Raw genomic sequence first — 57,671 nt, forward strand, 5'->3', positions numbered from 1 at the left:
TGTCAATACATATAAGGCTTTTGGCAAAATAAAGATGCTTTTTTTGTGTTTATATGAGTGCTATAACTAATAATTTGGCATAATAGCTACTGAAGAACCAAAGTATTTGAGAGCAAATAGCGATCGCATTGTGGTGCAATTTGATTGTATGGGGTGACAATGCGATCGCACTTCCCGATTTTTCAGATAAGGGAACTCCAAAAAATAAACAACAGCTTCATTTCGTTGACTGTGAACTTTTACTTGGAAGATCCTAAACTGAGTGCGATCGCAAATTTACCATCTCAACTCCGACTGCGAAAACCCTGTTGTCCATTCACTGGGTCAAACAATACATCGTATTTGTCAAAAAATCCAATTCCACTATTCACCGATACAGGATTTTCAGCTTTTGTAGACAGATTCACGTTCCACACATTAAACCCATCACGATTACCTGGTTTCACACTGTAGTCCAACACTCCCGGAATTGTCACCTTCACAGAATTTTCCGGGCGTAATCTTCCCGGTTTCAGCTTACCCATAAGTGCAGCAGATTTTATTTCTGTAAAAGCGTTGCTTGCTCCCGTATCCACAACCATTTTACTGTTACAAGTATTCTTCAAAGCACTACCCGCAATAGTTAAACAAACTCCGTTAATTTGAGAATCCCACCTATGACCAGGTACGTCATTAATCGCAGCTTGTTGACTTAAGGGAACCATCCGAAAACCTTCACGATTATTAGCGGTTAAACCAAGAATTAAATTACCGTTATTTTTTCCGCCACTATTACCGCTGACAATAAATCCGCTACTGAGATTTCCTGGTAGTTTCCGCAAGGGGTTATAGGGAAGTGCTTTTTCTCCATAGTTGACACCAATAATACCGGAAAACGCCGCACCGCTTTTTGCTGAACAATTAGGTTTTTGTGGGAGACATTGACGACTGGTAACGATTTGTACGGGAACAGGTTCATCTGTGGGGATGAAACCAATTTGCATAATGGTGTAAGCTAATTCACCTTCTAAGACAGTGCCATCACTTAAAACTTCTTTGATAATTTGACCAGTTCTATTGATAGGTGCATTACCTAGGAATCCTGGCGGAACTCTCAACCCGGACGAACCTGTATCTATTAACACCCGCTTTGGTTGACCACCTGCAACTGATAATTCCATAAAATAACCACGTCCTCGTTGCCCAAGGGAACCTTTGGTGTATAAAGGAACGGATAAAGTATTAAAGCTAGGCTTACGAGCAATAATTTGGGAAGTATCGCGGACAACCGGATTGGGAAAAATTTCTTGAAATCCTGCTTGGCGTTGCGCTACTGGTTCTTGTGCATAATCCCACAAACTTTCATAGTAGAAAAAGGTAACACCTAAACCTTGTTGTTGAGCCGCCCGCACTTGAGATTGAATTTGGTGCATGGGAACTGGGCGATTTCTCAACCCTGTCATGATACCAACGCCAGTGGGTATTAATTGTTTAGTCTCCAAAAGTTCTGGACTGATGAGTTTACTGTTAAAACTCTCCAAATCGTTACGGTAAAGCTGGACAATCAATTCATCTACAACACCTAACCTTACCCAGTTCAGCCAGTCTTGGAGTTGAAATTTATACGCAAAATCGTAGTAATTAGGAGATACAGAGAAAATTGCATTGGGCTTTCTGGCTTTCACAGCTCGATTTAGCTGCATCATAAAAGCTGTAATTTTATCTGCGCGCCATTGCTTCCATGCTTGGGCGTGGGGATTGGATGGGGGAGGATTACCAGTTTCCTGAGTAAACAAGTTAACTGTGTACTTGTCGTAGCCAAAATCAACAGGTAAACTCATGTGGTCATCAAATTGAATCCCATCAGCGTTATATTTGGTGATGATTTCTAATACTAAATCACTAATAAACTGCTGCACTTCTGGGTGAAAGGGATTCAGCCAAGCTACTTCACCCGCAGCGCTAATGGAGGTTTGGGTTCCATCTTGCTTTTGCGTCAGCCAATCGGGATGGTTGGCTGCGAGTTCGGAAGTGAGAGGAGCCATAAAACCAAACTCAAACCAGGGAATAGCGAGAACGCCTTGGTTACGCGCTTGATTAACGATGTCTGCAATTATGTCTTGTCCTTCTCTACCTTTGAAGTAGAAAGGAATACCTGCGCGTTTGGCTACGGCGCTGGGATATTTTGTATAACCATCATTCCAAACTACGGGATAAATGGTATTAAAGTTCAAGCGGCGTAGTTGGGCGATGGTGTCTTGAAGTTTCGCGCGATCGCTCAGAATGTCAAAATCATTATTAGTTAGCCACACTCCGCGAATTTCTCCCATTGGTGACGGCGACATTTGCGCGGTTACCGGGGTGAGGTGATTTAGTAGCAATACTGTAGTAAATGATAATGCAAAGAGAATGGAGAGCGATCGCTTAATCCACCGTGAAAGCCTATGAATAAAAGATACTTGCATAATCAAAGACATTAGCTTACTAAGTAAGCTAAAAATTTTTATACCTTTATAGTGAAAGTGACTAACCATTACTGTTAAATAGGCTTGCTGAAAATTCCCGACAATCCAAACATAAAATTACTGCATCAGAAAACCTGATGCAGCATTAGCTTAATGAGACAATTGACGCAATTAATTGGTGATTAGTGCCTAAATACCTAAATCTATGGGTAAATCATCTCCTAATCAGGACTTCAATCCAGAATTATCCGATGCTAAACTGCTGACTACGAACTCAAACTACTAGATGATTGACAATGTTTTTGCAAAAGATTCATCGCTAATTCAAAACTATTAGGTTGAGTTTGGACGGCGTAAGCTTCTCTTTCTAAATCCTGTCTGTGGACATCGGTATATCCCATAAAAAATGGTCGCGCATAATTTATGGGTTGGATTTTTAACCCTAAAGTTCTAATTTTACCTTTGCCTGCACATACTTGGGCTGCATGAACAGACTCGTGGATTAGAGTTTGAATAGCGATTTGTAAATCAAAAACGACGGGATTAATCCAAATTTTTTTGCTATCTACTTCTAATAAACCGTAAGCTCCGCGCTTTGGTGGTAGCTGGATGATGACCTCAAACCCTGATTTTTCTAGTTGATTTTTTAATTTGCTAAATTGTTGTTCGCTATTTGGGATTTGCGCAATGAGTAATAACGAAGTTAATAAAAGATTTTTGAGCATCATATTTGCACGCGCGATCGCATAAATTAAAGGGTGGGATTATACCCACCCTCTTAAAGTTACGATTCCAGTACTTGTGCTGTCTTCTGTTTATCCAACTTGAGCATTAAAACTCCCAGAGGTGGTAAACACAAATCTAGGGAATAAGGACGATTGTGCAACGACCAATCATCAGTCCACTTACCGCCTAAATTACCCATGTTGCTACCGCCATACTGGCGCGCATCACTATTAAACAACTCGGTATAAAAACCCTTTTCTGGTACACCTATGCGGTAATGGGAATGAGGCTGAGGTGTGAAGTTGCAAACCACAACCACGAAATTATCAGAATCCTTTTCCCGACGAATGAAGGAAACTACACTATGGCGGTTGTCGCTACAATCAATCCACTCAAACCCAGGTTCAGCAAAATCTTGGGTATATAAAGCTGGTTCGCCGCGATAAAGATGGTTTAGTTCGTGGAAAAACTGTTTTAACTGTTGATGGGCTTCATATTGCAGTAGGTGCCATTCTAAATCAGCCCAAACATTCCACTCACTCCACTGCCCAAACTCCATGCTCATAAACATGGTTTTCTTACCTGGGTGAGCAAACATATAGCTAAACAAACAGCGTATATTAGCTAACTTCTGCCATGTATCCCCTGGCATTTTCCCAATCATGTTGCTCTTTCCATGCACCACTTCATCATGGGAAAGCGCCAGCATGAAGTTTTCGCTGTGGTTATACCACATACTAAAGGTGACGTTGTTTTGGTGGAATTGACGGAACCAAGGATCCATGCTGAAGTAGTCCAGCATGTCGTGCATCCAGCCCATATTCCACTTTAAGTTGAAACCCAGACCACCTGTATAAGTCGGCCAAGATACCATCGGCCAAGAAGTAGATTCTTCCGCAATAGAAAGCGCACCAGGAAAATAGCTGAAAATCAGATAATTTACTTGACGCAGAAATTCTGCTGCTTCTAAATTTTCTCTACCACCGTATTGGTTAGGTAGCCATTCGCCTGGTTTACGGCAATAGTCAAGGTAGAGCATGGAAGCGACAGCATCGACGCGAATGCCATCTATATGGTACTTATCAAACCAAAATAGGGCGTTTGCAGCCAAGAAATTACGGACTTCATGACGCGAATAATTAAATACCAGGGTTCCCCATTCTTTGTGTTCGCCTTTGCGGGGGTCGGCGTGTTCGTACAAGTGACTACCATCAAAGAATGCTAGACCATGTCCATCTTTGGGGAAGTGACCGGGAACCCAATCGACAATTACACCAATGTCATTTTTGTGACATTGGTCAACAAAATACATGAAATCTTCAGGAGTGCCAAACCGGGAAGTAGGAGCATAATATCCGGTTACTTGATATCCCCAAGAGCCATCAAAGGGGTGTTCGGCAATGGGTAACAGTTCTACGTGAGTGTAACCCAATTCTTTGACGTAAGGTATCAGTTTATCTGCTAATTCTCGGTAGGTAAGGAAGCGCGCGCCGGGTTTGAGTTCCGAAACTATAACTACAGGTTCAGTTTCTCCATTGGGTAATTTAGCAGGTTCAGCACTAGAAGCATGTAACCAAGAACCGATATGAACTTCGTATACGGAAACAGGTTGGGTAAGGGGGTCAGTATGACGCCGCTTTTCTAACCAGTCTTCATCACTCCATTTATAAGTATTTAAATCGGTAACAATTGATGCAGTTTTTGGGCGCGGTTCCTGTTGGAAACCGTAGGGATCGGATTTTTCGTAAATGTGACCTTCAAAATTTTTGATTTCATATTTATAATGCTCGCCCGCTCCTAATTCGGGAATAAACAATTCCCAAACGCCAGTGGGGCCTTTGCGCATTTGGTGTTTGCGCCCATCCCAATTATTAAAATCGCCCAGCAAAGAAACGTTACGAGCATTAGGTGCCCAAACGGCAAAGTACACGCCTTTGACACCATCTACTTCTGTTAGGTGCGCTCCTAGTTTTTCGTAAATTCGGTGGTGGTTACCTTCACCAAATAAATGCAAATCAAAGTCTGTGAGCCGGGGAGAACGGAAGGCGTAAGGATCGTAGGTGACGCGCTCGTGCTCCCCTTCTTTAATTCTTAATTGATAGTTTGCCAGTTCTGCTGTTTCAATTGTGCATTCAAAAAAGTGGGGATGATGCACTGTTTGCATAGGGTATTCTTTCCGTTCTTCCGGGATTACTACCCATGCTGCACTTGCATTCGGTAGGTAGGCTCGCACAGCCCAGACATTTTTGCCATTTTGTTCGATGAGATGCGAACCCAGTACTTCAAAAGGATCTTGATGTTGATTCCAAACGATGCGGTTAACCTGTTCAGGGGCGATCGTGGTCATGGACATGAAAGCTACCTACGTTAAATAAAGTGATTGAGTAAACGAGTTTTCTAATTTCTATATATATTCTTTACATTTATTTGCAATTTTGTCCTCACCGTTATCGTACATCAGAAATGATGAACTAGTACCTTTAGGCATGAGGGGCAGGGGGAAGTGTGGGGATTTCTCTTCCCCAATGCCCAATGGCCAATGGCCAATGCCAAATTCGTCAAATTCCTAAAAATGGGAAAAATTGCAGTAAAGCTTTACGTAAGCGTAATAAGAAGATCTGATCCCGGATTTTCGGATCTAGTTTGGGTGGTGGGCTAACTCGCAACTGTTCTTGTAATTGTGCATATTCTGCGGGATTTAGAGGCTGACCATCAATAGGCGATCGCGCTGAGATAATTATCTCTGTCCGTAGAATTTCTTCGGGAATATCTTCTGGTGGTGGTAATGCTATAACTACTGCTGCTAAATGGCTACTTAACCACACAACAATGCTCGTGCTGATGCTCAAAACCAAAAATTTTGTCCGCTTCATCGGTATCCTTTGAAGTTCTGAGTCCAGATTGCCATAGAGGAATAATCTGTCAAGCCCAAGCTGACAGATAAATTTTAGTAGAGAGAACTGCTGTAGCGGCGATCGCTACCTAGCTTGCATCGCCTTGACAGAATACCCAGCTTAATGTTATGGAGGTGTGCTATCCCTTGACCTCAGCCTATCTGAGTATTTTTTATCTCCAGCCATGACCAAGTAAACTAAGTGTCAGGGTTTGTGGAAAACTTACCAAGACTGTAGTTGCCACCTACAAAAGGTGGAAAAACTGAAAAAATTTTTTGATGAAATATTATTATGCGAGCGCAGTAGAAGGACACTTGGTGGCAATAGCGATCGTCTTTACCAGTGTCCTTCATTTTACTGGCTAGGTTAAAATATACTTGAGCAACCTCAAGTTTTTATTCAGCAGCACCAGTTGTCTTAAATACTGATCCTCACCAAATTGACTCTAGGTATCTGGTGAGGAATGCTGTTAGTAACCTTAATAAGACTAAGGTTTTTTGGGAGAAGCGGCAGGGGAAGTGGTTGCAGCAGGGGTAGTGGTTGTTGTAGTACCACTTGCAGGGGTTTTAGTAGCTCCAGTATCACTTGGTTCGCCTGTAGCTGGGCTGCTGGTTGCACCACCAGGTGTACCAGTATCACCACCACCTTCACAGGCTCCTAGAAATGTAGCCAGACTTAAAACCAAAGCCAAACCAAAGATTTTTGTTTTCATAACTCCTCTTTCACCAATTGTGGCAAGAATAAATTTTCGCCTGATGAATAAGATACCTTATTTATTGCTTTTTTTTAAAATACTTTGAGGGATATATATTCAAAACATTTTAAGCTCATCCCACCTCTAAAGGGATGGAATTTCAAGTTGACGGTTGACTGTTAACGGTTGACCGATGACTGTCAACCGTTAACCAGCGGCGGTTTATCATCCCTCCCACCCCTTAAAGGATTGAGCTTCCTGCCGCATTTGGTAAATTTAGCTGCAAAGCGAGCTATCATAACCAAAAATCGCTATGTTTTCTCAGACACTTGTCGCTTTCTCCATAGCATTGCCATACTTTAGAGACAATGCGCAAATCTCAAGCGATCCAAGCGCAGTTTGCAATCAGTAAGCATTACCAGACTTGAGTGATGCAAACATTGGGGCAGCTACCTACCAGAAGACTGAAAATGAGTTTAGGGTATTATTTGTGCCGAGCGATCGCATTCAATGTGATTTCAACCTGAGCAAAAACCAACAAGCAATATACAATCTAGTTTTTCCAATCTAAAGAAGAAAAAATTATGCCTGCTGCTCGCAAATCAGCTGTTTCTACGACGAGTAATTGGTTTTGGCGAGACCCTACCCTATCTTTAGGGAAAAGGCGATCGGCAAATCGACAATCAGCCGCACCACAAGCGCCTACACCTGCTGTTGAATCTTTACCAGTACCGACTAACAGACAACGGCGTTCATCGAAAAATTTATCTGTTTCAGCGACAAATGGGTCAGTTATGCGCCCAGGAGTGCGATCGGGTAAACCAGCATCTACTAATTTACAAGCGCAAGGGAATACTGGACAAAAAAGCCAGAAATTAGGCTTTTTGAACTTTCCTGCCACAAGTAATGCCGGAACCTTACCTACATGGTTACTGCGTTTCTATGCTGTGCATCGTTATTCCTCAGTTTTTACATTTTTATTAGTAGCAACAACCCTAGTAGTCTACGGCTGGACAGTATATTCTCAGGAAATTTGGAGCCGGGGATACCGTAAACTACAAAATTTGCAGCGTCATGAGCGACAGCTGACGACAACTAATGCCGCACTAACAAACAAAATGGCGGAAGAAGCAGAACAACCAGCAGCCGGATTGGCACTACCAACGCCATCTCGGACGATTTTTCTGCCCCCAGCATCTAACAGTCCTAATTCCATACCCACTCAGACTACACCCAGCCAAGAAACGCAACCGCCAATTTCCTCACCACTGGGATACTAAAGTTCAAGAGTTAATAGTCAAGAGTCAATAGTCAATACTCAATGCTCAATGCTCGATGGTAAATTGACTTTGGACTGTGAACTTTGGACTCTTGACAATGGACTATTGACTGTGGACTTTGGACTATTGACAATGGACAAACCCAATGCGTAAGTCACCAAGTAGAAGTAAGTTCAAAAATTTTCGCCATTCAGACTTTACCAGGCGGAGAAAGTTTTCTAAACAAGGTTTACCAGAGAACTCGACTACCACTAATAATCCAGACAAACTAGCCAATAGCAGAACTCGACTATTCATCACATGGGGTGTACTAATTGCTGCTGGGTTGGGATTAGCGATTAATTTGTATCAATTACAAATTGTGCGGGGAGCCAAGCTAACCCAAAGAGCGAGAAACCAGCAAATGGTTAATCTCAGACCTTTTATGCCTCGTCGCCCAGTAATAGATCGCAATAATAATTTGTTGGCGATCGACCGTCCTGTATATACTGTTTTTGCTCATCCCAAACTGTTTGATAAATCTAATGAAGAAATTGCTAAACTTATAGCTCCGGTAATCAATAAAGATGTTGATGAATTAGTCAAAATATTTGACAGTAAAAAAAGTGGCATTACATTAGCCTCAGCATTGCCCGAAGAAATTGCCGATCGCTTTATTTCCTTACGCTTAAATGGGTTTGAATTTACACAAAAATACTCGCGTTTCTACCCTCAACAAGATTTAGCAGCTGATGTGGTAGGTTACGTGAATCTTGACCGTCGCGGTCAGGCAGGGGTGGAATATAGTCAAGAGAAGTTATTAGAACGTCCTGTACAAACGGTGCGATTAAGTCGTGCAGGTAATGGTGCATTGATGCCCAATAATGCACCGGAAGGATTTTTGCATTTTGATGACTTGCAATTACAACTAACTATCGATAGCCGCCTGCAACGGGCTGCTCGTTCTGCACTCAAGCAACAGATGGAAAAGTTTGGTGCAAAACGAGGTGGAGTCATTGTCATGGATGCAATGGATGGCTCAATACTTGCCTTAGTTTCCCAACCGACTTACGATCCGAATCAGTACTCGAAAGCGAAAATCGAACTGTTTAAAAATTGGACTGTAGCCGATCTTTACGAACCAGGCTCGACATTTAAGCCGTTAAATGTGGCGATCGCTCTCGAAAATGGTGTAATTAGACCAGACGATGTATTTAACGATCCTGGTTCCATTGCAGTCGCCGATCGCATCATTAGAAATGCGCAAAACAAAAGTTACGGGCAAATCAACATTGCGCAAATTCTTCAACATTCCAGCAATATTGGTATGGTACAAATGATCCAACGATTGCAGCCCAATGTCTACTATAACTGGCTGGAACGTTTGGGTTTAGGACAAACCTCAGATACAGATTTACCTTTTGAAGTCGCTAGTCGGCTGAAAAGTCAAGAAGAATTCATTTCCTCACCCATTGAACCTGCGACTACCTCTTTTGGCCAAGGCTTTTCTTTAACACCCTTGCAACTAGTACAAATGCACGGAGCTTTAGCGAATGGCGGTAAATTGGTAACGCCTCATGTTATCCGTGGACTAGTTGATAGCAAAGGGCAGATGCATTACACACCCAATCGCCCTACACCACGCCAAATTTTCTCCCCTGCGACAACCCAACGAGTAGTGGAAATGATGGGATCTGTAGTTGCTCAAGGCACTGGCAAAGTAGCACAAATACCACGTTACCAGATCGGTGGTAAAACAGGCACAGCACAAAAAGCTAGTGCTTCTGGTGGTTATTTAGCTGGTGCTAGAATCACTAGCTTTGTCGGGATTTTACCTGTAGAATCTCCCCGCTATGTTGTTTTGGCATTAGTAGATGAACCAAAAGGAGAAAATGCCTATGGTTCTACCGTCGCCGCACCGATTGTCAAAGCTGTAATGGAAGCATTAATTCCCATTGAACAAATTCCGCCTAGTTTACCAGGCGATCCTAACCCAGTAACTCCTCAAAGTTAGGGCATGGGGCATTGGGCATTGGGCATTGGGCATTGAGCATTGGGCATGAGGAAATAACAACTAACAACTGACAACTGACAACTGACTAAACCAATAAATGCTGGCTATTTTCATTACGATGCTTTTTCAAATATTCCATGAATGGCGTACCGCCTGTACCGATATTGGTGTTGTTGTTGGATTTTGCAGTTTGTTGGTTAATATAAGCAGCAGCAAATTTGAGATGCTGAGTCCGAAATTGTTCTATCTGGGAAACGCAATCGTTATATAAATCTCTCAGTTTAGGTAATTTCTCCATGCGAGTTCTGACAAAATGGCGCAGTGTTGAACGCTTTTCTACTTCTTGGATAAAAGCGCTGTGTTGAGGTGGCATATAATCCCGCAATTCTATTAAGAATTCCCGTAAGGGATCGTTTTCGTGAACTATATTAAATAGAGCATCCATTGTGGGTACAATGCTGCTTTGTGCCCCTGTTGAACCACGAAACTGCTGCGGTTTTTCGCCATAGGCTGCTACACCTTCATAAATTAAGCCTTCTGGTAATGCCGGGTTGTTTTTCCAGCCATGAATGTAAGGACGTACCCGATTGTAATAAATGTAGGGATCGCAAGCTTCTGGCATCCGTTTCATGGTGGTATTAATGTTTATCCATGCCTGGTTGATATTCTCTAATCCACCCATAACTATATTGGTGTTGTTTTGGGCAATCCCCTGCAAAATTATGGGTATTGCTGCTAATGCCGATGCAGCTTTGGCTTCGATGTCGATGTGAATTAAAATAAACCAGTCTTCATCTAACCCACCTAAAAAGTTTTGCCACAACATGATGTTGCCTATTTCGATGGGTTCTGTTTCGTAAATTTTTATCCAATTGTCTAAGGCATAGGAAGCATAAGATAATATGGGCGGTCTACCTAGTTTTTGCGCGATTGTGTAAAAAGGTACGGCAATATTACTTGGTAGGATTTGAGCAGGTGTTGCTTCTCCCCAAACATAGGCATGGGTGAGGTAGGAATATACTTGCATCGCCTGTCGCAATTGCATCTGGGTTAATGTTGCTCGCTCTACGTCTACTTTGAGGATGGTAGCGAGAAAGGAGCGAATTTTGCGAGTAGCCATTAATTTTGGTAGCAAGCTCGCAGTTTTTTGCACTTGCCAAAATATATCTGGTAATTGCACCTCGGCGGGAGAATGGGCTGGTAAAAAACCAGTTTCCGGACTAATTTCGTAATCTTCAAGCCGGAAAGGTTTGGGTGCGATGGCAGTCATAATGCTTTGCCTCCTGATAATCTTCGCGCAGTACGCGACGCATAACTTTATTCGATGCAGTTCGCGGCAATGTATCAATAATTACGAGGTCTTGAATTTTAAATAAAGGATTGAGTTGCTGACGAATTGCGGTTTGTAAGGAATTTTTCAGTAATTCTTTGTTTGGCTGGATGTGACTTTCCAGGACAGCGTAAACGATTAACTGACTCGGCCCGCCTTCAGGGGGTGAATAAGCGATCGCCACAGCTTCGCAAATTCCCTCTACAGTATTCAAAATTTGCTCAATCTCCATTGAGCTAACTTTGATACCGCCTAAATTCATCGTGTCATCCACACGACCATGAGTCCGGTAGTAGCCATTGCTTAATCGCTCGATTTGGTCACCGTGACGCCGTAAGGATGAGGCGGGAGTATGGGCAAAGTAAACTTGATGGTGGTCTTTATTAATTATCTCAGTAGATAGCCCGATAGAAGGCGTAATGATAAATACTTCGCCTGTGTCACTTGACTGACCTGATTCATCAAAAATCACCAAGTCTAAACCCAAAGCGGGTGTAGTGAAAGTTGAAGGTGCAGCAGCCTGTACCACTGTACTAGTCAAATATGCGCCGCCAATTTCTGTACCGCCGCAGTACTCTATTATTGGTTTGTAGCCAGCTTGAGACATCAAAAACAGCATATCTTGAGGATTGGAACATTCACCTGTGGAACTGAAAGCTTTGATGCTGCTCCAATCCAGTCCTTGCATACAGGCGGTAGTTTTCCAAATGCTGACTAAACTAGGCACTACACCCAAGATATTCACATGGGCGTTTTGAATAAATTCACCAAATTCCCTTTCTGTGGGCGTGCCATAGTAAAGGGCAATAGTTCCACGATTAATTAAGCTGGCATAAATTAGCCAAGGCCCCATCATCCAGCCTAAATTTGTCGGCCAAGCTACCACATCACCAGGGTGAATATCTTGGTGTAAATGCCCATCTACAGCGCATTTGATAGGGGTGGTTTGCGTCCAGGGGATTGCTTTGGGTACTCCGGTAGTACCTGAGGAGAAGAGGATATTTGTATGGGCTGCTGGGTGAGCAATTACAGCCTCAAATTGTTCGTTTTGGCTGAGAAATTCCTTCCAAGTCAAATCGCCAGAACGCAATTCTACAGAGGAACCGAGGACGATCGCTCTTGGTGCATTGGCATCAACTATTTTGCTATACAGGGGGAGTTGTTTACCACAACGCCAAACATAGTCTTGGGTGAAGATAGCTTTCGCCTGTGCAAGGTGCAACCGCATAGCAATTTCCGCAGGTGCAAAACTATCAGCGATGGAAACAACCACACAGCCAGCTTTGACAATACCCAAATAAATCGCCACTGATTCCGCAGTCATGGGTAGAGCGATCGCGATCGCATCCCCAGTTACAAAGCCAGCTTGTACCAATCCATTGGCGACGCGGTTAGTTAAGCGGTGGAGTTCGCTATATGTAAGGGTAGATAAAGAACCGCCTTCTTCCTGGAAAATAATCGCGGTGGCGTTTTCATCGGCTAAAAAACAACTCTCCGCAATATTCAAACGCCCATCCACTAGCCATTGCGGTGATTCTACACCCTGAGATAAATCAACAATTTTACTGTAGGACTGTTGGAAACGAATGCCTAATCGTTGAATCATTATCTCCCAGAATTCGCCACGACGCTGGGCTGACCATGCGTGTAATTCTGGGTAGGAATTCACGTTAAGCTGCTTCATCAACGCGGCGATGTTGGTTGATTGGATTTGCTCATCGCTGGGGAACCAAGCGGGAGGCTGTCCGGTTTGCCAATCAGCAAAAGTAGTTTGATAAAGTAGTTCGTGAAAGTGAAAGGGTTGATTGGGTTTGAGAATATCTTGGGTAAGGTGCTGCCAACATTCTACGGCAGGGAGGGAGGATAACCACTGATTGATTTGTGGTAGCATTGCGGCAGCGGTTTCTTGTGCTATGCCGCAAGCGGTTATTTGTTGGAGCGATAACTGCTTTGTCATCGCTTTTTACCTCATATATGAATTTTAGATTTTAGATTTTAGATTTTGGATTTTGGATTAAAAATCCATACCTCTAAACAGTAACTTTTTTAACTCTGTGTCACGCCAGTTGCTACAACGAGGGGAACCCGCGCAACGCACTGGCTCCTCTGCGCCTCTGCGGTTATAAAAATTATTTTTAAGCCACAGAGACGCAGAGAACGCGGAGAGAATTAAGAGTTTTAAGTGAAAATTTGGTTTAATCTGTCTTCGTTGAGACCGTACCAAAAAACAGCGATCGCATCTAAAATTTCTCGCCCACCGAGTATGAATTTACTTCGGTCAAAGTTGGGTTTAAAGTAGACTTCCTCTAGTTCCTCTAAAGTATGTCCGGCGTGTTGTCCTTCGACGCGGTTATGCCAAGTGAAGAATGCTAAATGTAATTGGGGATGTCGCGTTTGTTTAATTTTTGTTAGTCCGTCTTCCAATTCTTGCCAAAAACCTGCTGCTGCCCAATTTTCGACGGCAAAGCTAGCACCCTCGGCTATTTGCGGGTCATCGCTACCATAGAGGCGCTGCAACTCATCACAAAAATGTAAAGTTGAAGGGCGTCCGTGTTTGCGTTTACCTAATTCTTCGTACTGTAGTCCTAAATCCTCAGCTACACCTAACAACCATTCAAAATGAGCCGCCCGGAAACGACAAATACCACCGTCTACTGTACCTTCTGTACTTATTAAATCGGGGTCGCCTTCTCGGTCTTTTTGTTCTTCAGTTTGGGTAGTTTGTTGACCTGAATTTTTTCCTGATTGGCGATAAATTACGCCTAATTCATTTAATAAAATCTCGCGGCTAGCCCGTGATTGTTGAAGAGTAGGTGAGTTAATTGCTTTGAGTAAAGCTGCAATTAAAAATTGATTAGAGAACACCGAGAATTGTTTGAGAAAGTGCTTTAATTCTAAATCTGTTGCTGTACCATTAGTAAACCAGCGGGTATAAGTATTATTAGTAATGATGCGATGCTGTAAAAATTCCCGTTCTACTTCATTCAAGAAATCACGAAAACTTTCAACTTGCGCTTGAGTTAATTCGCCGTGTTGTAAGCGTTCCTCAATCCGTGAGGAAATCGTTAAATTATTTGGTTTGGTAATAACTTGATTCATAACTATACCTCGGTTTGAAGGCAGAGGGTAGAAGGGCTTATTTATAATTAGGACTTACGCAAACACCATTGTTTCACTCTTATTTCTCTGCGCTCTCTGCGCTCTCTGCGTCCTCTGCGGTTTTTATAATGCTAATTTGTGACAACCTAGCAGTAAATTTCAACCATCAAACTCAGATAGAATTTTCATCCTTGGATAGGTTCTGCTGTATGTGGATGAGAAAGCCAACTGTAAGAATAATTTTTATCCTCTAAACCCAAAGCATATTTCGTTAGTTTTAACGGTCGGAAAGTATCAACCATTACTGCTAATTCATTCGTCCGTTCTTTCCCAATTGACCCTTCATAGGTTCCTGGATGGGGGCCGTGGGGAATACCGCTAGGATGAACGGTAATTGAAGCCCGCTCAATTCCTTTGCGAGACATAAAGTTACCTTCTACGTAATAGATAACTTCATCAGAGTCAACATTGGAATGGTTGTAAGGTGCAGGAATTGCTTGGGGATGATAATCGAATAAGCGCGGTACAAAAGAACACACCACAAATCCGGGGGCTTCAAAGGTTTGATGTACTGGCGGTGGTTGATGTAGTCGCCCTGTAATTGGCTCAAAGTCTTCAATGTTGAAAGCAAAAGGCCACAAATGTCCGTCCCAGCCAACCACATCTAGGGGATGATGGCGATACAAATAACTGGTAATGCGATCGCGGGCTTTAACTCGGACTTCAAATTCCCCAGCTTCATCGTGGGTAATTAGCTCATCTGGTGGGCGAATGTCACGTTCGCAGTAGGGCGAATGTTCTAAAAATTGTCCGTATCGATTGAGGTAACGGGCTGGGGGTTCAATATGTCCCTGGGCTTCGATGACAAGCATTCGTTGCTCAATTCCAGCATCAGGAATAATTCGCCACATTACACCTGTGGGAATTACTAGGTAATCTCCGACTTGATAACGCAGAAGACCATACTGGCTTTCAAGGATACCGCTACCTTCATGAATGAAAATGACTTCATCACCATGAGCAAAGCGATACCAGTATTTCATGGCTGTGGTGGGACGAGCCACGAAAATGCAGACATCTGTATTAGCCATCAGGGGAACACGAGATGCGATCGCATCTCCACCCGTCTCTACCGTTGCTGTCCGTAAGTGGCGGTGGAGTAAAGCGCCTGTTTCTGCAAAAGGAATTTCTACCCTTTCTTCCCGCAAAATCTTTTCAATTTGCGTTGGTGGATGCAGGTGATAAAGCAGAGATTGCACGCCAGCAAAGCCGTGAATACTAATTAATTCTTCGTGATACAAAGAACCGTTAGCTTGACGAAATTGGGTGTGTCTTTTATGCGGTATATTACCCAATTTATAGTAATAAGTCATATCGCTATGCTCCAATTGGTAATTAGTCATTTGTCACCCGTCATTTGACGATTGATGACAATCCTCACTAATTAACTTAAATTCTTCCCCTCGTCCACCTAATTAATTACTAATTACGAACTTGTACTGAGCTTGTCGAAGTATTACGAATTATTTCTACACGCTGACGAGATTTCCTCGCTTTGCTTGTTCGCGTTCAATGGCTTCAAATAAAGCTTTGAAGTTTCCCTCACCAAAACCCCGCGCCCCGTGTCTTTCTATGACTTCAAAAAATAATGTGGGTCTATCTTGTACAGGTTGGGTAAAAATTTGCAGTAGATAACCATCTTCATCCCGGTCTACTAAGATGCCTAATTCTGCTAACTGTTCTATGGGTTCGTCAATTTTTCCTACCCGTTCTTCTAAGTTATCGTAATAGGTTGGAGGGGGAACTAAAAACTCTACGCCTGTTTGTTTCATGCGGCTAACTGTGGCAATAATATTCTCAGTTGCTAAGGCGATATGTTGCACTCCCGGCCCGTAGTTATATTCTAAATATTCTTCTATTTGCGATTTACGTTTACCATTAGCAGGTTCGTTAATTGGTAATTTGATTTTTCCCGTACCATCCTGCATGACTTTGGACATTAAAGCAGAATATTCTGTCGCAATGGTTTTATCATCAAACTCTACTAAAAGATTAAAACCCATTGTTTCGGCAAAGAATTCTACCCAACGTTCCATTGCGCCTAATTCGACGTTACCAACTATGTGATCGATGGCTTGGAGTCCTACACCTTTACTTTTGAGATGCGCTTTATTTTGCACCTCAAAACTAGGTGCAAATACACCGGCGTAATCGCTGCGATCGATAAATTTAATTAGGGTATCACCATAACCGCGAATGGCGGAATAACGGAATATTCCATAGCTATCTTCTTCTTCTGTAGGTGCGATCGCGCCGATTGCACCTCGGCTAGTTGTTTGTTGATAAGCGCTGACAACATCCGGTACTTCTAAGGCGATAATCCCTACAGCATCACCATGTTTCAATACACTTTTAGCAATGGGATGATCTGGACTTAACCCTGAGCTTAAAACAAAGTTAATATTTCCTTGTTGCATCAGATATGATGCAGTTTCACGATACTTGGTTTCTAATCCTCGATAAGCTGTATTAGTAAATCCAAAACACTGGGCGTAAAATAGCGCTGCTTGCTTGGCGTTACCAACATAAAATTCCAAGTGGTCGATGCGTTTAATTGGACAGAAATCGTTCATTATTTATTCCTTTATTTAATATAAGCACTTCGACAGGCTCAGTGACCAGAGGGCAGAAGGGGAAGAGTTTTAAGATATTTATTTGTATTTCTCTCAGAATTAATATGAGACACTACCAAATGTTTAATTTGGTGAAATAAGAATTCAAAGCAAAATAGATGAGAGACAGTCCCTCATTAATTCTGACTTTTATAAAAAACATCTCTCTTTTGGCAGATTTATCTAATGCCTTGTGCAAGACTCTGTCTTTAGCTGTCACATTTTGAGTTGAGATTATAAACTCCACTCTCCTAATTTAGATTATAAATTTTACTAACGAGTATCTACAAGTGTAAGATATTAACTTTTAAGATAATTTTAGAATGTATTTTTGACTACTCTAGATAGGTATATTCTGAAAACATAACAATAAAAAACGCCCTTTCCTTCTACGTAGAGGAGGAAATTAGCTTTGTGACTGTCAATTAATACTTCCTTCTGCTCTGCGGACACTGAGCGAAGTCGAAGTGTCCCCTCTGCCTTGCATAATAAGACTGGAGACTATCAAAGTGAAGCCAACACTCAAAAACTGGGAACACCTGCAACAATTGGATGAAATAGACCGACAACTGTTGTGTCTCTTACAAGAAAACAGTCGCATTACTTTCGCTGACTTAGCGCGTCACGTTAATCTCTCAACGCCGGGGTTACAAAAGAGATTGCGCAAGCTGGAAGAAAAAGGTGTGATTGACCGTTATGTAACTTTGGTGAATCGCGAGGCGTTAGGTTTAGATTTACTGTGTTTTGCACAGGTTACCTTAGCCAATCATCAACCGGAATGCGTGGGTATTTTTTGCGATCGCGTCAAAGAATTACCAGAAGTTTTAGAATGTCACCATCTTAGCGGCGAGTTTGACTATCTATTAAAAATGGTTGTCCCTAACCATCAGCACTTAGCCAAGTTACTTTCAGAAAAAATCACCCGCATTCCTGGTATAGATAGAATCCAGACAAATATTGTGCTGAATGAAATTAAAGCTTCAACTTCACTACCATTAGATTAAATACATCAGGTGAATCCGATGGATGCATCATTAAAGGCGCTGCTGTCATCTGTTGTAGACTATGCTGGGTTATTTCCGCCAGCAAAGCTAGAATTACAGCCAGCAATGGCGAATTATGCTCAATATCAGAGAACACCCTACAGTTGGATGTTAGGTAGGTTTATTTTGCCAAGTTCTCGTTTGCAGGAATTTGAGCAGCTTTTACCTGATTATCCAGCACAATGGCTACTGAGCATAATTATGACTGGAGATTTGCAAAAAGCCCTCGCCCAGTTAAAATCACTCAACAATCCAAAAATTGCGATCGCTTCTTTAGAATTCCCCCCCCTTCCACCCAGAGAAATCGAAAACATCCTTCCCTTAATTCCTCCTGAGGTGGAATCATTCTTTGAAATTCCCTTTAACAGCGACTTGCAAAGTTATTTATCGGTGTTGCAACATCCTCGCGCAGCTGCAAAAATCCGTACTGGTGGCGTAACAGTTGATGCTTTTCCTAACTTTGCGCAACTTTACCAAAGTATCTTCGCCTTTGCGCAAGCGCAAATTCCCTTTAAAGCCACCGCCGGATTGCACCATCTATTATTCAGTAAACATCCTGTAAGCAGTGAAGCAAACAGCCCTGTGGCTTGGATGCACGGCTTTTTGAATGTTGCAATTTTAGCTGCGCTAATTTATCAGCAAAAATTAACACCAGAACTAGCGGTAGAAATACTAGAAGAAACATTTCTAAATAATTTTCAATTTACAAGCGATCGCCTTTCTTGGAAAGATTATCAACTAAATATTTCCGAGATAACTTCAGCTAGAAACAATTTCTTTCGTTCCTTCGGTTCTTGTTCGTTTCAAGAACCGATAGATGACCTCAAAGATATGCGTTTGATTTAGATTTACTGAATTTTGAGAATTTGGTACAACCATTTTTCAAAGCGATCGCCTAAAGCTTGTACAGAAAATTTGCTTTCTGCTTCTTGGCGACAGGTGTATCGGTTAATTTCATCAATCCGCGCGATCGCTTCTACCAAACCAGGAACGCTATCAGGTTCCACCAAAAAGCCAGTTACGCCATCTTGTACAGTTTCCCCAGGCCCGCCCCGACGATATGAAATCACTGGTACTCCACAGGCTAAACTTTCAATTACGACATTACCAAAAGCTTCCACCCATCGATGTGTCATCAATAAGCCTTGACACTCTCGCAACACTTGCTGCAATTTATCGGTCGATAAAAATCCTAAATATTCTATTGGTGCATCTGGATAGTCAGAACAAATCTTTTCCCAATAGGAATTATCCTGCATTCTCCCCATAATTTTTAAGGGAATATTGGTGATTTGTGCAGCTGCTACTGCATCTTCTAAACCCTTTTCTGGTGCAATTCTTCCTAACCAAGCTAATTGTTTTTTGGGTTCAAGACAAAAATTATATAATGACAAATCAATACCATTACTTAAATAACAACACTCCTCTTCAATGCCAAATGTTTGAGCTTGAGTTTTTGTCCGAAAGGCTACTGTACCGGGAAATTGTTTAACTATCTGGGGAATAATCTGGTCGATAGCGTTAGTCAGCGAACCCATACTCACTAAGTGCGCGATCGGCTTGCGGAAAAAAGGTGTGAGGTAAAATGGTAGCCAATCATAGGCAAAATTAACAATCAGGTCGCAATCATCCTGAACCTGACGCGCATATTCCCACATATTAGCTATTACAGGATTTTCTGGCATGATAATTGGCTCTGTGCGTTCTTGGTTTTGAGCCATTGGTTGGTAATTGCCAGGAATCTGAACTATTGGCAAATCAAGCCGAGTAGAATTAGCTGGTGCGATCGCTTGCAATTGATGACCCCGGCGAAGCATTTCTTGAGCTGCATTGTACAGGCTCAATTCCACACCACCGCCAACCCCACTACCCAAAGAACCAACAGGGGTGGAAACAAAAATTAACTTCATTTGCCCGCAGTATGAACAGTATTTAGATTCTCTAGACTATCTTTATTTGTTGATTGAGTCTAGATGGAAAATAGGGGCTAGGGGATAGAGGCTAGGAGCTAGAGAGTAGGGATTTCAATGTGTGATGTGGGTTTTGACTGCTGTGAAATTGATACCGACAATTACCATGCGATCGCCCAGTAATATCTGACTGTTTTGGTATCAAAAAATGTAGGTTTCAATTACCCATCTACTGCCAGCCATGCCTCAAATTTAGTATCTTATCGTACTTTATTTTTATGCTTGACTAAATCTGAGAGTTGCTTTTGGTAATAAATTTACCAAATTAATTACTCTACCACATGACTTTTGAAGCCACTCGCTAAATTTAATTAATTGTAACCCTAATATTAATTATTACTTAAATTTTGCTCGATGTACTGACAAAACCATCTTCCCTGTGTCATGCTTATATGCATCTATTTTTTTAATGCATCAAATATTACCTTTATGGGCATAACGAATAATACCTAAAAACTTAGGTGTAATACTTGCATCATAGCGTTTTGGAATTCCGTAAAATCTCACGTATCAGATAGAATTTTAGGACTGCGTATTACTGAAGTATATGAGCGTCTTTAAAGGTCAAAATTTTAACCAATTTTGAGAAGCTTTCAATATACTAACTAGCAATTACTAAAATTCCGCAAAGATGGTTGTGTTGATTTATACCAACTTACTCATCTATAGAGAAATAAGAATGGATTCACCAAGCAACTTAATCCCCGCAGCAGACTTAGAGTTTGGGAAACGTGTCTCACGAACCAACGTGCAAAGAGTTCCCCTCTCAGTCGAGCAGTTTTGGTCAGCTTTTGACGACTACCTGCATTTGCAGAAGGTTTTCGGGGGACATCAAGATACTGAACTAGAGCCAGGGCCGATAAATGACGTAGGCGCAATTATCCGGTTTGAGTTTATGGGTTCCATCACCCGTGAGCGGCTGGTAGTTAAAGACTCACAAAACCATATTTGGAAGATTGACATCCCAGAGCCGAATGCACTCTTTAGTTTTTATGAAGCTACTGTCAAAGTGTATGACACAGGCGATGGTACCGAAGTGTCACTGACTATGGAAGTCGTGATGTTAAGCGAGAACCGCGAAGAGCGAGCAAAAGCATTGAGTATTCTGGAGAAATACCTGCCAACTCGCATTCCTGAACTGAGCAATTTCGTTCTCCAAAGAGATGGTCTCAGATGCTTGTTTGAGTTCGATGTCCACTACCCTATCGCTAAATTGTGGGCAGTTATCGGTAATTGGCAAGATGTCTCTTGGGTACAATATGCCACTGGCGTCAAGATGGGAGCTAATAATATAAGACAGATTATTTTCCCCAAAGGCGTGTTAGACGAGAGCCTTGTCCATATCTCAGATGCAGAGCGCAAATTGGTCTACGAAGTGACCAAGAGTGCAATGCCGGTCAAACTGTATAGGGGTACAGTCCAGCTCTTTGAGGTGAATAACGCAGTCACTAAAGTCCGCTATGACAATGTTTTCCTGCCTGTGGATGGGCAAAATCCCCAACAAGTCAAAGAGGGTATAGAAAAGTCTTTCAACCTGCGTTTTGACTGGTTTAAATCAAAATTCGACACAAGAAACGGAGAAAAAATGGCCACTGGAGCAAGTGTTACAGGTATTGTTCGCGCACCCATCAACAAAGTATGGGAATCCTTCAGACCCTTTGGGCCAGAAATTAGACAATGGTGGCCGATTTATGAATGGCTGCGGTTAGAGGCTCCTGGTAAAGACGAAGTTGGGGCTGTGCGCTCTTTTAAAACCAACACTGGTCGAGAATACAAAGAGCGTTTGGAGGCTCGCGATGACCAGAACCACATATACAAATATTCATTGCTAGAATCCAACCCCAGCATACCCTCGCTAACCAGCATTGTTACCACCATCAAAATGTCTGCGAAGAGTCCGACAGAGACTATTATCGATTGGTCTGCGGAAATTAACGTTGACCAGACTTTTGCCGGACAAATTGTCACTGCTCAAGAAAAGGCTTATACCGACGCTATCAAAGCCCTCGATAAACACTTTCATCCGAGTTTTGGACAGTTAGAAGTTGAACTACTTAACGGTATCGACCTTGTTAAAACTAACTTATTTCAGCCCGATCCCTATGTAATACTCAATCTAGACGAAGGTAAGCCACAAAAATCCAAGGTTTGTCCGCGAACTCACAACCCATCATGGAACCAAAAATTCTTGTTTGATGTATTGAGTACCGCCGGTAAACTCCATTTGAGTGTTTGGGATGCTAACGTCGGTCAAGATAATTTTATGGGTAGTGCCGAAGTAGATCTGCACGAGTTAGTATCTGGTAAACCAATCCGCAAACAGCTAGCGCTACAGCGTACAGACCGAGGGGAAATTGTAGTTTCTTTACTGCTCAATCTCGACTCAGGAGAAAAACTACCTCTGATTAAAGAAGTACCCCAAGAACCGGTACTAGCTTTTATTGAGCATCTTCAGGACGAGATTAAAACTCAACTGTTGCAAATCATGAAGCAGCGCTTGAGTGGCGAAGACCAAAAATATGAATATGAAAAATACCCTCGCCGCAAAGATGCACCAGACCTACCAATGGAAGAATTGCCACGCTTGGTAAGAGGTCTACCTCCAGGTCAAGCCCTACCACCGAAGAAGTTGGGGTTATTGTCAGAGCGGATAGCTGAATATGTCTACTCAGAAATAGGATTTATTGGCAGGTTACAACAGTCTAAGCAGTCAGGAAGTGACCCTTGGACAGCTTATTACTCTAACTCGGTTCAAGCGCCAATTAATATTCCTCAGAATTGGAAAGATGATGTTGAATTCTGCCGTCAGTTGATTCAAGGTGTGAACCCCATGTGCATTACCCTATGCACTGACCAAAATGCCATTCCCAAAGAAATGGCAAACCTAACGGCTCAAGGGAAAACTATTCCCCAACTGATTTCAGAAAAACGGCTGTTCATGCTTGATTATGCCGATTTAGAAGATATTCCCCAGTTACATGGCAAAGTTTTCTATCCGGCATTTGTGTTGGTATATCGAGAACTATTAGAGGGTGGAAAGTCCAGACTTAACTTAGTTGGTATTCAGCTAACCCGCCATAAAGACCGTAAGAATGAGGTTTATACTCCTAACTCTCCATATCCCAACAAGTATCTGCTGGCAAAAATTCACGCAGCCTGTGCTGACGACCAATATCACCAGTTTACGATTCACTTGGGCTTCGCACATTTAGCGGTAGAGCCTTTTGCTATCAGCCATCACAACGCCTTTCCAAAAGACCATCCCATCGGTCAATTGCTCAAGCCCCACTTCCAAGACACCATTGGTATCAACTATATGGCTCGTCAAACTTTAGTCTCGAATGTGGCTCCATTTACCGATCGCACTTTCGCCACTGGTACAGCTGGCGGGATAAACTTATTCTTGAAGGCTTGGAAGAAGTGGGACTTTTTCGGTATGAGCTTCCCGCAACAGCTATTATCACGCGGGTTTGATGAGCAAGGCTCAGATGGCGTTGAAGATTTCTTCTTCCGCGAAGATGGGTATAAAATTTGGAATGCTTATACTGACTATGTAAGTAGCGTAGTAGCAGCAGTCTATAAAGATGATGCCGCAGTCAAGGCAGATCCAGTGATTCAAGCTTGGGCAGCAGAAACCGCCGACCCTGAACGTGGAGCCGTGCCTGGTTTCCCTGCTAAAATTGAAACTCAGGAACTACTGGTAAACACTTTGACAAATATTATCTTTTTAGCCAGTGCCCAACATTCAGCCATCAATTTCTCCCAGTATCAAGCCTTAGGGTATGTTCCCAATCGCCCGAATGTACTCTACAAGGGATTGCCGGAAACTGAAGGCGATATCAGCATGGAATATGTTTTCAGTGCGTTGCAACCCTTTGCCACGGCTCATTTCCAGGTCTTTTTCTCTCGGTTACTCTCCACAGAGTCCTTGCATCCAATCTCTGAGTTGCCTTTAGGAAATAATCTGTTTCCCGACCTACATGCTATTTTTATGGCGAAGCTGAATTTGATAGCAGTAGAGATTGAGGAACGGAATAAAAAGCTCTTGAGCGAAGGTAAGGTTCCTTATCCATACTTGTCACCTAAGCAGATAGCTTCTAGCGTTGATATCTAAAATCAAGTTTAGGCTGGGCAATGCCCACTGATATCGGGATATAGTGAGCAATGCCCACTATATCCCTGATTTTGAGACTCAAGTCCTGACTAAGAACTATAGCCGTAGCCAGATAGATTAGGACATCAAGCTAAGATAAAATCCTGACAATAAAAGCCTTTCGAGTCAGTCAACAGCTATATATTTTTCCTGCCGAATTCTTCCAGCGTCAAATGTCCGAATTGATATTAAGGAGATAGCGATGAAACAACGTCAACTCGGAAATCAAGGTTTGGTAGTGTCGGAAATCGGTCTTGGCTGTATGGGTATGAGCATAGCTTATGGTAGTGGTGACGAGGAAGAATCAATTCGTGTGATTCACCGAGCAATTGATTTGGGAATTACCTTGTTTGATACAGCTGAGATTTACGGGCCATACACCAACGAAGAACTTTTGGGGCGAGCAATCAAGGGTAAACGCGATCGCATTGTCATCGCTACCAAGTTTGGCTTTATTGTAGAAAATGGTCGCATCATCGACACTAATAGCACCCCAGAAAATGTGCGGCGAGTTTGCGATGCATCTCTCCAAAGACTTGGGGTTGACTACATTGACCTGTTTTACCAGCATCGCGTCGATCAAAAGGTTCCCATTGAAGATACAGTAGGAGCAATGGCAGAACTTGTACAACAAGGTAAAGTTCGCTACCTGGGTTTGTCTGAAGCTGGGCCCGAAACACTCCATCGCGCTCATCAGGTGCATCCTATCAGCGCTTTGCAGACAGAGTACTCACTTTGGGAACGTAGTCCAGATGAGCGCATTCTGCCAACTTTACGTGAGTTGAAAATTGGCTTTGTGCCCTACAGTCCGATTGGACGGGGCTTTCTCACTGGTCAAATCAAGCACTTTGAAGACCTGGCTGAAGATGACTACCGCCGCACTGACCCCAGATTTCAAGGTGATAACTTCCAAAAAAACTTGCAAATTGTTGAGGAAGTAAAGCAAATCGCACAGTCCAAAGGCGCGACACCAAGTCAAATTGCACTTGCTTGGCTGCTGCATCAAGGCGACGACATAGTCCCAATTCCGGGAACCAAGCGTTTAGCTTACTTGGAGGAAAATGCCGCAGCTAGTGATATCGTGCTTTCTCAAGACGACCTCAAAAAATTAGATAATCTTGCACAAGTCACTTCCGGTGAACGCTACGGTCGCGCACTCATGGCTAACGTCGAAAGTTGAAGAAAAATATATATTGTCACCCCCTGCAATTTTAATCAACAAAGTTTATGTTTATTTGACCAGAAGAGGCAGGGGGATAACACAAATGCTAAAAGAGTATTGTTTAATTCACACTCCCCAAAACAATCTTGAAATCGATCGCTCTTTCACCAACAAATAGCCGCTTCACCCCTACCTGATATAATTACTTAACTACCAACCCGTGTCATTTCAAATAATTGCTGGGCATTCTTACCCAAAAAAGCATCAAACAGTCTAGTTTTCCCCGGTTCTATTTCTACAAAATAACGCTGGGCAATTTCATAATAAGCGTAAGTCCAGGGAATCTGAATTTCTGCGCCACTGTTATCATCTAACACCGTGACCATTTCCTTAACAGCTTGAGTAGCAGTTTGTCGCAAACCGCAAGCAATATTACCTTCTATCTCCGCTTTCATCGGCACACCCAAATCAACTAAACCGCTAACAGTAGCATCAATATCTGGGTATTTTGGTGTATTTTGCCGATTTACATAGCCTGTAAAGTGGTTAACAGCATAACCATGTAACAATACCCAAGCACCATATTGAGTTACTTCGTTAACTTCTTCCACCACCGAACGTTGCGGAGGTAGCCAAGGACGAGTAAATATTTTATGTAATTCTTGAGCAATTATTTCTACGTTGCTATTTTCTAGTAGAGAATCAGTTAGAGAAAATATCAGTTCTTCCTGAAGTGAAGATACTGTTTTGTTGATAAGTTGGACAATTCTCTCCGGCAATTCCTCAACAATTAACTCGCTGATAAATAACTTAGGTAAATCAAATTCTGCTTCCTGGGGGTGAGTATAATGACGGGCAGATAAATGAGTTTCAGGAAATGTATATTCCCCTGCGGCTACGTAACCTAAAGCTGTAGCTAATTGTTCTAAATAGTCAATCCCCAAGTTAACTAAACCTTTTGGGGTATTAAGAGAAACACGTAAAGACCGCAAAGCAATGTGATCGTTAGCTACAGTCCCACCAGCCGCTGTAATCATTTGCTGATAGGTGCGAGCATAATTTACTCTGGCACTATATTCTTGCCACAGTAACGAGTAAAGATGAATAGCAAGTTTGTCAGTTGTCATTTGTCATTTGTCAGTTGTTAGTAGGGGCGGGTTTATGGGAGATCCTTATGCATATTTGAGGATATCTGTGAACCCGCCCGTACATTTGTTAGTTGTCAGTTGTTAGTTGTTATTTCCCAATGCCCAATGCCCCATGCCCTATGCCCTATGCCCTAAAATATCCGCGAGAATATCAAGGGCGATTTGAATTTGGTTGCTATCAATAATTAATGGTGGACAAAAACGAATTGCGGCTTTACCACAACCAAGTAATAACAAACCGCGTAGGAAGGCTTCTTGAATTATGCGATCGCGCATGGGACGATCTAAATTACCTTCTTTATCTATTAAATCTACCGCTACCATTAAGCCTTTACCTCTTGGTAGGGAGACGCGGAGAAATTTCTCATGTAACTGCGTTAACCCAGCTTGTAATAACTCTCCCATCTCTAAAGCGTTGCTCATTAAACCATCCTCTAACAGTCGCAGCGTAGTAATACCAGCAACGCAAGCTACAGGATTACCCCCGAATGTGGTAGCGTGGGCACCAGGAGGCCAAGTCATTAATTCTGGGCGAGAAAGGATTGCACCTAAGGGTAAACCGCTAGCGATACCTTTAGCTGTGGTAATAATATCTGGCATGACGCCCCAATGCTCAATGGCAAATAACTTACCAGTGCGCCCCATACCCGATTGCACTTCATCAACTACCATTAAGATGCCATAGCGATCGCATATATTGCGAACTCTTTCTAAAAAACCTGACTCTGGAACAATATAACCGCCTTCCCCTTGAATTGGTTCTACAACAATGGCGGCGATTTCCTCCGGTGGTAATAGAGTCGGGAATAGCTGTTTTTCTAGATAATCTAAGCTAGCGTGAGTACCGTAGGGAATATGAGTTACTCCCGGTACAAAAGGGCCAAAATTAGCTCTTTGCACGGCTTTAGAACCAGTCAAAGACATTGCGCCATAGGTACGCCCGTGAAATGCACCTAAAAAAGCAACAATGTGCGATCGCTTGGTGTAATATCGAGCTAGTTTAATTGCGCCTTCGTTAGACTCCGCCCCTGAGTTAGTAAAAAATACCCTCGCACCTTGGGGAAATGGGGCGAGAACCGCTAATTTTTCCGCCAGTTCTACCATCGGTTCGTAATAAAAATCAGTCCCCGACATATGTAACAGCAGCGCTGACTGGGCTTGAATTGCTGCTACAACTTCTGGGTGGGCGTGTCCGGTGTTGGTAACAGCGATACCTGCTGTCATATCTAAGAAAACATTACCGTCAACGTCTTCCACCATACAACCTTCACCCCTAGCGACAACTAAAGGATAGTCTCTAGTGTAAGAAGGAGAAGTAACATTGCGATCGCGTTCTATAATTGCTTGAGCACGCGGCCCTGGTAAAGCAGTCACCAAACTAGGTACGCGCGGTAAACCCAAATTAACAGAGATACTTAACATAGTTTTTTTAGATTTTTTTAAGATAATTTTTGATTAAAAGCTGACGTTTTAACTATTGCAGTATCAATTGATTCTCTTTGCCAAAGATTTATACTTGAATTACAAAATACCAGCTCAAACAACAGCTTTTTAGTTAACAGTTGAGCTTGACATCAACAACTATCCTGACAAATCTTTGTTGTCTGGTTATTTCACGCAACCGGAATATTATGTCCACTAAATTTAGCATAATAAAAATTTTCCGTGTTGCATATTTGCGGTATGATTTCTCTCACCCATAAAGCGACGGCAAGGCTGAGATAATCAAGATTTTCAACGTTTCATGACAAAATTTATCTTCCGTTTTCGCCACACAATCAACTGCGGTAATTTGGGACATCACACAGCAGTAAAAAAGCTTAAATTTGAGAACCGATCCGAACCTTAATCTCTACAATCCTCTAAACATATGGATTTGGCATTTTGGCAGATATTTTAATTGTCATGTTGGTATCTTGAAGTTCGCGAATGTCTTTGTGCGACAATACCGACTTGCAGAATCCCTCGGCTAATTACCGGGGGTCTTTTTTTTGTCAAGAAAAAATCTTCTTCCCAGTCAACAGTCAACAGTCAACAATCAACAGTCAACAGTCAGTAGGGGCGGGTTTATTGAGAATTATCGTTGATCCATGAGGATATATGTGAACCCGCCCGTACAACAATCAACACGCCCTAGCCCATAATCCTCTTTTTGTGTATGCTTTGTGACCAAGCCTCAAAGCTGTAAATTCTGGGGATTTATTATGGAACGTGCTATCTCTGCCATTGGTATCTTAGTTTTTCTAGGCATATCTTACGCTTTATCTGTGAATCGCAGTGCTATTCGTTGGCGAACAATAGCCTGGGGGCTAGGTTTGGAATTTACATTTGCCCTGCTGATTCTCAAAATCCCTGGTGGTTTGACTGTATTTAAAACCTTAGGAGATGTCGTCAGCAATTTCTTAGCATTTTCTGATGTGGGAGCAAAATTTGTCTTTGGCGAAAATTTCAAGGATCACTTATTTGCCTTTCAAGTATTACCCACAATTATCTTTTTCTCAGCCTTTATCAGTGTTTTATATTACTACGGGATTTTGCAGCGAATAGTCAATGGACTTGCCTGGATAATGATCAAGACAATGAAAACATCAGGTTCCGAGTCCTTATCCTGTGCGGGAAATATTTTTTTAGGGCCAACTGAGTCAGCATTAATGGTTAAGCCCTATGTAGCTAAAATGACGCAGTCGGAACTTCATGCCGTAATGACAGGCGGTTTTGCCACCATTGCAGGGGGAGTATTGGGCGCTTATTTATCATTTGGTATCCCACCAGAACACTTAATAGCAGCTTTCTTTATGACTGCACCCACATCTTTAGTCGTGTCAAAACTGCTATATCCAGAAACAGAAGTATCAGAAACTGCTGGTCATGCCAAGCTAGATGTGGAAACCAATTATATCAATGTAATTGATGCTACTACCACAGGTGCAATTGATGGCGTCAAGCTAGCAGTGAATGTTGGGGTGATGATAATTGCTTTTTTGGGTTTACTAGCAGCCTTCAATGCTTTTTTAGGATGGCTGGGAGGATTCGTTAATTTACCCCAGTTATCATTGCAGTGGATTTTGTCTTTTATTATGGCTCCTGTAGCCTGGTTGATGGGTGTACCTTGGGCTGATTGTCTACAAGTAGGCGCATTATTAGGTACAAAGACCATTCTCAATGAATTTATTGCTTTTTTAGATTTAAAAGCATTGATTGCTAGTGGCAAAATTTCCCAAAGGGCGATAATTATTGCCACTTACGCCTTATGTAATTTTGCGAATATAGGCTCTATCGGAATTACCATAGGCGGACTTGCAGGTCTAGCACCCGATCGCCAACATGATCTAGCACGTATGGGTGTAAAATCCATGATTGGTGGATTACTGGCAAGTTTTATCACCGCTTGTATTGCCGGGATGTTGATATAAATAGCCATTGGTCAGTTGTCAGTTGTCAGTTTTCCCCCTTCCCTTACCTCATTCTTTCCTGACGTAACCTAGGCTCCAATTGCTTGGTTGTTGTAGATGATCGAGTTTGCCTTGTATCATCAGCCAGAGAGCTAATCTTGTATTCACGTATCCCTTAACTAAGTAATTGTCTGGTCGGGCTTTAATTCCGTCTAAAACATTATGAATACTATAGTACACAGTTCCACAGTAAGTGCTGTTGTCTGGTAACTGAAATTGCAGCAAATAGTCATGTTCATATCCATTGGGAATCATAAAAATGCCGTAGACATGATGCTGACCACGCCAAGGCTGAATAACGATTTTTTCCGGATAAATGTAGTATTTTTGGTTGTTTGAAGAAATAAATCCGCGTTTATAACACTTCCCGATGGGCTTCTCTGATATATAAGAAAAGCCCAGGATACCCACTAAGCTAATTACAAACAAGATATAAATAAATTGACGACTTCGCACTTCTTCAATATCCAACACTACCTTTTGTGGTTATAGCTTAACTATTGAGGGTTAGCCGTAGTCATCCCATGATTCAGCAATGCCAAAATCCTTGCCAGCAGACAGTTACATAAATTTCCAACCATACTACTTATGGCAATTTGCTATGAAATACTGTTCACACAGCGATCGCCTCCGGAGCACTCAGCCACAAAGTTGAAATTAAAGTATAGAGATAAACAAGCTATTCTCAAGTTACTTAAACAGTATATTTGACACCTGTAAATATGGTTACTGATAAACAAAACCTCATCTTGATTGTTGACGATAACCCAAACAATGCCAATTTACTGTTTGACTTTTTACAAGCCTCAGGGTTACAAGCCGCAATGGCTGAAAGTGGCGAGATTGCTTTGGCGCAAGTGTCAGAAATTTCTCCTGACTTGATTTTATTAGATGTGATGATGCCAGGAATTGATGGCTTTGAAACTTGCCGAAGCTTAAAAGCAAACAAAGCTACTCAAGATATTCCCGTAATTTTTATGACTGCTGCATCAGATGTGGTAGATAAGGTCAAAGGTTTAGCTCTTGGTGCAGTAGACTACATTACTAAGCCATTTCAGCCAGCAGATGTACTAGCGCGAATCAATCTTCATCTCAAACTATCTCATCTCAACCAAAAGCTAGAACAACGAGCAGCCGAATTAACTGCGACTGTTGAGCAGCTCAAACAATCTCAACAGCGGTTGGTACAAAGCGAAAAAATGTCTACTTTGGGAGAATTAGTAGCTGGAATTGCTCATGAAATTAATAATCCCACTGGTTTTGTGCAAGGAAATCTCACCTATGCACAAAAATATATGCAAGATCTCATCGATCACATCCATCTCTATAAAAATCAAGCTTCAGCAACAGAAATTGCTAAACATGCTGCCAAAATAGATTTGGAATATCTTATTAAAGATTTTCCCCATATTCTCAATTCCATGCATGAGGGAGTAGAGCGTATTTACGATATTAGTATGTCTCTACGAACTTTTGCCCGTGCTGATAGTGCTGTGAAAATTTCTTGTAATATTCACGATGGCATTGACAGTACTATTTTAATTCTCAAACATAGATTGAAAGCTTCTAATCTGCGTCCAGCCATTGAAATTATCCGAGATTACGATAATTTACCGGAGATAGAATGTTTTCCTGGACAGTTAAACCAAGTATTTATGAATATTGTAGCTAATGCTATTGATGCTTTAGAAGAGTCTAATTTAGGGCGCAGCTATCAAGAAATAGCAAATAAACCTAATTATATTAAAATTAAAACTCAATTAATTCCTAATGAAAATAATATTTTAATTAGTATTCAAGATAATGGTTTGGGTATTCCCAATGAAATTAAATCACAAATATTCGATCATCTATTTACAACTAAACCTGTAGGCAAAGGTACAGGTTTGGGTTTAGCTATTACTCAAAAAATTATTGTTGATAAACATGGGGGAGATATCACGGTCAATTCTGTATTAGGTGAAGGTGCAGAATTTGTTATTATTCTCCCAATAAATTCTCGAAACAAGTAATGGATAATTGTTGTGAGCAATTACCCATTACCGAAGATGAATTTACAATTTCTCTGGCTGCTCGATATTAACGGCATTTGCCTGAGTGCTAACAGCAGTAGTTCCTTGCAATATTGCAGTATGAGAAACTGAATTGTTAGCTAAAGTAAATAGAGGATTTGACAAAATCCCAGAAATAGTAGTAGCGATTAAAGTTACTATCAAACCCACTTGCAAAGGTCTAAATCCAGGTAAATTCCATTGCACTGGGGGATAATTTTTCACTACTTCAGACATTTCTTGGGGTTCTTTGACTACCATCATCTTGACTACACGAATGTAGTAGTAGATGGAGACAACGCTGGTAACTAAGCCCAACAGAACTAACCAGTAAAGACCTGCTTGCCAACCTGCCCAGAACAAGTAAATTTTGCCAAAAAAGCCTGCTAATGGGGGAATACCGCCTAAAGATAACAGGGAAATACTCAAGCCTAATGTTAGGAGCGGATCTTTTTGATATAAGCCAGAGTATTCGGCAATTTGGTCTGTTCCGGTTCTCAGGGAGAACAAAATAATGCAGGTAAAGCCGCAGAGGTTCATGAACAGATAGACCAGCAAGTAAAAAATCATACTCGCATATCCGGCTTCAGTACCAGCAATCATCCCAATCATCACAAACCCAGCTTGGGCAATGGATGAATAGGCTAGCATCCGTTTCATACTGGTTTGGGCTAAAGCAACTACGTTACCCAGCACCATACTGAGAACTGCAAGGGCAGTAAAGACGAATTTCCATTCGTCAACGACTAGGGGGAAGACTGTGGTGAGTAAGCGGATAGCTAGGGCAAAACCTGCTGCTTTGGAACCTACAGATAAAAAGGCAATCACTGGGGTGGGAGCGCCTTCGTAAACGTCTGGAGTCCATTGGTGGAAGGGAGCAGCAGAAATTTTGAAGCCAATACCGGCAATCACAAAAACAAGGGAAATGACTATACCCAATGACTGGCCAATGTGTGCTTTGGCAATGCCATCGGCGATCGCACTCAGTTCTGTTTGTCCGCCAGATAAACCGTAAAGCAGGGACACGCCATATAAAAATACTGCTGTACTGGAAGCCCCAATCAACAGATATTTTAGCGCCGCTTCATTTGAGCGTGGGTCACGCTTGGTATAACCTGTTAACAAATAAGAGGAAATACTCAGGGTTTCTAAGGAGATGAAAATCATCACCAACTCACTAGCCCCGGATAAAAACATTCCTCCTAGGGTAGCAGTTAACAAAATCGCAATGAATTCTGCTAAAGCGGTGCCACTCTGCTCTACATAGCGAATGGACATTAATATGGTGACGACGGCAGATAAGGCAATAATACCGCGAAAGACAATACTTAGGTCGTCACTATTAAAGCCACCGCTAAAGGCAATGGGATTGGTAGCATCCCATTGAAAGTACAGGGCGACAATCGCAGCTAGTAAACCTGCGATCGCTAGATACCCAATCCAGCGTGAAGATGTACGCCCCAAAATCAAATCAACAATCAAAACCCCCAAGAGGGTGAGAATGACAATCCCCTCTGGTAAAATCGTTCCAGCATTTAGCTGGGATGCAAGATTAGCAAAATCCATGAGTTGTATAGGTTTTGGCGATTAGACATCAAGGCTAACTTTGTTCATTCTATCTATTGTTCTGAACCAAAGTTCCATAAACCTTTTTGTCTGATTCCATAGAGTAAATTATATTCATTTTCTCTATTGCCAATCCATTATTCAATATTTCACGCAAAAATAAGCAGTTCAGCGATATTTTGAACTGCTCTTTATATAAATAAGCAGTCCAGTATGCTACCGAAGCTGCTAAATATGGGATAATTTTTGTTTAGCTAAAGGCTTTTTATCTTCATCCCTTAATGCATCGCCTCAAGTCTTAATATTTTCTTGAGTATCCGCTAGCATTTCTTCCCCAATTGCCACCGCCAGAGCGACTACCTTTGTCCTCCCGTGGTCTAGCTTTATTAACTTTCATTACACGCCCCATCCATTCAGCACCATCTAGAGCTTGAATAGCTGCATCTTCGGCGGCTGATGATTCCATTTCCACGAAACCAAAGCCCCGCGCGCGCCCAGTTTCCCGATCTGTGGGTAATTGAACTCGCGTAACAGTACCGTACTCAGAAAATACTTTGCTGAGGTCGTCTTGTGTGACGCTGTAGGATAGGTTACCTACGTAAATAGACATGAAACTCTCCCGAATCCATTGATGCAGAGATGCTTATCCGGAGAGCAACTTGCAATTATAAATAAAAACAAGATCCTGACTGCCGAATTTAACTTCTCCGATTTTATGCTAGCACAACTGTTCTGTGATTTGGCAATAAAACTTATCCATTTGTCATAATGTGTGCTAGAATACGATATTTTTGATTGTTTCGACTAATATATTTATCTGCACTTAGGTTTGGATCGCAAATTCCTCTGGCGCAATCCCCCAGTTTACCCAGCAAATTGCTTGATAGGCTGATGTCATATCAGCTGGAACGCGCAAAGCGTGGATGAAGCCAGTGCTGGGACAAGTCATTTTTAATAAGTAAATTGGCTGTTGATCGACATCAGCGTCAATTTTTAATAGGGTATATTCTTTCCAGGTATCTAATTCAATTGCTTGTAATTCTTGGCAAATTCTGGAGTAACCAATACCTTGAATTAACACTCGCCGCAGTTCAGCATTTTCCTCTGTTAATAACCATTGCGATCGCCATTGTTGCGGGTGGAGTTTACCGTATTTTTCTGGTAGAGTGACACCGTGATAGGAGTAGAGCTTATATCCATCAACATACTCTATTGCAGGTTCGCCTTCGGCGTGGAGGCGATTTTGATTGTCGAAGCGAATTTGAAGCGGGCGATCGCAAATAATGCAAATATCATCATAGGCAAACAACCAACCACATTCTTTAATTAAAAATTGGAATACCTGCCATTCTTTTGGAGGATCAACAAGGTTGAGAACAGATATAAAAAAATCAAAACCAGTCAGCCAATGAACATAAAATTCAGGTATAAAGCATTCACCAAGTTGAATTTTTATCCATCGAGAATAATCCGTTACTTGTTCATCTTCTAAATTGCTTAATTTATTAATTAAGTTGTTGAATATTACATGATAAAACTGAGGATTTATTCCAGAATAAAAACTCTTGTGTAATCGAATAATCGCTTGCTGACTAAGTTGTTGTGTGAGTTTTCTCAAAATTTCTAAGTACAAGTGAGCCGAAAATAAAAGACCAATACCACTTGGTTCATTAGCGGAATTTTCTATAAATTGAGGAGATAGCCTGTTGAGCATCAAGTTGCAAGCTGCATAGGGACTATCCGCGAATATAATTTTAGGTGTTTCATAATCAATTACAGCATAAATGGCTTTTACTGCTGCTTCTGCTTTCTGCCGATCAATTCGCTCAGTTGAAAGTGTAATTTTTCGCCACTTATGCCGATAAACTGAAATAAAAGCTTCTTGCTCAGGTGTGAGCTTTGCCATCATTTTTGATTATCTTCATTGTTGAGTAATTTTTGCCATATTCATCAACTTCAAGGTTGTGATTCAACTCCTGAGACGATAATCTGAAAAAATGAACAATCAATCAGCGACATAGCGCCACCCTTCAGGCTCGTATTCTCTTTGGATTTTCACCATCCAATGACCTTGAGGAACTGCGATCGCCTTGTGTTCCTCATGACTCAGTAAAGCAGTTCTAGAATAAATACGTAGATAGAGAGTATCATTTTTAGAAAATAATTTTGCCTTACCTTCAGTAATCCTGTGCTTATGCCCAGTTACCTCACCTTCTGCCAAAGTTAAATGAGGTATCTTTTCTCCCTCAACCTGTGGCACAGGTTGTAAAATGACATCACCTTGACGAATTGGTTGCATAGTCTCGGCTCCAAGATAGGTAAAAAACCCACTTCGCTTTTGCTCTCAATTTTGATTTAATTTTGGCACAACCTTTTGCGGAATAGGGAACCAAAGGCAAGGTAAGGGGACGCAAAGCAAGGAGGAATCAGGAAATCAACTCGCCTTCATCACCTGCGATCCCTGACTTGCGCCGAAAACAGGAGCGATCGCTTATTACACTTTGGGGGTATTTTGAAAACTGTAGTCGCCAATTTTGCTGAGATAAGTTAAAGATTGAAATAGCTGGAAATTCACAGCCAGCGTTTTCCTACCTTATTATCTGGAAAGGACTGTGCCCACAATGTAGCGGATTTTTACCCTCATGGGCATTTTGTGTGAGGATAAACTCACATCAAAAAATGCGACGTTTTATTTCGACATCTCGCCGAAATCATTTAAATTTTCCTGTTTAGCTGAGCGGCTATTCTTTTTTTTTTGAAATTTCCATGTCAACTCTCGTCATCGTCGAATCTCCGACCAAAGCTCGTACCATTCGCAACTACCTACCATCAGGCTTTCGGGTGGAAGCGTCTATGGGTCATGTGCGTGACCTACCCCAGTCGGCTAGCGAAATTCCCACCGCTATCAAAGCAGAGAAATGGGCGCAGTTGGGGGTAAATGTAGACGCCGACTTTGAACCGGTGTATGTTGTCCCGAAAGACAAAAAGAAAGTTGTTACCCAACTCAAAGATGCGCTGAAAGAGGCTGATGAGTTAATTCTAGCAACTGACGAAGACCGGGAAGGTGAGAGCATCAGTTGGCATTTATACCAGTTGCTCAAGCCAAAAGTACCGACTAAGCGGATGGTGTTTCACGAAATTACCCAAGACGCGATTAAAAAAGCGCTGAAAAACTGCCGAAATATCGATGAGCAGTTGGTTCGCGCCCAAGAAACGCGCCGGATTTTGGATCGCTTGGTAGGTTATACCCTGTCTCCCTTGCTGTGGAAAAAAATCGCCTGGGGATTATCGGCTGGGCGGGTGCAATCTGTAGCGGTGAGGCTGTTGGTAACTAAGGAACGCCAACGCCGCGCCTTCCATGAAGGTACTTACTGGGATTTAAAGGCATACCTAGAGCAACAAAAATCTCCATTTACTGCCCAGTTGGTGAACTTAGGTGGCAAGAAAATCGCTAATGGTAGCGATTTTGACCCAACTACCGGACAAATTGCCGCCGGACGCAATGTGGTGTTGCTGAGCGAAGTCGATGCAGTTGCACTTAAGGAACGGCTGACAGATAAAACCTGGAATGTCAGCGAAGTCGAAGAACGTCCTGTCACCCGCAAACCAGCGCCACCGTTCACCACCTCGACATTGCAACAGGAATCTAACCGGAAATTGCGTCTCTCAGCTAGAGACACGATGCGGATTGCCCAGAATTTGTACGAGCAAGGGTACATTACCTACATGCGGACAGATTCGGTGCATTTATCTGAGCAAGCGATCGCAGCTGCGCGCAGTTGTGTAGAACAGCGCTACGGTAAAGAATATCTCAGCCCCCAACCGCGCCAATACACCACCAAATCCAAAGGCGCGCAAGAAGCCCACGAAGCCATTCGCCCAGCAGGTAGCACCTTCCGCACGCCCCAAGAAACCGGTTTGGGCGGTCGGGAATTGGCTGTCTACGATTTAATTTGGAAGCGTACTGTCGCCTGTCAAATGGCTGACTCTCGCCAAACTCAAATCACCGTTCAATTACAAGTTGAAGACGCTGGTTTTCGCGCTTCCGGAAAGCGGATTGATTTTCCTGGCTATTTACGCGCCTACGTTGAAGGTTCCGACGATCCCGAAGCTGCGTTAGAAGACCAGGAAGTCATTTTACCTAGTTTGAAAGTAGGCGATCGCCCCAATTGTCAAGAAATCGAAGCAATTGGACACGAAACCCAACCCCCAGCTAGGTACAGCGAAGCAACTCTCGTAAAAACTTTAGAAAGTGAAGGGATTGGTCGTCCGAGTACCTATGCCAGTATTATTGGCACAATTATTGATAAAGGTTATGCCCAATTAGTCAATAATGCTCTTATTCCAACTTTCACAGCTTTTGCTGTCACTGACCTATTAGAGAAACACTTCCCGGATGTTGTCGATCCCAGTTTTACCTCCAAAATGGAGCAAACTCTCGATGACATCGCTACAGGAGAAGCTAAATGGCTACCCTACCTCAAAGAATTTTATTTGGGAGACAAAGGTTTAGAAACCTTAGTCAAGGAACGGGAGCCGCAAATTGATGAAAAGAACGCCAGGACGGTAGAACTAGAAAATTTACCAGCTAAAGTCCGCATCGGTAAGTATGGCCCCTACATCGAAGTCGAAAACGGTGAAGGTGTGGTTACAGCTTCCATTCCCAAAGACCTGACCCCAGCAGACCTTGACCCCAAACAGGTAGAGGTGCTACTGCGACAAAAAACCTCCGGGCCTGACCAACTCGGTCGCCATCCCGACACAGGCGAACCAATTTATGTGAAAATTGGCGCTTACGGGCCTTACGTCCAATTGGGCGACAAGACCGAAGAAAACCCCAAACCTAAACAAGCTTCCTTACCCAAAGGTGTGACCCCAGAAACCGTCACCTTAGACATCGCTGTTGGTCTTTTAGCTTTACCCCGGACATTAGGAGTCCATCCGGAAACTGGCGGGAGAATTCAAGCGAGTTTAGGACGCTTCGGCCCTTACATTGTCCACGACCAAGGAAAAGAGGGGAAAGATTACCGTTCCCTGAAAGCTGCTGATAATGTCTTAACAGTTTCTTTAGAAAGGGCGTTAGAGTTGTTAGCGGAACCGAAGAAAGGACGCAGTTCCACTACCAGCAAATCGAAAGCAGCTTTGCGCGAATTGGGTAACCATCCCGAAGATGAAACCCCAGTGAATATCTATGATGGCCCCTACGGACCTTACATTAAGAACGGTAAAACAAATGTCAGCATTCCTGAAGGTGAATCTGTGGAAAGTATGACATTGGAAAAAGCTTTACAATTATTAGCAGGTAAAGCTACATCAGCAAAATCAACGCGCAAATCAACTAAGTCTACAACTTCTAAATCTAAAACCACTTCTAAGTCAACTTCTAAAACAACTTCTAAGACAGCTTCTAAAACTGCTAGTAAAAAAAGTAGTGCCGAAGATTAGTAGTCCATCACATTGACTTTGATGTATGCCTAATCAGGACTTTTGTCCTGATTAGGAAGTGATTTACCCATCATGATTAATGTGGCTGATTTCCCAATCTATCAAGAAATTGTCAAATTTTGACTAATAAAGGACATCAAGCAAAGCGATGGTTTCATGGCCGTAGGATTATCAGAATGTGATACTCTAAGAAGTAAGGCAGATCACCACACAACATTTGATAGAGTGGCTCACCCCCGAAATTAAACAGTGCGATCGCCCCAATTACAAACCAGAGGTGCCAAAGTACGCCAGTTTCTGCGTAGCTGTTAATCAAAATTGAGGTAGTATCTCAGGAGCAGTCATTTCAATGGACTATATAGAAAAGGTACTGGAAAAGCTTAAAGAATTGGCGCGGAAGCTGATTGAGTCCCTACTCGGGCCAGAAGCTGAGCCGGAACCGGAACTAATACCGATTCCAGTAAATGAACGTTCGCGTCGTCGTTAAGAGATAGAAAGTGCCGGATTTGACGTTGCAGCCTTTGAGTATTTTATTGCTGCACGGGCCAAACCTGAATTTGCTAGGACAGCGAGAGCCGGGAATATACGGTTCCTTGACACTGGCTGAAATTAACCACCTGTTAGCCGCAGAAGGAAAGAAACTACAGGTGAGTGTTTTTCCTGTGCAGTCAAATCATGAAGGCGTTTTGGTTGATACTATTCATGAAGCCCTAGGAAAACATCAGGGGATTTTGATTAATGCTGGGGCTTACACGCATACTAGTGTGGCTTTGCGAGATGCGATCGCGGGTGTTAACTTACCTACAGTAGAAGTACATTTAAGTAACATATACCGTCGGGAAGAATTTCGACATCATTCTTATATAGCACCGATAGCGATCGGGCAGATTAGTGGCTTTGGTGTTCAAAGTTACATTTTAGGTTTACAAGCATTAGTGCATCATTTGCGGAAGGATAAAGTATAGAAGTATGAAGGCTCCAGGACGATTAAATTTTCCCTATATCAATTCCTAAGCCTTCAAACTGCTAACTTCATGTAACTATTCTTGATGTATGCGCTACTCTGTTGTTAGTCGATTTCGCGGGACTTTACTTGGGGCTTTAATTGGACAAAGATTAGCATCCAGTCAGGAGCGAGAATTCCCCAATAGTTATGATCTAGATCCCATAGCGGTTCTAGGTACTGAAAGTTTAATTACACTAGGCAAATTAGATTTAGATGATTGGCGATGTCTACGACAGGCTAAGCCTACGCCACAACAACCAGCATCTACTAATTTAGCTCCTACTCATAGCACTTCTGTAAAAGTGATACTGGCTACCTTACCAGTAGCACTTTTTTTTCATGAAAACCCGCAAAAATTGCGACAAAACTTGCTGCATGGGTTAAAAATCTGGGAAGATAACCCAGTCGTTAGGGATGGAACCCTAGCAGTAGGATATGCGATCGCGCAAATTCTCACTGAAAAACTCCACCCCCGCACCCTGATTCCCGAAATAATTGCTTTTATCGGTGAAACTTCAACATCGCTACCAGAACAACTAACCAAAGTTAATACTTTGTTAGATCAAGGAGCCAGTTTAGAACAGGCGCAAACCGCCTTCAGTAGACAAGAAAAACTCGCTAAAGGTATTGCTATGGCGTTTTATTGCTTTCTCAGTACCTTAGAAGATTATCGCTTAGCAGTTTTGCTAGCTCATCAACAAAGTAATATTTGGCAACAAGACAATTGGCGTTTACACTTACATAGTATAAGTGCAATTACTGGTGCTTTATCAGGGGCCTATAATAGCATTGCGGGTATTCCTTTAGGTTGGCAGATCTTATACTCGCAAGCTGATTTAGCAACATGGGGACTAAGCAATTTTGCTGGAATGGTGGAATTAGCTGATGCACTTGTGGCTGTTTGGTCAGGGTTGTATAATCATGCCTTGCATTCAGAGCAGTTAGATCCAAAGGGAGATTTCTCTGATGGGGAAGAACTACCACTAGCTTTATGGTCACCTATTCCCCAAAACAGTCGCTACAACTCTGCTTTCCAGAGTCAGCCACTGTCTCCTGGATGGGTCTTCGCCGCTCCGCGTGTAATTCGGTCGCGTTAATGCTATTTATACTGAGCAGCATTGTAGACACGACGCCAAAATTCTCTTGGCTTCAGCAATCGACTAATACAAAAATTAGTAGTTCTTTATACTACAATTTCCAAAGAAACTCTTAACCTGACTCTGTAGGTAGGTATTGTGGCTCATCAGCTGCAAGCAAACCCCACCTCCGAAGTTCTGAGCGACTTGGGTTGCTCCTGCTTGGGCTTCCCCTAGGTTTGTCTTGTTTTGAGCTTATCAAAGTAAGCAACTGTAGGCAGAGGTAATGAAATATCAGCAATTTTTTAACTCTTTGAACCAGCAATTAGATCTTTGGCGACGACAGTGCAAGCGTCGTCAAGTACAATTGCTGCAAAGTAGCCAAAACTGCCTGGACGACTTGCAAAAAACTGTGGTGAAGAATATACACCTGTATGTATCAAAATCTCATAAAAATAGCCAAAAACCAGGAATAACACTTAGCTCAATGCCAAAATCAGTTCCAACTCACAGCCAGATGAATACAATTGGTTTTAGTTGGGTGCATGAAAATCGTGCTTCTGTGATTTTGGCGATCGCAGTCGTGTCGCTAACAGGTGTAATTGGGCATAAATTATATAATCAACCTAACCTCAAACAGGGAAGTATCGCACCCGAAACGATTAAAGCTCCATATACAGACAAAATAGAAAACAGGCAAAAAACACAAGCCCAACGCGAAGCTGTCCGGAAAAATTTCTGGCCTGTGTTAGTGGTTGATAGCGAAATTAATAATCAAATCAAGCAAAATTTGCAACAACTGTTAGATCGGGGTGATGATATTCGGGCTATGGCTGGATCTTTCCCTTTCCGGGATAGTTTAGATTTATCTGTCGCTAGCCAAAGTTATCTCCGCGCTTGTAGTGAATCTGAGTGGAAAAATATCTTACTCACCCTAGAAAAAACTAAAAAACAGACATTTGGATTATTACTACCTAACCAAAATAGTAGTTCTCAGATTGCTCAAGAAGCCACCAAACCATTAGATGTACCTTGGAAATCATCTCCCCCTACATCTAGTTCTTCCCAGGAACGATTAGCTAAATCTGAGTCAGCAGAGGAAAAACCAGTTAATATTTCTCCCAATGCTGACTTGTTTCAAGCAGTGACGGAATTAGATGTTTACAGAGTTACAAATTCACAACAAAAATATTCTGCACTGATTTCGCAAATTTCCCAAGCCAGGAAACAATACCAAATAGCTAAAGCTAAGTTATCACTGCTAGAGGTTGGTAGCTTATCGGCAATATATAAAGACAATATCTTTTTAGAATTATCAGATGCAGATTGGTCAAAAACACGAAAATTAGTCCGCGATATTGCTGAACGCATTCTGGTTCAAGGTATCCCCTACGGATTACCAGAGAATGCTTTAAAAAATACAGTCAACTTACAAGTTGACACATTAGAACCTCCATCAGCTCAACCTTTGGCTAGCAAACTGTTATTGGCTGTGCTGCAACCGAATTTGAAGAAAGATGAAGAGAAAACGCAACAACAAGCAAAACAAGCAGTTGCTGACGTAGCACCCATCACAGATGAAGTACGACAGGATGAGGAAATTGTACGCAAGGGACAGAAAATTAGTCAGCGGAATTTGGAGGTTTTAAAGCATTATGAACTAATTGAGCTGGAAACTAACTGGGCAGAGTTAATTAAATTAACGGGAATTGTTACCACAGGAATTGGTATTTTTGTTGGTGTAGAACGGCGCTTGGGGAGTAAATTACGCCAACGCGATCGCTTGTTAATCTTGCTGCTTACCCTCAGCACTCCTGGATTAATCACGGTGGGTGTATCACATACTACCTGGAGTGCCATTGGTTTATTGCTAGGTAGCTTTTATGGCCCGGCTTTAGGTATCACAGTTGTGGGGCTAATGTTACTAGTGCTACCAATAAACATGGAAATTAGTACAATTGCCTTGATCGCAGGAGCGGCTGGGGGAATAGTTGGTAGTTTAATGGCTAAACGACTGCGATCGCGTGAAGAATTAGCTTTATTAGGTTTAGCGATCGCTTCTACCCAAGGCGGTATTTACTTAATCCTCTCGCTGTTTTTGGAGAGTAATCTTTCTTGGTATTTAATCCTCCAAAGTGCTGGATTATTTGCTTTATGGGGCTTGGGGTGGAGTATTGTGGCTTTAGGTTTGAGTCCTTATTTAGAAAAAATCTTTGATTTAGTTACCCCCATCCGCTTAGCCGAATTAGCCAATCCCAATCGCCCCTTATTAAAGCGACTAGCCACAGAAGCACCGGGAACCTTTCAACATACCCTATTTGTTGCTACCTTAGCGGAAACTGCGGCTAAACAACTTAAATGTGATGTAGAACTAGTTAGAGCCGGTACCCTGTACCACGACATCGGTAAAATGCACGACCCCCTGGGTTTTATTGAAAACCAAATGGGTGGGCCAAATAAACATGAAACAGAGATTAAAGACCCTTGGAAGAGTGCCGCAATTATCAAAAAGCATGTCAGCGAAGGGTTAGCAATGGCGCAGCAACATTTATTACCTACAGCAATTCAAGCTTTTATTCCCGAACACCAGGGAACAATGCTCATTGCTTATTTCCATCACCAAGCCCAGCAAATGGCGAAGGAAGACCCAAGTATAAAAGTAAACGACGATGATTTTCGTTACGACGGCCCCATTCCCCAATCACGGGAGACAGCAATTGTCATGTTGGCAGATTCTTGTGAAGCGGCGCTGCGATCGCTCAAAGATGCTTCTCCAGAACAAGCCTTAAATATGCTGAATAATATCTTGCGGGCAAGATGGCAAGACAATCAACTAGTAGATTCTGGACTGACAAAAGAGGAAGTTTCCCAAATCGCAGAAATCTTCGTAGAAGTTTGGCAACAATTCCATCACAAACGCATTGCTTATCCTAAATTTAAGTCGGCTAAAGGATAGGGCATTGGGCATTGGGCATTGGGCATTGGGCGCTTGTACTGAGCGTAAAGCCTGCGGCATAGCTACGCTTAGCGCGCAGCGTCTCCCCTTGGGAGAAGAGAAGTATTGGGCATTTGTTAGTTCTCCTTGTTTTCTATGTCCCCCAAATCTCTCCGCACGCCTGCCAAAATTAAATTGACTGCTTGCTGGGTATACTGCTCAATCATTTCTGGACTCAGCAGTTGGACATCTGGACTGACATGCTTGAGGTTTTCGTGGGCGTTGAAGTAGAAAGTACAAACTCCAGCGATTTGTAGGGTGACAAGAAAGGGATCTAGTGGGCGAAAACAACCGGCTGCCATTCCCCGCTCTAAAATTCTGATTAAATAGGCGAAATTATCTTGCCAATTCCCTAATTTGAAATATTTTCCGTGATTTTGGTTTGCTTCTTGAAACCATAGCATCCCCTGTTTTGGGTGTGCGGCTTCATAGGCGATCGCTTCTCTGATAACTAGCTTTAATGCTTCCTCTGGCGGTAGGCTATCGAGATTAAGCCGTTTAAACCATTCGTGCATTTCTACAGCCGGGCGTTGCAGCACCGCTTGATATAGCCCTTCCTTACTCTCGAAATAGTAGTAAATCATCGCTGTGGTAACACCTGCACCTTTGGAGATCGCTTCTGTGCGCGCCCCACTCAGCCCATTTCTGGAGAACTCTGCTTCTGCTGCATCGAGAATCTGTCTCTTTGTTACCTCTGCATCCCGCACCTGGCGAGGTTTATTTGCTGCGGCTTTTGATTGCGTTGAACGAACCACGGTTTTTTATCAGAATCACGAGAATCATCTTAACTAAAAAATCGCTTAGTAGTTGACAGGCGAGATGAGATTTATTACATTACTCTTAATTAACTAAATTTTTAGTTAATTAGATTTTGCAGACAGCGTTAATCAAATTTAGCCGACCATATAGTCGGTAAATTTGCCTTACTCATTTCATCTTGGCTGAGATATAAATCATATATTTCGCCAATAAATATTTATTGAAAAATATCCCTGGAAAATATCTATTCAGGGAACAGATATTTTGTCATTGTTTAGCCAGTTTAGTATTTCAGCAGAATTGCTTGGCTGACAAATGATCAATGACCAATTAAATCAAATATTTTGGAGGAATCATGGAACCAATTTTACCCGGTGCGCCTTGGTTAATTGCCCATAAATCAATGTTGGGAATTAATAAACCCAATAAAATTACCTTAAATGGGCGAGATTATGTAATTTGGCAAAATACCAAAGGTGAAGTATTTGCATTGGATAATGTTTGTCCACATATGCAAGCACCTTTATCAAATGGCTGGATTTGTCAAGATAGAAATACTATTGCTTGTCCTTTCCATGCACTAGAATTTGATGGTAAAGGCAGACTATATCACCAAGATAAAAAAGATATCCAGCCAATTACTAAACCATTAGACATAATAGTCAGTAATGATTGTATCTGGACTTATGGTGGATTTGAACCGAGATTACCTATCCCAGAATTACATCAACAAGTGATTGATGAGTACCAATTTTTAGGAGTATGTGGTGAAAAAAGCATTCAAGGTGACTTTTTAAGTAACATGATGGTGAATTATGACTATAATCACCAAAATGGCACCCATAAAGATTTATTTAAAATTACATCTTGTAACGTGACTGCTTTTGAACCACAAGGGTATTATGCCAAAGTCGCCCAAGATTTAACCAGGTCTGACAATACTTGGCAAGAAATTTTCAAAAATCCGGTTGTGGGAATATTACCCAAGATTATGCAGAATAAATTGGAATATGCTTTTCCTTCAACTACAGTTTTATTTAGTCAAGCACCTATTGCTGATATTGCTCAAATTCATATTCTTTACCCAGAAACAGAAAAAACCACCAAAGCATTTATTTTGATGTATACCAAAGTTATGCATCCGGTGATGAAATTATTATTTAAAAATTCAATTTTACAAGCAGCGGCTACAGTCATAGAACAAGATAGTACAGCAGTGGAAACTCTTTATCCCAGAGAAAAAGCCAAAATTAGATTACCTAACGAAGAGATTATGTTTTACGCCGAAAAACTCTATCGAGATTGGTAAATGTTAGGCTAAAGTTAGCAAGATTGCCAGGCACATTGCAGATTATGAATGACCTAATTCTTGACTTACGCCCTACTATCGAGCTAACTGATGAGCAGTTCTTCCAAATTTGTCAAAATAATCGAGATTTGCGTATTGAACGGACAGCTGAGGGAGAACTGATTATAATCCCACCAACGGGATGGGAAAGCGGAAATCGTAACAGCCGACTGACACAGCGCTTAGGTAATTGGGCTGATGCTGATGGTACAGGACTAACCTTTGACTCTTCCACAGGTTTTAAACTCCCCAATGGCGCAAATCGTTCTCCTGATGCGTCTTGGGTAATTAGGGAGAGATTAACGGCTTTGAACCCAGATCCGGCTAAATTTTTACCTATAGCTCCGGATTTTGTCGCAGAATTACGCTCTGCTACCGATAGCCTAGAGACACTGCGGCGGAAAATGCAGGAATATATTGACAACGGCGTGCGTTTAGGTTGGTTGATCGATCCGCAGAATCAATGTGTAGAAATTTACCGCCCTGGACAGGAAGTTGAGATTTTGCGTTCGCCTATCAGTTTATCAGGCGAAGATATCTTACCTGGATTTGTGCTGGATTTAGCCAACATTTTGAGTTAGCAACCTGAAGCTGAAGATCGTCTGATTATTGATTCAAGAATAAAAACACCGTTTGACCTAAACCTACAATCACACCTAAAACACCACCTAAAGTCACAATTGCTTGTAATTCATTTTTAACAATTCCTTCAATTGCTGCTTCTAAATCGGCAGGAGAAGTTGATTTTACCCGGTCTACAATTACCTGATCTATAGATAAAATCGGAATTATCTGAGCAACAATTGCTTCTAAATCCTTCTCTAAATATCTCTCCAAAACTAAAGCTAATTCTTGACTGACAACTTCTAAAGAACTGCTAACTACAGGCGAAGTGCTTAGACGATTGAGTAACACAGAAGCAATATTTTCCCAGTCTACCGAATCAGATAATCCTTGTAACAAATCGCTCCCACTTGTTTGCAGGTAATGGCGGACGCTTTCTCTGGTAGTTTTGCGCAGTTGTCTGACTGTACCTATAGGTAAATTTTGCAATGATAAATTTTGCAATAATTTCTTGATGCGATCGCGCATTCGCAATTCTTGAATTAATTCTTGTAAGCGCGCATTAGTCGCTTCTTTTTCATCTAAGCAAAAAGCTCTCAGTCTAGCCAGAGTATTGCGTAAACCAAATAAATTGGCGACTACCCAATAAGTACCGCTAGTCTTTTCCCGAAAGCTTTCATCAATAGTTTGAATTGTGCGATCGGTTAAAAAGTCAATGATCGTTTGTCGCAGAACATCTGGTGGTAAAACTACTTCTAATAGCCAATCTGCCAACCTTGTAGACTGTTCTTCACTCAGTTGAAATTCTAACAATACTTGGTCAAAAATTTGATTTAGCTGTACTTCTAAAAAGTCTTCCCGCCTTGCTAAAACCTTGAGGAGTCGTGGTAATGATTCTCCCAATAAATCCCGGAGAATATTACCTACAATTTTGGCACTTTTGTGATTTTTTTCCTCAGAATTAACTTGGTCGAGGGCTAGTTTTAACAACCACAAAATTGCCCCTTCTACCCGTTCTGTTTGTAACAGACGGCGTGCCAGATTTTGCAATTCTACTGGTGTCAAAAGTGACCCCATGATTGTATTAGAAATTTTTAGTGCTAAACGTTCCTGATTGCGGGGAATCAAACCAGGTGTAAAGGGCACTCTTTGCTTACCGATATAAAATGCTCGGTAAGGACGAAATAGCATTTTGATGGCTATATCATTTGTGAAATAGCCAATAATACCACCTACCACCGGGGGTGATAGATAAAGCAATAGATGAGACCAATCCACAGAATTTTGGAATTACCAATTTTGGATTTTATTTACTGACTACCAGCACTCCCATCATACCGTTCGCGATGGGGTAGTGTGTGGCGGAAGCAAAACCAACTTCATAAGCTAATTCTACCTGCTCTTTGCCCATCGGAAAGCGGTCTAAGCTGGGACTGATGTAAGCGTATTCTTCTTTGACACCCAACTGGGTTGCAATTGGTACAACAACATTATCTAAATACCACTGTTGGAACGATCGCAACTGCGCATTTTCTGGGCGATGGAAATCTAAAATCGCTGCTTTCGCATTAGGTTTGAGAACTCGGTACAATTCTTGAAGACTATGGGGAATATCCTTAACATTTCTTAAACCATAGCCCATTGTTGCCCCAGCAAATTGGTTGCTGTCAAAGGGTAAATCTAGGACATCGGCTTCAACCCAAGTAATAGTTGATTGGTAGGGATACTTTCTTTGGGAACGTTCTTGAGCCATCGCTAGGAGGTTAGCGGAGAAATCTACGCCATACACATGTCCTGTCGCGCCTACACGCCTAGCTAAACCTAAGGTGATATCGCCACTCCCACAGCACAAATCTAGGAAAGTCTCGCCAGGCTGGGGGTTACTCCATTTGATTGCCATTTCTTTCCAAATTCGGTGCTGTCCCAAACTCAACCAATCATTTAATTGGTCATAAACAGGAGCAATACGATCAAAAATAGCGCGAATTTCGTGAGTCATTTAGTCAAAAATCAACAATCAACAGGAGCCAGTGCGTTTATCCGGTTCTGCGACTAGCAAACGCCTATAGACGCATGAAGCGCCGCCTTCCGTAGCGTAGCATTTAGCGTTCCCCTGTGAAATTGGAAATTTTGTATGGGCGGAGTAATTGAAGTATGTAAGTGCAACCCGCCCTGCCTAACTTTTGACTGAATTTAGCTAAAATTTTTGATTATGCGCAATGACTGCTAGTGAGCGCGATCGCTACTAATTGTCCTGATAAATGAATCAGCTTGATTTCATCTTCGCGCAAAGTATGTGGATGTTTCCACTGGAGAGACAACAAACCCATAACTTTGTTGCGGTAACTAATGGGAATAACTAAGTGTGCCTGGACACCAGAATTTTGGTAATGAGCAACACCAGATAAATTTTGATCTTTAAGTACATTTAGGCAGATTTTTACTTGACCGGTCGCGATCGCCTCGCTTACTAATGGATCTTGCGCTAACCAGTTTTCTACAGTACCGCCGTAACCGTAATATCCCTGAGTCGTGCTGAGACTATTACCCTCAACTAGTTGCAGAATACAGGCATCAGATCCAAAACTTTTACTAAAAGCTGTAGCAATTGGCTGGAGAGTTGCTTCTAAACTATTAGCTGCTTGGGTTACCTCTACCAAAACAGTCAGCAGTGCCATTTGGGCATTTGCACAGCGTAGTTCTTCTGTACGTTGCTTGAGTAAATCGTAGGTTTCCGCTGCCCTTTGGACTACAGCTTTCAGTTCTCCCGGATCCCAAGGTTTAGTAATATACTTATAAACTTGCCCAGCATTAATTGCTTCTACCAAATCTTCAATATCTGTAAAGCCAGTCAAGATGATTCTGACTGTATCGGGAAACTGAGGTACTGTCTTGCTGAGAAATTCTGTACCTTTCATTTCTGGCATCCGTTGATCGGAGATGATCACCGCCACCTCACCTTCATCAGCCAACATTTGCAGGGCATTCATGCCGCTATCAGCTTTGAGAACTTGAAAGTCGCGGCGAAAGGTACGATATAACAAATCTAGATTATCTGGTTCGTCATCAACTACCAAGATTTTGAGTTTCTTTGGCCTCTCTAAAGTTTTTAATTGACGACGTTCTGTATTAATTTCCAGACTTGCATTATCCATAAATACCTTAAATGCCTTTTAATATTTACTATCTTGTTATATTCCATACCAAGTTTAGTCGATAATAAATAACCAGCCTTGCGAGAATTTGCGGATGTAGTTTGAGAATAGGAAACAGGGCATGGGGCATGGCTTCGGCTACGCTCAGCCACCAGGGTATTGGGCATTGGGCATTGGGCATTGGGCAACAGTCAAGCATCATCGAGGTTGATCGGTTTTTTCCGATAAAATAAGACTTGCCTATCAGGTATTAATTTTTTACGTATGACTGACTTACCACCCAACTCTCAAAATCCTAACAACGCTGATTTAGATACCACCCAAGAGTTGTTGCGGAAGTTACGGCAAAAGCAAGGTAATTGGGTGGAATGGGGTCAAGCGATCGCCTATTTACAAAAAGCTGGTTATAATCATCAAGAAATTTTTGAAGCCACTGGATTTGAGCCGATTCAACAAAATCAGGTGGTTGTTGGTTCTCAAGTCTACAATTCTTTAGCACAAGGTGGTGCTTCAGAGGCGACGCGATCGCATTATGCTACACGCGGCAGCGATATTTTATATGAGTTACGCTTGCTCACCCACGAAGAACGGGCGGCTGCGGCTGATTTGACTTTCCAGCACAAACTAGATATGGATGAAGCGCGGGAAGTAGCGAAAGCCATTAAAGAGTATTCCCGTTTCCGCACTTTTCCGGAAGGATTTTCTGACCATCCGGGTGATGCTGTAGCTTATCATGCATGGAAACTCGCCAAGCAAAACTCGGATTTACAAGAGCGATCGCGTTTAATTGCCAAAGGTTTACGATTTGCAAACACGCAAACAGCTAGGAAACAAATAGAACAATTACTGACAGATTTTACTGTCGAACCAAAACGTCCAGCGCCCCTCATACCCTTTTATCGACTGGAATCAGAAGAAGAATTACCGAGGATTGTCCCAGTGGCTGGAGAGTTACCATTAACACCAGATGCTTTAAAAGCTGTGCCCTTCGTCAGCGAAATTGAACCATTTCGTATGGTCAAATTTGCAGGCGAGCAAGCTTGGGTACCATTACCAGGTTGGCAAGTGCTTTTAAGTGCTGAAGATCCAGTTGTAATTTTAGCTAATAGCGATCGCTTACCTAACCAAACACAGAATAAATTAGAAAAAGTCTTGGTAATTGTCGATCGCGCTCAACGTCAATGGGATGCTTCTAGCTACTTTATTGTCAATAATTCTGGCGAAATTGATATTCAGTGGTTTGAAACTGCATCAGACATTCCTTTATTAGGCAAAGTAATTATCATCTTGCGTCCTAAGAAAATTCTGGATGAAGAATTTACCAAAGATTCTTGGCAAATTGACGAATAACGATTTTAATTGCGCTGAAACTACGGCAACTGAATATGGTGGAAGTTGCCAGATTAACTACATATCGATTGAGTCATAAAAAGACTTTATAATCACCCCTCTGATAACTCAAAGGGGTGATTTTGTTAGCGATGTAGCGCATTCTGAATTTAGCGGCGATAGCCTAAAAATCAAAAGCAAGAGAAAATTTGCATTTATCGACTTAAAACTTAGTAAGTAGGATAAATTCTCGCTCTAGGATTATTTATTGTTTTAATTCAGCAGATTGAATTTTTCGAGATGTGTGTGATTAGAAAAATAAATCCGGGAACACTGAACCTAGAAGCTTAATTTTTTATAAAAATTATGAGAATAAAAGATGATGAAATCTCAAGCCAATTAGAGCTTGAAGATTGTCAAACACACTTAAAGCTGACAGTTCAGTACCAAAAAATCCTGGGGAGAATTTTAGCAAAGATTCGGGCATCTATAAGTCTTGAATCCCTGTGTTCAACTACTTGTCAAGATATTTGTCGGCAATTGAAAATTGAGCGAGTAGGAGTTTACAGGTTTAACGCAGACTGGAGTGGTACTTTCATCAATCGTTTTGGTTTTGCAGAATCTCCCTGGGATACGCTAACAGCTTTTGGACAAGATTTAGTTTGGCAAGACTCTCATTTACAAGAAACCCAAGGGGGAAGGTATCGTAAAAATGAGCCATTTGCTGTGGCTGATATTTACCAAGCTGGACATGCGCGGTGTCATATTGAAGTATTAGAACAATTTCAGATTCGGGCCTATGCGATCGCCCCGATTTTTGTTGGTGCAAAATTATGGGGTTTACTAGCAGCTTATCAACATTCTGCGCCACACCATTGGTATGGGCATGAAGTCGAATTTATTGCCCAAGCAGCTAGTCATTTAGGCATAGCATTACAACAAACAGAAATTTTAGAACAAAGCAAGCAACAAACTGCCCAACTGCAAGATGCAATTGCTCGACAACGCGCTTTAACAGAAGTAGTGGGCAATATTCGCTCCTCTGTAAACACCGAAATTATTCTCGACACAGCTTGTCAAGAACTCTGCAAACTCCTCAAACTAGAGCGAGTAGCGATTTACCGCTTTAATGAAGACTGGAGTGGGGAATTTGTTAGTGAATTTGGGACTATAGAACCGAAGTGGCATAGAATCAACCCATTTGGCAAAAATTTAGTTTGGGAAGATACCTATTTACAAGAAACTAAAGGTGGGCGATATCGTAATAACGAAAGTTTTGCTGTTAACGACATCTACCAAGGCGGACACACTCGCTGTCACATCGATATTCTTGAGCAATTTAAGATTCGGGCTTATGCTTTAGTCCCTATATTTATTGGGCCAAAACTATGGGGATTGTTAGCAGCTTATCAACACTCAGAACCTCGCCAATGGGCAAATTATGAAGTTGAGTTTCTCGGACAAGTAGGGGCACAATTGGGAGTAGCAATTCAGCAGTCCGAGAATTTAACTCAATCTAAACAGCAAGCTTCAGCCCTCAAAGATGCGATCGCCCGCCAACGCGCCCTCACAGAAGTAGTAGGCAAAATTCGCTCCTCCCTAGATATTGATTTAATCCTCAAAACCACTTGCCAAGAAGTGTGTAAATTACTAAAAGTTGAGCGAGTCGGCGTTTATCGCTTTTATCCAGACTGGAGTGGCGAATTTGTCAGTCATTTCGGCATGGTTGAGGCTCAGTGGGACAGTATCAATCCTTTTGGCAAAAATCTCGTTTGGGATGATACCCACCTGCAAGAAACCAAAGGTGGACGCTACCGCAACAACGAAAATTTTGCTGTCAACGATATTTATCAAGCCGGACACTCCCGCTGTCACCTAGAGATTTTAGAGCAGTTTAAAATTAGAGCTTATGCCTTGACACCAATTTTTGTCGGCCGCAACTTGTGGGGATTGCTAGCTGCTTATCAACATTCTGCGCCCCGTCAGTGGGATACGGTGGAAGTGGAATTTTTAGGGCAAGTTGCTAGTCAACTAGGAGTAGCCCTGCAAAGTTCGCAAATGATGACTCAAATCCAAACTCGCGCCGATGAAATGCACAAATCTGCTGAACAGCGGCGAATTCTCTTTGATTTAGTTGTCAAACTGCGGGAATCCCTGGACTTAGAAACCATATTTCAAACCATAGTCCAAGAAGTAAGGCGATCGCTCACCTGCGATCGCGTCGGCATCTTTCGTTTTGACTCTGATGTTGGTTTTTGTAGCGGTGAATTTATTGCTGAAGATGTGCTACCCCAGTTCGATTCTACTCTTGCTGTCAAGGTACAAGACTATTGCTTTGGTGACCAATATGCACCGCAGTATTGCCAAGGGCAAGTACAAGTCATATCTGATGTCAACAGCATCGGTTCCAAAGTGCCTCATTTAGATATAATTGAGCGATTCCAAGTCAAAGCCCAAATTATTGTGCCACTGATGGAAGGTGACGAGTTATGGGGTTTATTGTGTATTCACCAATGCACCCATGCACGTAATTGGGAAGAAGCAGAATTAGAATTTGTCACCCAAGTAGCGGCTCAACTCAGTGTAGCCTTACGTCAAGCCAACTTATTCCAGCAATCAAGTTTATTAGGACAAACTCGTGAAGAAGCCAATCAACTTGCCCAGGCATTAAACGAGCTGCGCACTGCCCAAATGCAAATCATCCATGCGGAAAAAATGGCTAGTTTGGGACAATTAGTGGCTGGGGTAGCTCATGAAATTAATAATCCGATTAATTTCATTCACGGTAACTTGGAACACGCCCATCAATACACTCAAGATTTGCTCAAATGTGTAGAGCTTTATCAGCATCATCACCCTTATGCCGCAACAGAAGTACAAGAATTTTGGAAAAAAGCCGAGATCGAGTTTTTATTTGACGACTTACCGAAATTATTTCAATCTATGCAGGTTGGGACTGAGCGCATCCGTAATATTGTCACCTCTTTACGGAATTTTTCGCGCTTAGATGAAGCCGATTTTAAACAAGCAAATATTCATGAAGGTATCGACAGTACATTAATGATTTTGCAACATCGCTTGAAGCCCTCAAGTGATAGTCAAACTATTCATGTGAGTAGAGAATATGATTCCTTACCCCTGATTGAATGCTATCCTGGTCAATTGAATCAGGTATTTATGAATTTACTTTCCAATGCCATTGATGCTTTGGAAGACAGAAACGCCCGGCTATCTCCGGAAGTAGTCGCTGTCAAACCCAGCGCCATCCGCATTTCTACCTCTTTACTCAATAAAGATTGGATATCTATTCGGATTATTGACAACGGACTTGGCATTGATGAAAAAGTACTATCTCGGCTATTCGATCCATTTTTTACCACCAAAGTTGTTGGCAAAGGAACAGGATTAGGACTTTCGATTAGCTATCAAATTGTGACTGATAAACATCATGGCAAAATCTACTGCCAATCTGAACTCGGTCAAGGTACAGAATTTGTAGTTGAACTGCCGATTCGTCAAGAAATAGCTAAAAAATCAGTAGTTAAATGATGAAAAACTCCACCACCTTGCGATGCACTGAGCTTGTCGAAGTGTGGGTGGAGTTTCTCGCCGCTTTCAATAAATTCCGCCACCATTGTGAATTTTGTCTAGGTGATAAATAAACATTAATTATTTGCGATCGCCCTCTCTTTTTTTCAAGGCGATCGCTTTTTTCTTGTTTGGAGTTTCTAAGGATAAGTATAGCCATTAATCTGAACCCCACCATAAGGCCCTGGTGTTGGGCGCGGTAGAGAAATGCGAGATTGTGGTAGTTGAGTAGGTTGCTGCACGCCATAGTTACCATACACTGTGGGCGTTGACGAGTTGACAACAGCAGGTATTGAAGTTGGTGCAGAATATGGTGAAATATTACTGACACCTGAGGTGACTGGTTGTGTCACTGGTTTTGCTGCTATTCCATTGGGTAATGGCTGACTGTTATTGAAGTTAGGGTAAGCATTTTGAGTCAGGTTTGTGGCTGTTGGTTGAGGATAATTTATTCCCGTATTTAAGTTATTATTAGGTGCTAAATTTTGAGTAGGTACGCTATTAGTTGATGGTATTTTTATGCCATTGTCTGAGGGCGTAACCATAATATTTATCGGGTTAAAAGAGTTTTGGTTGATTGATGTGATTCCATTATCATAACTAGACCCCATAATATTTTTCGGGCTAGAAACTGGACTATTAAAATCAGGATTATTTTGCTTCGGGGCTTGATTAATAGCAGCTTCTAATGGGCTAATATTTACAGAATTTTTAGCTTTGTTAGCTGGATTTGAGTTAACTGGTGTTGTTGCATTTTCTATTCCTTCTGAGGAATTAGGTGAAGATTTTGCACCAAACAATGAACTATGACTATAACCAGAACGCAATAAATTATCTGCTTGGACTAAAAATGGGTTGTTATTTTGGAAAGTTGATGTACTGTTAAATATTCCGAGACTAGGATTGGATTTAGTTACGTTGGTAGCAGATGATTTTTGACTAATGACATCATCAAATAAACTTTGGTTCTTCTTGTCGTTTAAATTTTCTTTAGGAATACTTAAGACTGCGGGTAGATTTGCTTGTTCTAAGTCTTGAGTTAGGGCTGGTAAATTATCAATATCTGCGATCGCCGCTCGGTCTTCAGTAGAAAGTGAGGAATCAACTACCTTGGGGGAATTAGCTTGTTGATTTTGATTTTGAGTAAACACATCTGGATCTAAGAGATATTCCCAGGTAATTAGCCCAAAAATAGATAAACAAATTGCTGTTAACCAAAAGCTAGGCCGCCCTAGATTCAATAGTCGAGCTTTCAGGTAACGTAAGTAAGCAGGGGGATAATGATGATTTGACATGGGTTTGTTTAGAGGAATTTACTGAGATGCGATCAGAGTTTAAGTAATTTCCGAAGACAGAGATAACTAAAATTTTTGTTTTGAGAAAAATTTCAAATAAATTTTACGGTTGATTTCATCCTAACTGTTCAATCTTCATGAGTCATTAGTGATGGAAAATTATTCGTGAAAACTTTACTTTTTACTGATTGACTTTATTAAACAAGGTTTTCCTGTGGGAATGAGATAGTTGTTTTTGTGCGATGGTTATTTTAGATATCATCGGGAATTGAAAGCTGGTCTAAGTTTATGGTTGTAGCTCTTTTCTAGTTACTCAAATGTGCGTTGCTTTCTTAGATATGACGATAAAGGCATTACCAGCCTTGTTCTCGCATCGCATAGTCCTATTTACCAGGAGACTCCAGCAATGATGAAAGCCGAAGATATCATGACCAAAAGCGTAGTGACTATCCGTGGTTCAGCAACTGTTGCTGAAGCCGTGGAACTAATGAAGGAAAAAGGATTGCGTGCTTTGGTTGTAGATCGTCGTCACGAGCATGATGCTTATGGCATAGTTACTGAAACAGATATTGTGTATAAGGTCACAGCCTATGGTAAAGACCCCAAGGGAATACGGATTTACGAAATTATGAGCAAGCCCTGCATTGTTGTCAATCCTGAGTTGGGTGTGGAATATGTAGCGCGGTTATTTGCTAATACTGGTATTCGTAGGGCACCTGTGATTAAAGGTAAGCTGTTAGGGATTATTTCTATTACCGATATTTTGACAAAAAGTGATTTTGTCGAAGCGCCAAAAGGCTTGGTGCTAGAACAGAGAATTCAACAAGCGATCGCCCAAGCTCGTGCTATTTGTACCAAACAAGGAGCCTACTCTAAAGCCTGTGCCGCCGCTTGGGATGAAGTTGAAGAACTCCAAGCAGAAGCAGCCCATCAAAAAGCTGAAGGTATGGAATCAGCCAAGCTCTCTTTTCAAGAATACTGTAAAGACAACCCAGCAGCCCCGGAATGTCGGCAGTATAGTTAGCCAAGGGGCTAGAGGCTAGGGGCTAGGGAAGGGGGACAAGGAATTTTAGATTTTAGATTTGCGATTTTGGATTTCAATCTAAAATCTAAAATCCAAAATCCAAAATTGTTTCTCTGCCCAATGCCCAATGCCCCATACCCAATGCCCCATGCCCCATGCCCTTTACCTTTGAGCAACTCTGATCAATAAAAATAGCCCTGTTCCCAAACCAATAAAGTTAGGTAGCCAAGCACCCATAAAAGGAGAGAGGATATTTGCTTGGGCTAAGGCTCCAGTAATAAAGCTGAGGAAGTAATAAGAGAAAATGACAATGACGCTAATACCAAAACTTGTACCGCGTCCAGTGCGCTGGGGTACGGTTCCCATTGCTGCGCCGACTAAGCCAAAGACTACACAGACAAAGGGTAAGG

At 41.9% G+C, this 57,671-nt stretch carries 43 protein-coding genes (1 of these 43 running past the window's edge); 17 read left to right on the forward strand and 26 right to left on the reverse strand.

The window, feature by feature from the left end:
- Positions 1-284 precede the first annotated feature (284 nt).
- The 5 genes from H6G41_RS05920 to H6G41_RS05940 all read right to left on the reverse strand — a co-directional run bounded on the left by H6G41_RS05920 (position 285) and on the right by H6G41_RS05940 (position 6,776).
- Positions 285-2,456, reverse strand: a complete 2,172-nt coding sequence (locus tag H6G41_RS05920; RefSeq protein ID WP_242037816.1) for a glycoside hydrolase family 10 protein — start codon at positions 2,454-2,456, stop codon at positions 285-287.
- A 254-nt stretch (positions 2,457-2,710) separates the two neighbouring features.
- Entirely contained in the window at positions 2,711-3,172 is a 462-nt protein-coding gene (locus tag H6G41_RS05925) for a hypothetical protein (RefSeq protein ID WP_199316060.1), read from the reverse strand.
- A 56-nt stretch (positions 3,173-3,228) separates the two neighbouring features.
- Positions 3,229-5,523, reverse strand: a complete 2,295-nt coding sequence (gene glgB / locus H6G41_RS05930; protein WP_190744529.1) for a 1,4-alpha-glucan branching enzyme — start codon at positions 5,521-5,523, stop codon at positions 3,229-3,231.
- A 205-nt stretch (positions 5,524-5,728) separates the two neighbouring features.
- The gene (locus H6G41_RS05935) at positions 5,729-6,043 is read right to left on the reverse strand and encodes a hypothetical protein (RefSeq protein ID WP_190744531.1); all 315 of its coding nucleotides are present in this window, start codon (positions 6,041-6,043) and stop codon (positions 5,729-5,731) included.
- Between the two features lie 508 nt (positions 6,044-6,551).
- Positions 6,552-6,776 (reverse strand): hypothetical protein, encoded by a 225-nt coding sequence (locus H6G41_RS05940; protein WP_190744533.1) that lies wholly within the window; start codon positions 6,774-6,776, stop codon positions 6,552-6,554.
- A 566-nt stretch (positions 6,777-7,342) separates the two neighbouring features.
- On the opposite strand from H6G41_RS05940, the gene H6G41_RS05945 reads away from it, so the two are divergent.
- Together H6G41_RS05945 and H6G41_RS05950 are read left to right on the forward strand one after the other, a co-directional pair.
- Entirely contained in the window at positions 7,343-8,038 is a 696-nt protein-coding gene (locus H6G41_RS05945; protein ID WP_190744535.1) for a hypothetical protein, read from the forward strand.
- A 145-nt stretch (positions 8,039-8,183) separates the two neighbouring features.
- The gene (locus H6G41_RS05950; protein WP_190744537.1) at positions 8,184-10,031 is read left to right on the forward strand and encodes a penicillin-binding protein 2; all 1,848 of its coding nucleotides are present in this window, start codon (positions 8,184-8,186) and stop codon (positions 10,029-10,031) included.
- An 85-nt stretch (positions 10,032-10,116) separates the two neighbouring features.
- Here the strand turns inward: H6G41_RS05950 and H6G41_RS05955 are convergent, their stop codons facing one another.
- From H6G41_RS05955 to hppD, 5 genes are all read right to left on the reverse strand, one after another.
- Positions 10,117-11,301 carry a hypothetical protein gene (locus H6G41_RS05955; RefSeq protein WP_190744539.1) on the reverse strand — a complete coding sequence of 395 codons (1,185 nt, stop codon included), beginning with the start codon at positions 11,299-11,301 and terminating at the stop codon, positions 10,117-10,119.
- Positions 11,267-13,318: an AMP-binding protein gene (locus H6G41_RS05960; RefSeq protein ID WP_190744540.1), complete on the reverse strand. Its 2,052-nt coding sequence runs from the start codon at positions 13,316-13,318 to the stop codon at positions 11,267-11,269. The genes H6G41_RS05955 and H6G41_RS05960 overlap by 35 nt, the downstream gene beginning before the upstream one ends.
- A gap of 221 nt (positions 13,319-13,539) precedes the next feature.
- Entirely contained in the window at positions 13,540-14,460 is a 921-nt protein-coding gene (locus H6G41_RS05965; RefSeq protein ID WP_190744541.1) for a hypothetical protein, read from the reverse strand.
- A gap of 185 nt (positions 14,461-14,645) precedes the next feature.
- Positions 14,646-15,863: a homogentisate 1,2-dioxygenase gene (locus H6G41_RS05970; RefSeq protein WP_242037817.1), complete on the reverse strand. Its 1,218-nt coding sequence runs from the start codon at positions 15,861-15,863 to the stop codon at positions 14,646-14,648.
- A 126-nt stretch (positions 15,864-15,989) separates the two neighbouring features.
- Entirely contained in the window at positions 15,990-17,093 is a 1,104-nt protein-coding gene (gene hppD, locus H6G41_RS05975) for a 4-hydroxyphenylpyruvate dioxygenase (protein WP_190744542.1), read from the reverse strand.
- Positions 17,094-17,641: 548 nt separating this feature from the next.
- Between hppD and H6G41_RS05980 the strand changes: the two genes are divergently transcribed.
- The gene (locus H6G41_RS05980) at positions 17,642-18,136 is read left to right on the forward strand and encodes an Lrp/AsnC family transcriptional regulator (RefSeq protein WP_308796023.1); all 495 of its coding nucleotides are present in this window, start codon (positions 17,642-17,644) and stop codon (positions 18,134-18,136) included.
- 18 nt (positions 18,137-18,154) lie between these two features.
- Positions 18,155-19,021, forward strand: coding sequence for a hypothetical protein (locus H6G41_RS05985; RefSeq protein WP_190744544.1), 867 nt, complete (start codon positions 18,155-18,157; stop codon positions 19,019-19,021).
- A gap of 2 nt (positions 19,022-19,023) precedes the next feature.
- On the opposite strand, the gene H6G41_RS05990 is transcribed toward H6G41_RS05985, so the two are convergent.
- Positions 19,024-20,085 carry a glycosyltransferase family 4 protein gene (locus tag H6G41_RS05990; protein WP_190744546.1) on the reverse strand — a complete coding sequence of 354 codons (1,062 nt, stop codon included), beginning with the start codon at positions 20,083-20,085 and terminating at the stop codon, positions 19,024-19,026.
- Between the two features lie 739 nt (positions 20,086-20,824).
- Between H6G41_RS05990 and H6G41_RS05995 the strand changes: the two genes are divergently transcribed.
- A complete protein-coding gene (locus tag H6G41_RS05995; protein ID WP_190744548.1) occupies positions 20,825-24,259 on the forward strand; it encodes a lipoxygenase family protein in 3,435 nt (1,144 codons plus the stop codon).
- 241 nt (positions 24,260-24,500) lie between these two features.
- A complete protein-coding gene (locus tag H6G41_RS06000) occupies positions 24,501-25,478 on the forward strand; it encodes an aldo/keto reductase (RefSeq protein ID WP_190744550.1) in 978 nt (325 codons plus the stop codon).
- Positions 25,479-25,666: 188 nt separating this feature from the next.
- Here the strand turns inward: H6G41_RS06000 and H6G41_RS06005 are convergent, their stop codons facing one another.
- A complete protein-coding gene (locus H6G41_RS06005) occupies positions 25,667-26,587 on the reverse strand; it encodes a DUF1338 domain-containing protein (RefSeq protein ID WP_190744552.1) in 921 nt (306 codons plus the stop codon).
- Positions 26,588-26,725: 138 nt separating this feature from the next.
- Positions 26,726-28,030 (reverse strand): acetyl ornithine aminotransferase family protein, encoded by a 1,305-nt coding sequence (locus tag H6G41_RS06010; RefSeq protein ID WP_190744554.1) that lies wholly within the window; start codon positions 28,028-28,030, stop codon positions 26,726-26,728.
- 782 nt (positions 28,031-28,812) lie between these two features.
- On the opposite strand from H6G41_RS06010, the gene H6G41_RS06015 reads away from it, so the two are divergent.
- A complete protein-coding gene (locus H6G41_RS06015) occupies positions 28,813-30,021 on the forward strand; it encodes a NupC/NupG family nucleoside CNT transporter (protein WP_190744555.1) in 1,209 nt (402 codons plus the stop codon).
- A 48-nt stretch (positions 30,022-30,069) separates the two neighbouring features.
- On the opposite strand, the gene H6G41_RS06020 is transcribed toward H6G41_RS06015, so the two are convergent.
- Complete coding sequence (locus tag H6G41_RS06020) at positions 30,070-30,516, reverse strand: hypothetical protein (RefSeq protein WP_190744556.1); 447 nt, start codon at positions 30,514-30,516, stop codon at positions 30,070-30,072.
- A gap of 266 nt (positions 30,517-30,782) precedes the next feature.
- Between H6G41_RS06020 and H6G41_RS06025 the strand changes: the two genes are divergently transcribed.
- The gene (locus H6G41_RS06025; protein ID WP_190744557.1) at positions 30,783-32,072 is read left to right on the forward strand and encodes a sensor histidine kinase; all 1,290 of its coding nucleotides are present in this window, start codon (positions 30,783-30,785) and stop codon (positions 32,070-32,072) included.
- 42 nt (positions 32,073-32,114) lie between these two features.
- Here H6G41_RS06025 and H6G41_RS06030 read toward each other — a convergent pair whose 3' ends face one another.
- From H6G41_RS06030 to H6G41_RS06045, 4 genes are all read right to left on the reverse strand, one after another.
- Positions 32,115-33,677, reverse strand: a complete 1,563-nt coding sequence (locus tag H6G41_RS06030) for an NAD(P)H-quinone oxidoreductase subunit N (protein ID WP_190744558.1) — start codon at positions 33,675-33,677, stop codon at positions 32,115-32,117.
- A 298-nt stretch (positions 33,678-33,975) separates the two neighbouring features.
- On the reverse strand, positions 33,976-34,287 hold the full coding sequence (locus tag H6G41_RS06035) for an RNA-binding protein (RefSeq protein ID WP_190744560.1): 312 nt from the start codon (positions 34,285-34,287) through the stop codon (positions 33,976-33,978).
- A 213-nt stretch (positions 34,288-34,500) separates the two neighbouring features.
- On the reverse strand, positions 34,501-35,586 hold the full coding sequence (locus H6G41_RS06040; protein WP_190744562.1) for a DUF6745 domain-containing protein: 1,086 nt from the start codon (positions 35,584-35,586) through the stop codon (positions 34,501-34,503).
- Positions 35,587-35,682: 96 nt separating this feature from the next.
- Complete coding sequence (locus tag H6G41_RS06045) at positions 35,683-35,976, reverse strand: hypothetical protein (protein WP_190744563.1); 294 nt, start codon at positions 35,974-35,976, stop codon at positions 35,683-35,685.
- Between the two features lie 467 nt (positions 35,977-36,443).
- Between H6G41_RS06045 and topA the strand changes: the two genes are divergently transcribed.
- The 4 genes from topA to H6G41_RS06065 all read left to right on the forward strand — a co-directional run bounded on the left by topA (position 36,444) and on the right by H6G41_RS06065 (position 44,160).
- Positions 36,444-39,122, forward strand: a complete 2,679-nt coding sequence (gene topA, locus H6G41_RS06050) for a type I DNA topoisomerase (protein ID WP_190744565.1) — start codon at positions 36,444-36,446, stop codon at positions 39,120-39,122.
- A 497-nt stretch (positions 39,123-39,619) separates the two neighbouring features.
- A complete protein-coding gene (gene aroQ / locus H6G41_RS06055; protein ID WP_190744567.1) occupies positions 39,620-40,087 on the forward strand; it encodes a type II 3-dehydroquinate dehydratase in 468 nt (155 codons plus the stop codon).
- Between the two features lie 88 nt (positions 40,088-40,175).
- A complete protein-coding gene (locus tag H6G41_RS06060) occupies positions 40,176-41,225 on the forward strand; it encodes an ADP-ribosylglycohydrolase family protein (RefSeq protein ID WP_190744569.1) in 1,050 nt (349 codons plus the stop codon).
- A 265-nt stretch (positions 41,226-41,490) separates the two neighbouring features.
- Positions 41,491-44,160, forward strand: coding sequence for an HD family phosphohydrolase (locus tag H6G41_RS06065; protein ID WP_190744571.1), 2,670 nt, complete (start codon positions 41,491-41,493; stop codon positions 44,158-44,160).
- A 116-nt stretch (positions 44,161-44,276) separates the two neighbouring features.
- On the opposite strand, the gene H6G41_RS06070 is transcribed toward H6G41_RS06065, so the two are convergent.
- Positions 44,277-44,954, reverse strand: coding sequence for a TetR family transcriptional regulator (locus tag H6G41_RS06070; RefSeq protein ID WP_190744573.1), 678 nt, complete (start codon positions 44,952-44,954; stop codon positions 44,277-44,279).
- Positions 44,955-45,313: 359 nt separating this feature from the next.
- Between H6G41_RS06070 and H6G41_RS06075 the strand changes: the two genes are divergently transcribed.
- Both H6G41_RS06075 and H6G41_RS06080 read left to right on the forward strand, forming a co-directional pair.
- Positions 45,314-46,267 carry a Rieske 2Fe-2S domain-containing protein gene (locus H6G41_RS06075; RefSeq protein ID WP_190744575.1) on the forward strand — a complete coding sequence of 318 codons (954 nt, stop codon included), beginning with the start codon at positions 45,314-45,316 and terminating at the stop codon, positions 46,265-46,267.
- Between the two features lie 44 nt (positions 46,268-46,311).
- Complete coding sequence (locus tag H6G41_RS06080) at positions 46,312-46,887, forward strand: Uma2 family endonuclease (RefSeq protein WP_190744577.1); 576 nt, start codon at positions 46,312-46,314, stop codon at positions 46,885-46,887.
- 25 nt (positions 46,888-46,912) lie between these two features.
- On the opposite strand, the gene H6G41_RS06085 is transcribed toward H6G41_RS06080, so the two are convergent.
- The 4 genes from H6G41_RS06085 to H6G41_RS06100 form a co-directional block, all read right to left on the reverse strand.
- A complete protein-coding gene (locus tag H6G41_RS06085; protein ID WP_190744579.1) occupies positions 46,913-48,148 on the reverse strand; it encodes a DUF445 domain-containing protein in 1,236 nt (411 codons plus the stop codon).
- Between the two features lie 28 nt (positions 48,149-48,176).
- The gene (gene ubiE, locus H6G41_RS06090) at positions 48,177-48,869 is read right to left on the reverse strand and encodes a bifunctional demethylmenaquinone methyltransferase/2-methoxy-6-polyprenyl-1,4-benzoquinol methylase UbiE (RefSeq protein WP_190744581.1); all 693 of its coding nucleotides are present in this window, start codon (positions 48,867-48,869) and stop codon (positions 48,177-48,179) included.
- A gap of 211 nt (positions 48,870-49,080) precedes the next feature.
- Positions 49,081-50,025, reverse strand: coding sequence for a response regulator (locus H6G41_RS06095; RefSeq protein ID WP_190744583.1), 945 nt, complete (start codon positions 50,023-50,025; stop codon positions 49,081-49,083).
- Between the two features lie 28 nt (positions 50,026-50,053).
- On the reverse strand, positions 50,054-50,206 hold the full coding sequence (locus H6G41_RS06100) for a hypothetical protein (RefSeq protein ID WP_190744584.1): 153 nt from the start codon (positions 50,204-50,206) through the stop codon (positions 50,054-50,056).
- An 83-nt stretch (positions 50,207-50,289) separates the two neighbouring features.
- Between H6G41_RS06100 and H6G41_RS06105 the strand changes: the two genes are divergently transcribed.
- Together H6G41_RS06105 and H6G41_RS06110 are read left to right on the forward strand one after the other, a co-directional pair.
- The gene (locus tag H6G41_RS06105; RefSeq protein WP_190744586.1) at positions 50,290-51,375 is read left to right on the forward strand and encodes a RuBisCO accumulation factor 1; all 1,086 of its coding nucleotides are present in this window, start codon (positions 50,290-50,292) and stop codon (positions 51,373-51,375) included.
- A 345-nt stretch (positions 51,376-51,720) separates the two neighbouring features.
- Entirely contained in the window at positions 51,721-54,903 is a 3,183-nt protein-coding gene (locus tag H6G41_RS06110) for a GAF domain-containing protein (RefSeq protein WP_190744588.1), read from the forward strand.
- Here the strand turns inward: H6G41_RS06110 and H6G41_RS06115 are convergent.
- Positions 54,896-55,102, reverse strand: coding sequence for a hypothetical protein (locus H6G41_RS06115; RefSeq protein WP_190744590.1), 207 nt, complete (start codon positions 55,100-55,102; stop codon positions 54,896-54,898). The genes H6G41_RS06110 and H6G41_RS06115 overlap by 8 nt on opposite strands.
- The gene (locus H6G41_RS06120) at positions 55,083-56,237 is read right to left on the reverse strand and encodes a hypothetical protein (protein WP_190744592.1); all 1,155 of its coding nucleotides are present in this window, start codon (positions 56,235-56,237) and stop codon (positions 55,083-55,085) included. The genes H6G41_RS06115 and H6G41_RS06120 overlap by 20 nt, the downstream gene beginning before the upstream one ends.
- Positions 56,238-56,643: 406 nt before the next feature.
- Between H6G41_RS06120 and H6G41_RS06125 the strand changes: the two genes are divergently transcribed.
- Entirely contained in the window at positions 56,644-57,261 is a 618-nt protein-coding gene (locus H6G41_RS06125) for a CP12 domain-containing protein (protein WP_190744594.1), read from the forward strand.
- A gap of 162 nt (positions 57,262-57,423) precedes the next feature.
- On the opposite strand, the gene H6G41_RS06130 is transcribed toward H6G41_RS06125, so the two are convergent.
- Positions 57,424-57,671 carry the final stretch of an LptF/LptG family permease gene (locus H6G41_RS06130; protein WP_190744795.1) on the reverse strand. 868 nt of this gene lie beyond the right edge of the window, so the window shows 248 of its 1,116 coding nt (coding positions 869-1,116); the start codon falls outside the window, past its right edge; it ends in the stop codon at positions 57,424-57,426.

Origin of the sequence: Tolypothrix sp. FACHB-123, assembly GCF_014697075.1 — a bacterium.
Classification (GTDB): domain Bacteria; phylum Cyanobacteriota; class Cyanobacteriia; order Cyanobacteriales; family Nostocaceae; genus Aulosira.

Coding starts and splice junctions, on each gene's coding strand:
- H6G41_RS05920 (WP_242037816.1), bottom strand. CDS start 2,456: ATGTCTTTGATTATGCAAGTATCTTTTATTCATAGGCTTTCACGGTGG.
- H6G41_RS05925 (WP_199316060.1), bottom strand. CDS start 3,172: ATGATGCTCAAAAATCTTTTATTAACTTCGTTATTACTCATTGCGCAA.
- glgB (WP_190744529.1), bottom strand. CDS start 5,523: ATGTCCATGACCACGATCGCCCCTGAACAGGTTAACCGCATCGTTTGG.
- H6G41_RS05935 (WP_190744531.1), bottom strand. CDS start 6,043: ATGAAGCGGACAAAATTTTTGGTTTTGAGCATCAGCACGAGCATTGTT.
- H6G41_RS05940 (WP_190744533.1), bottom strand. CDS start 6,776: ATGAAAACAAAAATCTTTGGTTTGGCTTTGGTTTTAAGTCTGGCTACA.
- H6G41_RS05945 (WP_190744535.1), top strand. CDS start 7,343: ATGCCTGCTGCTCGCAAATCAGCTGTTTCTACGACGAGTAATTGGTTT.
- H6G41_RS05950 (WP_190744537.1), top strand. CDS start 8,184: ATGCGTAAGTCACCAAGTAGAAGTAAGTTCAAAAATTTTCGCCATTCA.
- H6G41_RS05955 (WP_190744539.1), bottom strand. CDS start 11,301: ATGACTGCCATCGCACCCAAACCTTTCCGGCTTGAAGATTACGAAATT.
- H6G41_RS05960 (WP_190744540.1), bottom strand. CDS start 13,318: ATGACAAAGCAGTTATCGCTCCAACAAATAACCGCTTGCGGCATAGCA.
- H6G41_RS05965 (WP_190744541.1), bottom strand. CDS start 14,460: ATGAATCAAGTTATTACCAAACCAAATAATTTAACGATTTCCTCACGG.
- H6G41_RS05970 (WP_242037817.1), bottom strand. CDS start 15,863: ATGACTAATTACCAATTGGAGCATAGCGATATGACTTATTACTATAAA.
- hppD (WP_190744542.1), bottom strand. CDS start 17,093: ATGAACGATTTCTGTCCAATTAAACGCATCGACCACTTGGAATTTTAT.
- H6G41_RS05985 (WP_190744544.1), top strand. CDS start 18,155: ATGGATGCATCATTAAAGGCGCTGCTGTCATCTGTTGTAGACTATGCT.
- H6G41_RS05990 (WP_190744546.1), bottom strand. CDS start 20,085: ATGAAGTTAATTTTTGTTTCCACCCCTGTTGGTTCTTTGGGTAGTGGG.
- H6G41_RS05995 (WP_190744548.1), top strand. CDS start 20,825: ATGGATTCACCAAGCAACTTAATCCCCGCAGCAGACTTAGAGTTTGGG.
- H6G41_RS06000 (WP_190744550.1), top strand. CDS start 24,501: ATGAAACAACGTCAACTCGGAAATCAAGGTTTGGTAGTGTCGGAAATC.
- H6G41_RS06005 (WP_190744552.1), bottom strand. CDS start 26,587: ATGACAACTGACAAACTTGCTATTCATCTTTACTCGTTACTGTGGCAA.
- H6G41_RS06010 (WP_190744554.1), bottom strand. CDS start 28,030: ATGTTAAGTATCTCTGTTAATTTGGGTTTACCGCGCGTACCTAGTTTG.
- H6G41_RS06015 (WP_190744555.1), top strand. CDS start 28,813: ATGGAACGTGCTATCTCTGCCATTGGTATCTTAGTTTTTCTAGGCATA.
- H6G41_RS06025 (WP_190744557.1), top strand. CDS start 30,783: ATGGTTACTGATAAACAAAACCTCATCTTGATTGTTGACGATAACCCA.
- H6G41_RS06030 (WP_190744558.1), bottom strand. CDS start 33,677: ATGGATTTTGCTAATCTTGCATCCCAGCTAAATGCTGGAACGATTTTA.
- H6G41_RS06035 (WP_190744560.1), bottom strand. CDS start 34,287: ATGTCTATTTACGTAGGTAACCTATCCTACAGCGTCACACAAGACGAC.
- H6G41_RS06040 (WP_190744562.1), bottom strand. CDS start 35,586: ATGATGGCAAAGCTCACACCTGAGCAAGAAGCTTTTATTTCAGTTTAT.
- H6G41_RS06045 (WP_190744563.1), bottom strand. CDS start 35,976: ATGCAACCAATTCGTCAAGGTGATGTCATTTTACAACCTGTGCCACAG.
- topA (WP_190744565.1), top strand. CDS start 36,444: ATGTCAACTCTCGTCATCGTCGAATCTCCGACCAAAGCTCGTACCATT.
- H6G41_RS06060 (WP_190744569.1), top strand. CDS start 40,176: ATGCGCTACTCTGTTGTTAGTCGATTTCGCGGGACTTTACTTGGGGCT.
- H6G41_RS06065 (WP_190744571.1), top strand. CDS start 41,491: ATGAAATATCAGCAATTTTTTAACTCTTTGAACCAGCAATTAGATCTT.
- H6G41_RS06075 (WP_190744575.1), top strand. CDS start 45,314: ATGGAACCAATTTTACCCGGTGCGCCTTGGTTAATTGCCCATAAATCA.
- H6G41_RS06080 (WP_190744577.1), top strand. CDS start 46,312: ATGAATGACCTAATTCTTGACTTACGCCCTACTATCGAGCTAACTGAT.
- ubiE (WP_190744581.1), bottom strand. CDS start 48,869: ATGACTCACGAAATTCGCGCTATTTTTGATCGTATTGCTCCTGTTTAT.
- H6G41_RS06095 (WP_190744583.1), bottom strand. CDS start 50,025: ATGGATAATGCAAGTCTGGAAATTAATACAGAACGTCGTCAATTAAAA.
- H6G41_RS06100 (WP_190744584.1), bottom strand. CDS start 50,206: ATGCCCAATGCCCAATGCCCAATACCCTGGTGGCTGAGCGTAGCCGAA.
- H6G41_RS06105 (WP_190744586.1), top strand. CDS start 50,290: ATGACTGACTTACCACCCAACTCTCAAAATCCTAACAACGCTGATTTA.
- H6G41_RS06110 (WP_190744588.1), top strand. CDS start 51,721: ATGAGAATAAAAGATGATGAAATCTCAAGCCAATTAGAGCTTGAAGAT.
- H6G41_RS06115 (WP_190744590.1), bottom strand. CDS start 55,102: ATGGCTATACTTATCCTTAGAAACTCCAAACAAGAAAAAAGCGATCGC.
- H6G41_RS06120 (WP_190744592.1), bottom strand. CDS start 56,237: ATGTCAAATCATCATTATCCCCCTGCTTACTTACGTTACCTGAAAGCT.
- H6G41_RS06125 (WP_190744594.1), top strand. CDS start 56,644: ATGATGAAAGCCGAAGATATCATGACCAAAAGCGTAGTGACTATCCGT.